Source organism: Streptomyces sp. NPDC020807, from assembly GCF_040641575.1.
GTDB lineage: Bacteria > Actinomycetota > Actinomycetes > Streptomycetales > Streptomycetaceae > Streptomyces.
The window spans coordinates 333,646-391,316 of sequence record NZ_JBFADU010000005.1 but is presented as its reverse complement, the minus strand read 5'-3'; the positions used below and the strand labels follow the sequence as shown (position 1 = coordinate 391,316).

Genomic DNA, 57,671 nt, shown 5'->3' with positions numbered 1-57,671 from the left:
CGCTCCTTCCACGACACCATGCGCCCGTGGACGACGGGCACATCGGTGCCCAACTTCATCGGCGCCGACGAGGGAGCGCGGCTCCGCGCCTCCTACGGGGACGAGAAGTACGCCCGCCTCGTCGAGCTCAAGGACCGGTACGACCCCGGCAACGCCTTCGCCCTCAACCAGAACATCCCGCCGACGGTGGCGCCGTAGGACGTGTCCACTCCGTCTTGTGCCCGAACCCGCGGCCGTTGTCGACCGACCGCAGCCAGGTGGGCCGCAGTTCCCAGAGCGCGGTGGCGGCCAGCGCGGCCCGCAGCCTCGCGTCCTCGCGGACGAACGGGAAGCGGTCCGCGTACGCCGCGAACGCCGCCTCCCGCTCCGCGCCCACCGCGCGGCGGCACCGCCCGCGGCCCTGGAGACCCGTCAGCCGGCTCCACTCCTGCCCGTCGGCCTGCGCGGTGAAGGCGACGGCCGCGCCCTCGCTCCCACCCGCCGCGAGGGCCCGCCCGTGCCGGGTGGCGACCGGGTCGGAGACGAAGACGAGCGACGCGGCGGAGGGATCGGCGACGGCGTACAGCACCGCGCACGCCTGGGGGCCCTCGGCGTCGGTGTAGGCGAGCGTCAGGGTGGACAGCGACCGCAGCGCGGAAGCGAGTTCCTCGGGCAGAGGCACCACGGGGCACCGACTCCTCTCATAGGGGGCGAGCCTATCGATGTCGTCGAAAATTCATTTGAGGATGGCTCGTGGCGTCGTCATGATCGGGGAAAAACCGATGAGTTCCCGCCCGCGACGCGGTCTGCCCCGTGACTCGCCCGCTCCCCGGCGGAGGGCACTCACCCGACGGAAGGCACCATGCAAGCACCGCACGCAACCCCCACTCTGCCGCCCGAACGCGTCACCGCCGTGCTGCGGATCCTGGTGCTGTCCACGTTCGTCGTGCTCCTCAACGAGACGATCATGGTCAACGCGATCCCGCGCCTCATGCGGGAGTTCGAGGTCACCGCCTCGGCCGCGGGTTGGCTGTCCACCGCCTTCATGCTGACCATGGCCGTCGTCATCCCGGTGACCGGCTGGTTCCTCCAGCGCGTGACGACCCGGACCGCCTTCGGCCTGGCCATGACGCTGTTCATCGTCGGTACGGCCCTGGCCGCGGCCGCGCCCGCGTTCCCCGTGCTCCTGGTCGCGCGCGTCATCCAGGCGAGCGGCACCGCCGTGATGATGCCGCTGCTCATGACGACGCTGATGACGCTCGTGCCGCCGAGCGACCGCGGCCGCGTCATGGGCAACATCACCCTCGTCATCTCCGTCGCGCCCGCGCTCGGCCCCGCCGTCTCCGGCGTGCTACTCGAACTCGGCACGTGGCGGCTGCTGTTCCTGGCCGTGCTCCCCATCGCCGTGGCCATGGCGATATTCGGCCGCCGCAACCTCGTGGACATCGGCGAGCCGCAGGCCGTCCCGATCGACTGGCTGTCCGTCCCGCTCGCGGCGGCGGGCTTCGGCGCCCTCGTCTACGGCCTGGGCGGACTCGGAGCGGGCGAGGGTGCCTCGACCGTCGTGCCGCCCGAGGCCACGACCGTCGTCGGCGCCGCGCTGGTGGCCCTGTTCGTCTGGCGGCAGCTGGCTCTCCAGCGCTCCTCCACCCCGCTCCTCGACCTCCGCGCCCTGACGTACCGTCACTTCTCGGTGGCGCTGGCCCTGATGTGCCTGACGTTCATGGCGCTCATGGGCGCGTTCATCCTGCTGCCCATCTACCTCCAGGAAGTCCAGGGCCTCAGCTCCCTGCAGACCGGCCTGCTCCTCATCCCCGGCGGCCTGACCATGGGCCTGCTCGGACCGCAGGTCGGCAAGCTCTACGACCGCATCGGCGCGCCGCGGCTCGTCGTCCCCGGAGCCGCGCTCACCGCGCTCTGCCTCGCGCTGTTCGCGCTCACGGGCCCCGGCACCTCGCCGTGGGTGGTGCTCGTCCTCCACGTCGCGCTGAGCGCCGGCATGGCGTTCGTCTTCACCCCCGTCTTCACCTCGGGCCTGTCCGTCCTCCCCCCGCACCTGTACCCGCACGGCTCCGCGATCCTGGGCTCGCTCCAGCAGGTCGCCGCCGCCGCGGGCACCGCCCTGATGATCAGCGTCATGTCGGGGCGTGCCGTCACGGCTGCCGCCGGCGGCGCCGACGCCACGGACGCCCTCGCCACGGGCATCCGCTGGGGCTTCGGGGTCGGCGCGGCGCTCGGAGCGGTGGCGGTGCTCGTGGCCCTGCTGGTCCGCACGCCCCCCGTCCCCGAGGCGCCCGCCGCGCCCGAGGCCCAGGCCGAGGACGACCCCACGGCGAAGACGGCCGCCACGTCCGACTGACGCGCCCGGCCCCTCCCGCCGTCCCTCTTTCGCCGCCGCGCGGCCCCGCATCCGCGGAGCCGCGCGGCGGCGAAGTACTTCCACGGGCGTGTGTACGCCAGGACGGCCGGCGGAAGGGATCAGCGCATGGACACTCCCACCAGGGCCGACGGCGCCCGCTGCCTGGTCACCGGCGCCAGCGGCTACATCGGCGGCCGCCTCGTGCCCGAGCTCCTCGACGCCGGCTACCGCGTCCGATGCCTGGCCCGCCGTCCGGACAAGCTCCGCGACTTCCCCTGGGCCGACCGGGTGGACATCGTCCGGGGAGACGTCACGGACGCCGAGAGCCTCGGAGCCGCGCTCACCGGCGTCGACGTCGCCTACTACCTCGTCCACTCCATGAGCTCGACAGCCCGCTTCGAGGACGCCGACCGCCTCGCCGCCCGCACCTTCGCCGCCGAGGCCCGCTCCGCCGGCGTCCGGCGCATGGTCTACCTCGGCGGCCTGGTCCCGGAGGGCGTACCGGAGAGCGAGCTCTCGCCGCACCTGCGTTCCCGCACCGAGGTCGGCCGCATCCTCCTCGACTCGGGCGTCCCCACCGCCGTGCTCCGGGCCGCCGTCGTCATCGGCTCCGGATCGGCCTCGTTCGAGATGCTCCGCTACCTGACGGAACGGCTCCCCGTCATGGTCACCCCCAGCTGGGTCGGCACCCGCGTCCAGCCCATCGCCGTCCGCGACGTGCTGCGCTACCTGGTGGGCAGCGCGGACCTGCCCGCCGACGTGAACCGGACCTTCGACGTCGGCGGCCCCGACGTGCTCACGTACCGGGAGATGATGGAGCGGTACGCCGAGGTCGCCGGGCTCCGCAAGCGCCTCATCGTCCCCGTACCGGTGCTCACCCCCCGGCTCTCCAGCCAGTGGATCGGGCTCGTCACCCCCGTGCCCGCCTCCCTGGCCCGGCCCCTCACCGAGTCCCTGCGCCACGAGGTGGTCTGCGCGGAGCGCGACATCACCCGGTACGTCCCCGACGGCCCCGGCCGCCCCATCCCCTTCGCCGAGGCCCTCCGGCTCGCCCTCCGCCGCGTCCGGGAGGCGCGGGTCACGACCCGCTGGTCCACCGCCGCACCGCCCGGCGCGCCCAGCGACCCGCTCCCCACCGACCCGGACTGGGCGGGCGGCAGCCTCTACACGGACCGGCGCGCCCGCGCCGTCGACGCGAGCCCCGAGGCGCTCTGGCGGGTCATCGAGGGCGTGGGCGGCGAGAACGGCTGGTACTCCTTCCCGCTGGCCTGGGCCGTACGCGGGTGGGCCGACCGGCTCGCCGGGGGAGTGGGGCTGCGGCGCGGGCGCCGGGACGCGGAGCGCCTCCGGGTGGGGGACGCCCTGGACTTCTGGCGCGTGGAGGCGATCGACCGGGGACGCCTGCTGCGCCTGCGGGCGGAGATGCGCCTGCCCGGACTCGCCTGGCTGGAGATGTCGGTGGACCGGGACGAGAGCGGGCGCACGTGGTACCGGCAGCGGGCCCTCTTCCACCCGCGCGGCCTGGCCGGACAGGCGTACTGGTGGGGCGTGACGCCCTTCCACGCCGTGGTCTTCGGCGGCATGGCGCGGAACATCGCCCGAACGGCCGAGTCGGAGGGCGGACGGGCCGGCGGGACCCCCTGAGAGGAGCCGTCCGACCGGATGCCGTCCGACCGGATGCCGTGCGACCGGATGCCGTCCGGCCGCATCCGGCGGGCCGGGAACGAGGGAACCACCCCTGAAGGAGTGGCACACCCCGAGCAGAGAGAGCGCCATGACCGTCTCCGTCGTTCTGTACACCTCCGACCTCCGGGTCCACGACCACCCGCCACTGAGGGCGGCGGCCCGGGCGGCCGACGGGGTGGTGCCGGTCTTCGTCCGCGACCCGGCCGTCGACCGGGCGGGATTCGGCGCACCCAACCGCCTGGCCTTCCTCGCGGACTGCCTGGCGGACCTCGACCGCTCCCTGAAGGACCGGGGCGGCCGTCTCGTCGTGCGGGAGGGGGACACCGTCGCCGAACTGCTGGCGGTGGTGCGGCAGGCCGAGGCCGACGAGGTCCACATGGCCGCCGGCGTGACGGCCTTCGCGCAGCGGCGGGAGGCACGCCTCAGGGCGGCCCTCGAAGCGGACGGCTGCCGTCTGTACGTGCACGACGGCGTCGTCACCGTCGTCCCGCCCGGCGACGTCCTTCCGCAGGGCAAGGACCACTTCGCCGTCTTCACGCCCTACCTGCGGCGCTGGGCCGCCGAACCCGTACGGGTCCCCTTCGCCGCCCCGAGGACGCTGCACGTACCGCCCGGCCTGCGCTCCGCGCGCGTACCCCGGCGCTCCGCCGTCGCCGGCGTGTCGCCCGCCCTGCCCGCGGGCGGCGAGAGCGAGGCGCGGAAGCGGCTCGCCGCGTGGCTCGACGGTCCCCTCGACGCGTACGAGGACCGGCACGACGACCTGGCGGGCGACGCCACCTCCCGCCTCTCTCCCCACCTCCACTTCGGCACCCTCTCCGCCACCGAGGCGGTGCACCGGGCGGCCAAGCGGGGCGGGGCGGGCGCCGACGCGTTCGTACGGCAGCTGTGCTGGCGCGACTTCCACCACCAGCTCCTCGCCGCGCGCCCCGGGGCGGCCACCGCCGACTACCGATCCCGGAACGGGAGTTGGCGGACGGGGCCGGACGCCGAGGCGGACCTCGCCGCCTGGCGCGAGGGGCGTACCGGATACCCCCTCGTCGACGCCGCCATGCGCCAACTCGCCCACGAGGGATGGATGCACAACCGGGGCAGGCTGATCACCGCCTCGTTCCTGTCGAAGACGCTGGGCGTCGACTGGCGCGAAGGGGCGCGGCACTTCCTCGGTCTCCTCGTGGACGGCGACGTCGCCAACAACCAGCTCAACTGGCAGTGGGTGGCCGGGACCGGCACGGACACCCGTCCGAACCGCGTGCTCAACCCCGTCACCCAGGCCAAGCGGTACGACCCCGACGGCGCCTACGTCCGGCGCTGGGTGCCGGAGCTCGCCGGACTCGACGGCCCGGCCGTCCACGAGCCCTGGCGGCTCACCGGACTCGACCGGGCGGCCCTCGACTACCCGGACCCGCTGATCGAGCTCTCCGAGGGCCTGGCGCGCTTCCGGCGGCTGAGGGGACTCGACGACTGAGGGGACTCGGCGACTGAGGACCCCCTGGTCCACCCGCCCCCGGCGGCCGTGCGGACGGCGTGAACGGTGTCGTCCGTGCCCCCACCGTGCGCGTACGATGCGCAAACGATGCGAATCGGTGCGTTTCGCACGGAGGAAGGCGACGCCGTGCGTCGCCTCGGCGGTGCGCGCGGGCCCGGACCCAGGGAACGGAGAGAACCGTGATTGTCGGAGTCCTCAGAGAGGCGCGGGCGGGTGAGCACCGCGTCTCGGCCACACCGGCGACCGTCGAACAGATCCGCGCACTGGGGTACGAGGTCGTCGTCGACTCCGGCGCCGGCGACGCGGCCGGATTCCCCGACGGCGCCTACGAGGCGGCCGGAGCGACCCTCGGCGACGCGACGGCCTCCGACGTGGTGCTCGGCGTCAACGCCCCCAGCCCGGTCCAACTGGACGGGGTGCGGCCGCAGGCGACGGTGATCGCCCTGTTCGCGCCCGCCTTCGACCCGGCGATGGTCGAGGAGCTGGGCCGCCGGCCGTTCACGGCGCTGTCGATGGACGCGGTGCCGCGCATCAGCCGGGCGCAGTCCATGGACGTCCTGTCCTCGATGGCGAACATCGCGGGCTACCGGGCCGTGGTGGAGGCCGCGCACGAGTTCGGCCGGTTCTTCACCGGCCAGGTGACGGCGGCCGGCAAGGTGCCCCCGGCGAAGGTGCTCGTCGCGGGCGCCGGGGTCGCCGGTCTCGCCGCGATCGGCACGGCGGGCTCGCTCGGTGCCGTCGTCCGCGCGACCGACCCGCGCCCCGAGGTGGCGGACCAGGTCCGCTCGCTGGGCGGCGAGTACCTGGCGATCGAGTCCCCGGAGACGGAGGTGTCGGCGACCGGTTACGCGAAGGAGATGGGCGACGCCTACAAGGCGCGGGAGGCCGAGCTGTACGCGGCACAGTGCCGCGAGGCCGACATCGTCATCACGACCGCCCTGATCCCGGGCCGCCCCGCCCCGACGCTCATCACCGCCGACATGGTCGCGAGCATGCGGCCGGGGTCCGTGATCGTCGACATGGCCGCCGCCAACGGCGGCAACGTCGTCGGCACCGTGAAGGGCGAGAAGACCGTCACGGACAACGGCGTGACGATCCTCGGCTACACGGACCTCGCGGGCCGCCTCCCCGCGCAGGCCTCGCAGCTCTACGGCACGAACCTCCTCAACCTGCTGAAGCTCATGACCCCGGCCAAGGACGGCACGCTGGTCCTGGACTGGGACGACCCCGTGCAGCGCTCGATCACCGTCGTCCGCGCCGGCGAGTCGGCCTGGCCGCCCCCGCCGGTCCAGGTCTCGGCGACCCCCGTCCCGGCCGCCCCCGCGGCCGCCGCCGAACCGGTCGCGCCGGTCGCGAAGACGCCGATGACGGCGCGACGGAGGTTCGGCGGGGTGGCGCTGGCCGCGCTGCTGCTCTTCCTCGCCGCCGGCTTCGCCCCCGCGGCGCTGCTGCCGCACCTCACCGTCTTCGTCCTCGCCATCGTGATCGGCTACTACGTCATCGGCCACGTCCACCACGCCCTGCACACGCCGCTGATGTCGGTGACGAACGCGATCTCCGGGATCATCGTCGTCGGCGCCCTGCTCCAGATCGGACACGGGAGCACCGCGGTCACGGTCCTCTCGGCCGTGGCGATCCTGCTGGCCAGCATCAACGTCTTCGGCGGCTTCGCGGTGACGCGTCGCATGCTCGCCATGTTCAACAGGAGCTGACATGACCGCGACCCTCGCCGCACAGGCGGCCTACCTCGTCGCCGCGCTGCTGTTCATCCTGGCCCTCGCGGGACTCTCCAAGCACGAGTCGGCGCGCCTCGGCAACGCCTTCGGCATGCTCGGCATGGCCGTCGCGCTCGTCGCGACGGTCGTCCTCGCCCTCGACGGCGACGTCGGCACCGCGGGCCTCGGACTCATGGTCCTCGCGATGGTCGTCGGCGCCCTGATCGGACTCCGGCGCGCCCGGGGCGTCGAGATGACCGGCATGCCCGAACTCATCGCGCTGCTCCACTCCTTCGTCGGCCTCGCCGCCGTCCTGGTCAGCTGGAACGGCTACCTCGACGTCGAGCACCGGCCCGGCGGCCACGAAGCCCGAACCCTGGACGCGCTCGGCACCCTCGGCATCCACCACGCCGAGGTCTTCATCGGTGTGTTCATCGGTGCCGTCACCTTCACCGGCTCGATCGTCGCCAATCTCAAGCTGTCCGCGAGGATGAGCTCGAAGCCGCTGACGCTGCCGGGCAAGAACGCCCTCAACCTCGGTGCGCTCGGCCTGTTCGCCGCGCTGACCGTCTGGTTCGTGATCGCGCCCGCACTGTGGCTGCTCATCGCCGTCACCGTCCTCGCGCTCGCCCTCGGCTGGCACCTGGTCGCCTCGATCGGCGGCGGCGACATGCCCGTGGTCGTCTCCATGCTCAACAGCTACTCCGGGTGGGCGGCCGCGGCGTCCGGCTTCCTGCTCGGCAACGACCTGCTCATCATCACGGGCGCCCTGGTCGGCTCCTCCGGTGCCTACCTCTCGTACATCATGTGCAAGGCGATGAACCGTTCGTTCGTCTCCGTCATCGCGGGCGGTTTCGGCATCGAGGCCCCCTCGGGCGCGGACGTCGACTACGGCGAGTACACCGAGATCACCGCCGAGAACGCGGCCGAACTGCTCTCCGCCGCGAGCTCCGTGGTCATCACCCCCGGCTACGGCATGGCGGTCGCCCAGGCCCAGTACCCGGTCGCGGAGCTCACCTCGAAGCTGCGTGCCAAGGGCGTCGACGTGCGCTTCGGCATCCACCCGGTCGCAGGCCGGCTGCCGGGCCACATGAACGTGCTCCTGGCCGAGGCCAAGGTGCCGTACGACATCGTCCTCGAGATGGACGAGATCAACGAGGACTTCGCCGACACCGACGTCGTCCTGGTCATCGGCGCCAACGACACCGTCAACCCGGCCGGCGCCGAGGACCCGTCGAGCCCCCTCGCCGGCATGCCGGTCCTCACGGTCTGGGAGGCGAACAAGGTCATCGTCTTCAAACGCTCGATGGCCTCCGGCTACGCGGGCGTCCAGAACCCCCTGTTCTTCCGCGACAACACGTCCATGCTCTTCGGCGACGCCAAGGCCCGCGTCGAGGACATCGTCGGCGCGCTCTGACCCGCGCCCGCGTGCACCGGTCCCGGTCAGTCCACCACGGCGCTGCGGCGTTCCGGCAGGACGACGTCCCGCCAGACGCCGTGGTGGCGGCGTTCTCGGCCCGCGTCTCTCACGTCGCGTCGCCCCCGCCGATGCCGGCCCGGTCGATGCCGGCCCGGTAGATGCCGAGCACCCGCTCGGCCTCGTCGGGCCGGAGCGGCTCGATCCGTACGGTGTTCGCGCCCATCGGCCGACGGTATGTGGTCAAGGGGGCAGCGTGGAGGTTTCGACGTCTCCGCCGGAGACAGGATGATGACCGTGACCACTCAAGGACGATTATCCGCGGGGACGGCGTGGCACCGAGGGACGCTGACCCTGGGGGCCGAGGAGGAGTACCTGCTCGTCGACCCGGCCACCGGTGAACTCCGGCCGGAGGCGCAGAAGGTGGTGACCGACGCCGCCGCCGAGTTGGGGGAGCGGGTCACCACGGAGATCACCGCCTACCAGGTCGAGGCGCGCACCGACCCCCACACCAGTCTGGCGGCCTTCGCCGAGCAGGTCCGCTCCCTGCGCGCGGCCGTCGTGCGCGCCGCCGCCCGGCACGGCCTCGGCGTCGTCTCCAGCGGCACGCCCGTCCTGCCGCAGCCCAGCCCGCTCGCCGTGACCGACGGCCCCCGGTACGCCCGGAGCGTGGCGATGTTCGGCGCCCTGGACGACGAACAGACCATCTGCGCCTGCCACGTCCACATCGGCGTCCCGGACGTGGAGCTCGCCCTGACGGTCGGCAACCACCTCCGCGGCCGGCTACCGCAGCTGATCGCGCTCTCCGCCAACTCGCCGTTCTGGCAGGGCCGGGACACCGGGTACGCGAGCTGGCGCACCCTGGCCTGGGCCCGCTGGCCCGCGGCCGGTCCGCCGCCGCACTTCGCGTCGGCGGACGAGTTCCACGCGCTCGTCGAGGACCTGACGGCCACCGGCACCATCATGGACCGCGCCGCGCTGTACTGGGACATCCGCCCCTCCGTCCACGTGCCCACCCTGGAGATCCGGGTGTTCGACGCCGTCCCCACGGTCGCGGACACCGTCCTGCTCGCCGCGGTCACCCGGGGCCTCGTCGCCACCGCCCTCGCGGACATCGAGGCGGGAAGGCCCGCCCTCCGCCCGTCACAGGCACTGCTGCGGGCCGCCTGCTGGCGCGCCGCGCGCGACGGCCTGACGGGAGACGCCGTGGACCTGCGCACCCGGCGCCTCGTGCCGGCCGCCACCCTCGTCGACCGAATGCTCGACGACCTCCGGCCGGCCCTCCTCCGCCACGGCGACCTGGACGCGGTCACCGCGGGCTGGGCGAGGCTGCGCGCCCTGGGCACCGGCGCCGAACGCCAGCGCGCGGCCCACCGCCGCCGGGGCAGCCTCCCGGAGGTCTCGGAGGCGCAGCGGAAGGCCGTCACCGCCCCGTACGAGCACGGCGCCGGCTGAGGTCGCGGAGCCCGTCACTCCGTACGGATCAGCGCGCGGACGAGTCGCCCGACGTGCGCATGGGACTCCGGTCCCGCGTCGGGCGAGCCGGTCATGAGGAGGTGGTGCAGCGTCCCGACCAGCGCGAGCGCCACCGTCTCCACGTCCAGGGGCACGGCCACCCTGCCGAGCTCCTGCTCCGCCCGCAGGTAGCGGCCGATGGCGTCCTGGATCGCGGCGAACCCCGGGGCGCCGCCCGCCCAGGCCTCGCGGACGCGTTGCGCCGCCGCCGGCCGGGTCACCGCGAGGCCGACGAGCCCCGGGTCCAGGGACAGCACCGCCGAGGCCACGTCCGTGAGGTTCTCCTCGACGGAACCGGCGCCCGCGCGTGCCGGCAAGTCCTCCGAGAGTCCGGCGGCCTCGGCGAACCGGTGGAGGACCAGGTCCGCGACGAACTCGTCCAGCCCGGTGAAGTGCGTGTGCAGCACTCCCTTGGAGCAGCCGGCCTCCTCCGTGACGGCCCGGCTCGTCAGCGCCGCGGCCCCGTCCCGGGCGAGGACGCGTTCCGCCGCCGCGAACAACCGCTCCCGCAGGCCTTCGATGGCGACTCCGCGCGGTGACATCACGTTCCTCCTGGGCAAGGGCGTTGCCAGTATGGGCGAGTGCCCATACTGTTTGGGCGTGCGCCCATTCTAGGGCTCTCGCCACTCCGCCGGAGGTCGATCCGCATGCACAACACCGCCAACACCGCTCAGGCACAGGCGTGGAACGGGTACGAAGGCACGCACTGGGCCGCCCATCACGACCGCTGGAACGCGATCAACGCCGGTTTCGACGAGCCGCTGCTCGCGGCAGCGTCGATCCGCCCCGACGACCACGTCCTCGACATCGGCTGCGGAGCGGGCGCGACCACCCGGCTCGCCTCCCGCGCGGCGGCACGGGGGCACGCCACCGGCCTCGACCTCTCCGGCCCCATGGTCGAGCGCGCCCGCGAGGTCGCCGCCGCCGAGCGCCTCGCCAACATCTCCTTCACCCACGGCGACGCCCAGGTCCACGACCTGCCGCGGGCCGCGTTCGACGTCGCGATCAGCCGCTTCGGCATCATGTTCTTCGCCGACCCCGCCGCCGCGTTCGCGAACATCGCCTCGGCGCTGCGCCCGGGCGGGCGGGTCGCCTTCCTGTGCGCGGCGGAGCCAGAAGAGAACGAATGGCTGTCCGCGCTGACCGCGCTCGGGGACATCCTGCCCACCGGCGGCTTCGGCGAGCCCGGCGGACCGGGCATGTTCTCCCTCGCCGCCCCCGCCACGGCCACGGGGCTGCTCCGCGCGGCGGGCCTGCGGGACGTGCGGGCCGAACGCGTGGAGGCGCACGGGAACTGGGGCCGCACCGCCGAGGAGGCCGCGGACTTCCTCCTCGACTCGGGCCCCGGCCGACACCTCCTCGCCGCCGTCGGTCCCGCTGCCCGGGCCGAAGCGCGCCGCCGCCTGACCGAAGGCCTCGCGGCCCACGAGAGCGACGGCGCGATCCGCCTCCGCGGCACCGGCCGACTTCTGACCGCCATCCGCGCCGCCTGAGTCCGGCGAAACCCTCCGGGTGAGGCGGGCCGGGAAACCACTCGGCCCGGTCCCTGTGAGGGGGACCGGGCCGAGTGGGCGTTCAGGTGAGGCTCAGCAACCGCTGACGCAGTCGCCGTTCACCCAGGTGCGGTTGATCTTTCTCCAGGGCCAGAGGGGGATGGAGTCGAGTCCGTGTTCGCTCGCCATCGCATCCCGGGCGATCACCCGGGGTGCCATGCCCCGGCGGTACTGCACGACTTCCATGTCGGGATAGGCATCGCCCTTGCGTGTGATCCGGACGTCTGTGGTGGTTGCCTCCACGGTGAGCTGGTTGTCCACCGCGAACTGGTTGATGAAGCTGTTGACGGCGTGGACGCCGATGTCGAGCTTCTGCGGGGAGACGCTGGAGCCTTGACTGTTCACATTCAGCACGTTAGTCCCACCGTTGGTGTCGCCCGGCCACCCGTCGACCTTGATCGGATTGGCTGGGATCTCCTCGCCCTTCTTGTGGTCGATGACTCTGAAGCCGACGGCCCGGCTCATCTTCACCGTCTCATAGACGGCTACAGCCCTGTCAGAGGGAGCGATCGTGAAAGTGCACTGGCCCGTGGCGGTGTCCCAGAACAGTGTCATCCGGTAGGGCGCCTCGGGGTCCTCGCTGGGGCCGCGATTGTCGCCGAGGAGGAGGGTCCGAATTGCCGTCTTGGTGTGGATGTAGTAGCGGACCATGATGATGCCGCGGTCCTCGCCAGGCTTCACGGGGATGGGTGTCCGTTGTGATCCGTGCGGCTGCTTGCCGAACCCCGCCTCGAGCGCCGCGGTGATGAAGTCCTCTACCGGCGGCTCCTCCCACTTCACCCGCCCGTGCTCGCACTCGCTCCCGTTGTCCTCGCAGTACTCCATCATCCCCGGGTCGATGAGCCCGGTCGGGTCGCTCGACGCGAGCGGGTTGTTGTGGGCGTACGCGTACCCGTTGATCTGCTGGGTGTCGCTGAGGTCCACGACCGGGTCCGCCGAGACGAACCGGCCGAGGGCCGGGTCGTACTCGCGGGCCCCGAGGTGGGTGAGGCCGGTGGACGTGTCCTTCGTGCCGCCGACGAATCCGCGCTCGCCGGTCCACGCCGACGGCTGCGTTCCCCGGGGCGCGCCGAACGGCATCGACCGGAGGCGCGACACCGCGTGCGTGGCGGAGTCCACCTGGAGGGTGGCGGTGCCGTGGTGGTCGGTGAACAGGAAGGACAGGGTGCCCTGCTTGCGTACCGCGACGGTGGCGCCGTTGTGCGTGTAGTAGCGGGTGCCGACGACGGTGCCGCCGGGCTTGAGGAGCAGCTCGGTGCCGCCCGGCAGGGTCAGCGTCGTGCCGGAGGCGTCCTTGCGGATCAGCCGCTGGCCCTCGCTGTCGTAGATGTACGACGCGGTGGTGGTGGTGCCTTCGCTCACCTGGGACAGGTGCCCCTCCAGGTCCCACTTCAGGGTCTGGTCGGAGCCCGGCAGCTGACGGCGGGTCGTGTTGCCCGTGTCGTCGTACGTGTACTGCTCGGTCGTGCCGTTCCTCGGGCCTCCCGTGGTCGTGACCGAGGGCAGCCGCGCTCCGGTGGTCGGCGCCGCGTACGCGCGGGTGATGTCGGCGGCGGGGCCGCCGGTGACCGCGTGCTGGACTTCGGTGCGGCGGTTGCCGATGGCGTCGTAGGTGTACGACTGCCAGTACGCGTCCGGTCCGTCGACCGAACCGGTCGAAGGGCCGGTGGCGCAGTCGGCGGAGGTCCAGGCGTCCGTGATGCGGCGCAGGCCGTCCGTGCGGAAGCACTGGGTGTCGCTGACGCGCTGGGCGTCCTGGCCGGAGACGGTGGCGACCTCGGTGACGTTGCCGCCCGGGTCGTAGGCGTAGGACGTGTCGTCCAGGCGCTGCGGCGCGGTCTCGCGGTCGGTGACGGTGCGGATCAGCCGGCCCGTGTGCTCGTCGTACTCGTTGCTCTGCCACACCTTCTTGCCGAACTCGCCGAACTCGGTGCGGAGGGCACGGCCGTAGGAGTCGTACGAGGTCGGGCCGGCCAGCACGGCGCCGGCGACCGTGGTGCTCACCGGGAGGCCGTCGGCGTCGTAGCGGGTGGCGATGCGCTCCTTGGGCAGGTCGCCGACCGCCGGTTCCTCGACGAACTCCGGTTTTCCGGTGATCGCGTTGAAGCCGGAGGTCCACTTGTACGTGGTGGCCAGTGCGCCCAGGTCGCCCTTGCCGACCGGGACGGTCAGCTGGCTCTGCGTGGCCTGGTAGCGGTTGTTGTACCAGGTCACCTCGGAGACGTACGCGTAGCCGTCGACGTAGTGCTTCGCGGCGGTCTGCCGGCCCTTGGCCACCGTGTCGTAGACGTATTCGGTGGTCAGGACGCCGTTGACCTTGACGGCGGTCTTGCGCCCGAGGAGGTCGTAGTCGGTGTGGTGGACGGTGCCGAGGGCGTTCTTGGTGTCCGTCTCGCGGTCGCCGCGGTCGTAGGTGAACTCCGTCCGGCCGGTGTCCGGGTCCTTCACGAAGGTCTTGCGGCCGCGGACGTCGTAGCCGTAGGTCCACTCGCGACCGGCCGCGTCGGTCACCTTGGCCAGCCGGCCCAGGCGGTCGTACGCGTACCGGGTGGACTGGTACGCGGTGCGTGCCGGGTCCGTGTACTCGCGGGTCTCGGTCGTACGGCCCAGGCTGTCGGTGAGCGTGGTCCGCGCGGTGCCGCCTGCGGGCGGGACCACGGTGACCCGGTCGCCCTGGTCGATCGTGGTCGTACGGCTCTTCTCGTCGCCGAACTTCTTGGAGATGACGTCGGTGACCCGGCCCGCGCCGTCGTAGAGCGTCTCGGTCGAGGCCGGGTACTTCAGCTCCTCCCCGGTGACGAGCGTGGTCGACGGGGCGGTGGGCGTGTGGAACTGGCCCGAGTGCTTCCAGTTCTGGCCGAGGGTGTTGTAGAAGTTCTCGGTCACCAGGGTGCCGCCGCCGGGCGCGGGGGCCTGGGTCTGCCGGTTGCGGAGCAGGCCGTCGGAGAACTCGTGCGTCGTGCGGTAGGCGCCCGTCTCGGTCAGCGTGCTGGTGGAGACGACGACGGGACCGTCGGTGCGGACGAGGTAGTCGTACGAGAAGTGCGGGGTGGTCGGGTAGGTGGCGGCGGCCCGGCCGGGAAGCCAGACCTGCTTCGTCCGGCCCAGCGCGTCGTACTTCGTGGTGGTGGTCTTCTTGTTGAGGTCCTCCATGGTGACGGGCAGGCCGCGGAGCTGGTCGAAGGTGGTGGTGGCGACGAAGCCCAGGGGGTTGGTCACGACCGTCTTCAGCGCCGTCTCGCCCGTGGCGGGGACGTAGTCGGTGCGGGTGGTCTGGCCGAAGGTGTCGGTGGCCGTGATCTGGCGTCCGTACGTGTCGAACGTGGCGGTCGCCTTGACGTCGTAGCCGTTGCCGAGGCTGTTGATCACCTCGCTCCGGGTCACCTCGCCCCGGGTGGGCGCGGCGCCGAAGGCCCCTCCGTCGTACAGGGAGCGGGTGTCGGAGATGACGTCGGCCGGACGGTTGACGGTCGCGTCGCAGGCGCCGGCGGCCTTCTCCGTGCGGGACACCGCGCCGAGGATGTTCCGGTCGGTGTTGCGGGCGTACTCGGTGCGCTTGCAGGTCTCGTCGCCCGTCTGGGACGCGTCGCCCGAGTCGGTGACGGCCTTGACCATGCCGTACTCGTCGTACTCCGTGGTCGTGGAGGCCTTGCGCTCGCCGCCGCTCGTCCTGACCCGGGTGATTTCCTGGCCGTTGCCGGTGTAGCGCGCCTCCAGGGGCGGCAGCCCCGTGCGCGTGCGGGTGGCGTTCGGCTCGGAGCGCCATGGGACGGTCGAGGTCGCCTTGACCCAGTCGCCCGTCTCGCCGTCGTAGGAGACGCTCTCCCGCGTCATGCCGGCGAATTCGGGGCGGTCGGTCGCGACGGCCCCGGTGGAGTCCGTGACCTGCGCGCCGTCGATGCCCCGGAAGTAGCGGGACTCCGCGAAGCTCCGGGCGTCGAGGCCGTCGCCCTTGCGGACCTGCACCCGGCCGTAACCGCGGTACTCGCCGTACGTGCGGTCGGCGGGCTTGGTGAACTCGTCCTCGCTCTTCGCCCAGGCGGCGCCGTCACGGTAGCTGTACCGCGTGACGACGTCGGGGGTCTCGACGAGGTTGTCGCCCTCGGTCACCTCGGCGACGAGGTACTTGTTGAACCAGTCGAGCTTCGCCGTGTCGCCCTCGAAGGCCCACTTCACCGGGTAGCAGGTGGTGGTGTTGGTGGCGTCGGCCGGCGGCAGGGTCGTGGCGGTGCAGCCGGGATCCGAGTAGGTCACCCCGATGCTGCCGCCGGTGTCGGTGTTGATCTGGTAGACGCGGTAGCGGACGTACGCGGGCAGGCCGTCGCCCGTCTTGTCGACCCGGTTGGCGAGCTGCTTGCCGAGGAAGGTCACCTTGGGCAGGGGCAGATCACCGGCGGTGTGGCCGGTGCGCTGGATGGTGGACAGCCACAGGGCGCGCGTGGTGCCGTCGCCGGTGGGCGGGAAGGTCTGCTCCAGCGCCCAGGAGTCCACGTTCTTGTAGGTGCCCGCGGTCAGCATCTTCGAGGTGATGGTGACCAGTCGCTTCTTCGACCAGAAGGTCGGGCTGTAGCGGCCGGCGCACTGCGTGCCGTCGGCGCAGTGCTGGTCGACCGGCACGTCCGGCCAGTTGGCGGTGTGGTCCTTGTCGAAGAGGTGGCAGTCGGCGGTGCAGCGGTCGGTGACGTCGAACTTCACCTGGGCCATGGCCGGGGCCGTGTACACGGTGTCGGTGCGCAGGCCGTACTCGACCCGGTCGAGCCAGCCGCCCCGGACGTAGGAGGTCGGGGTGCCCTGGGAGGCGCTGGCCACGGTGCCGCGGTCGTAGTTGTTGGTCTCGGCCTTCCAGTAGTAGGCCTGGGCGTTTCCGCGGGCATCGATCACGTGGTCGAGCTGCCAGCGCCACGCCTGCTTGCACCAGCCGGACGCGAATGAGGCGTTGTGGCAGGGTTCGCCGGCGTGGTTGCCGTAGACCGGCACGGTCCAGGTGGACTCGGTCTCGGGCTTGCCGGTCGTCCAGCCGGGGAGCCGGTCGAGGCCGAAGAAGTACTGGGTGCCGTCGGCGGTGGTCACCTTCCAGTGCTCGCCGTTGTCATCGCCGTTCGCCGCGCCCGTGAGCCGCTCGATCCGGTCGGCGGAGTCGGCCTGGGCGCGCCAGCCCTTGCCCTCCTCGTAGACGAGTTCGGTGGTGCGGCCGCCGAGGTTCATCGTCGCGTTGTCGGTGAACCAGCACAGGTCACCGCTCTTCTCGGTGTTCGTGCCGCCGTCCATGTCGTCCGCGCACGAGCGGTAGCGGCGCTCGATGAAGCCTGGCTCCATGGACCAGCCGTCGCCGATCCATCCCGGCTGGCTGTTGGTCGAGGCGGTGCGGCCGTCCACGCTCTGCGAGGAGTAGCCCAGGGACAGCTTGGCGTCCATGCCGCCCGGCACGGTCGGCACCGTCAGGGGGTAGTTCCAGCTGAAGCCGCCGGAGGAGCCGCCCGCGCTCCACGAACCCGAAGCCTGGAGCGGGGTGGCCTTGAAGTCACCGTTGGTGCCCGCACTGTCGGCCTCCGCGGCGAGCACGGTGGCACCGCCGCCCAGTGCGGCCCTCATCAGGGGCGAGACCGGGCTCTTGGCGGCCGCCGGAGCCGGAGCCGCGGAGCCGAGAGGGGCGGTGGCGGTCAGCTTCGCGGCGCGGGTGTCGTTGTGTGTCGGCAGCGGTGTACGGATGCTGCACCGGGGCTCGGACGGTGTGGTCAGCGCGCAGGAGGGCAGGCTGACGATCCGGAGACGGGAGCTCCACTCACCGCCGTACGTCCGGCGGAGGGCGGCGTAGTCGACGGACACCTCGGTCTTCGACGGCCCGGCGGCGTCACCGGTCACCTGGAAGAGCAGGCCCTGGACACCGGAGCGCCGGGTCGTGGCGGCGTCGGCCACGGAGACTCCGGCGGACAGGCCGCGCACGCGGACGGGGGAGCGGTTCTCCGGAGCACGCCGATCCCGAGCCGCTTCGGCAAGGGCCTTGGCCGTCTCGTCAGGGCGATTCAGCGCTGCGCTCTGGCCGAATGCGACCGGGGTGACGGCGACGCTCTCGCCCCGCCTGAGGTCGGGCAATCTCCAGTCAGTCGGGGCGGCTCCGGCGGAATTGACGGGTGCGAGGGACGCAATTATCAGGGCGATGGCAAAAGCGGAGCGAATGGATCCGATGTGTTGATTCCATCTTGTGGGACCCTTCCCCGCGCCACGTTGAATAGACGTTCTCAATCGTGTCTCCCGAAATAAAAGACAATACAGGGGGTATTCAGGCCGAGGCTAACATCGGCAAATCGGCAGTTCGCGCAACTTTCTGACGGTATATCAGGTGTGGTTTGCCGTGATCTACGGCTTTTGTCGCTCCTGGGTGGAGGGGGAAAGTCGCCCATAGGGAGCGGAATGTAGAGCTCCGATGGCATATTCGGAATGGCTTGATCCAGTTATAGTAAAGGTAAAGACATCGCAAAGGATGTAGATGTCATCTGGTCGGTATGGTCTGGGCGTTAACTGCTACGTACAGAGGAATGCGCGGTGTCTGATTTGCGAGAAAGACCACCAGTGGTGAGGCCAGGTGCCTCACGCCTCCTGGTCGCCGGACTCCTGGTTCTCGGTCTGGGGGTCGCAGCCGTCCCGCCTCCGGTCGCCCCGGCTGCCTCCGCCCTGTCCCCGGTGGCCGAAACGGTTCCCACCGGAGCCGAACCGACCGAGGCGGAACTGGCGTCGGCCCAGGCGGCTCAGACCGGACGGCGGGTCGAGCTGATGTCCCGTCGTACGGAGACCTCGGACACCTGGGCCGAACCCTCCGGCGACTTCGCGGTGGACCGCTACGGCTCGCCGGTCCGCGTGCGCAGGGGAGACGCCTGGGTGCCCACGGACCCCACCCTGGAGTTCGGGGCCGACGGCCGGGTCGTTCCGCGCGCCACCACGACGGCCATGTCGTTCTCCGGAGGATCCGGAGTCATGGCCCGCATGGTCAAGGACGGCCGCGAGATGGAGCTGACCTGGCCCCGGCCGCTGCCGGTGCCCGTGCTCGAAGGCTCCGTCGCCACGTACCCCGGGATCCTGCCGGACGTCGACCTCCGCATCAGAGCCGACGTCGACGGTTTCTCCCAGCTCCTCGTCGTCAAGACCCCCGAGGCCGCGCGCCACCCCGACCTCGCCGTCCTCCGGATGGGCGTCGAGACCGTCGGACTCGACGTGAGCGCCGACGCCTCCGGGAACCTCCTCGCCCGCAACCCCGCCGGCCAGGCCGCGTTCGTCAGCCCCGCGCCCATGATGTGGGACTCCAGCGACGCGAACACCCCGGCCATGGGCTCCTTCGTCGCCCCCCAGGGCGGACCCGTCGTGGTGCAGGGGAACGCGTCCTCCGCCGAGTCCGTCTTCGAACCGCGTACCGGCGCGAACGACGCGGCGATGGGCGTGCGCGTATCGGGCGGATCCCTGGAGATCACCCCCGACGCCGGCATGCTGACCGACCCGGACACCGTCTACCCCGTCTTCATCGACCCCTCCTGGGCGGAGGGCAAGCGCCAGAACTGGACCCGGGTCTCCGCCAAGTACCGGGACAAGAAGTACTGGAACGCCAACGAACAGGCCCGGGTCGGCTACGAGAGCGAAACGGGCGGGCTGTCCCGCTCCTTCTTCCAGTTCGACACGAGCAGCTTCGCGGGCAAGATCGTCAAGTCCTCGGTGTTCACGATGACGAACACCCACGCCTGGTCCTGCAACGACCGCGTCGTCCAGCTCTGGCACACCAGCGGCATCGACCGGAACACGACCTGGAACCGTCAGCCGGTCCGCGAGGCCCTGCTGTCCTCGGTCAACGATGCCAAGGGCTGGGACGGCAGCACGGAATGCCCCGAGGGCACGCTCGAGTTCGACGTCACCGCCAAGGTCCGTGAGCGGGCGGCCCAGAACAAGGGCGACATCACGTTCGGCCTGTACGCCGCCGACGAGACCGACACCTACGCCTGGAAGCGCTTCGACCCGGACACGGCCAAGCTGTCGACCAAGTACAACACCGTTCCCGAGGTGCCCACCGAGCTGGGCACCAACCCGAACAACGCGCTGATCGGCAATACCGGCATCAGCCTCCACGCGAAGATCGACGACGCCGACTCCGGGAACCTCCAGGCCAACTTCCAGCTGTGGAAGACCGGCCAGTCCCCCTCGGTGGACGAGCACATCTCCGCCCAGCGCGGCCGCTTCTCGACCCTCGCGCTCCCCGACGCCCGCGTGCCCAGCGGCTCCTACCAGTGGCGGGTGCGCGCCAAGGACGAGGACGGCGCCTACTCCGGCTGGAGCGCCGTCAAGTCCTTCGAGGTCGACCGTGACCGGCCGAGCAACCCGCCCACGGTCAGCTCCGCCGAATTCCCCGACGGGCGGGCCGGGTGGCCCGCGGTGACCGGCAAGGCCCGCGTCACCGCCGGACGGTTCACCCTCGGCGCGGCGGGCGTCAGCGACGTGGTCGCCTACCGGTACTTCACCAGCTGGGACCCGCAGGAGCGGGGGGTGAACGTGTCCGGCGCGCCGGGCAGTTCCGCCACCGTCACCCTGACCCCGCCGGCCGTCGGCCCCGCCCACGTCTACGCCTACAGCCTCGACAGGACGGGCAACCGGTCCGACCAGCGCGCCTACCTGCTGTACGCCAACGGTTCCGGGGCCAAGGACCGCGCGGGCGACCTCAACGGCGACGGCAACGCCGACATCTGGTCCCTGGACCCGAGCGGCACCCTCCGTACCTACCTCGGCAGGGGCAACGGCAGCTTCGGCACCGCCGTGTACGGCGGAGCCTCCCTCCCCGGCGCACAGATCACCCACCGCGGCGACTGGACCAACGACGGCATCGAGGACCTGCTGATACGCAGGTTCAGCGAGGCGGACCAGCAGTACCAGCTGTACGCCTACGCCAACACCGGCTACGGCACCGTCCGTGCCGTGGACGACCCGCTCACCGTCATGTGCACGAAGACCGCCGCCGAGGCGGGCGACTGCCAGCCGCCCGGTCTCGACCACTGGGGCGACCCCGACACCCAGATCCTGGCGATCGACGACCTGCTCGGCGGCTCCCGCTCGCTCAACGGCACCTACGCCCTGCCCGACCTGCTGGTCAGGGAGGGCGACGCGCTCTGGCTCTACTACGGCAGCGAGGGGCGGTACCTCGACGAGACCAGCCCTCCGATCCAGATCGGCGGCAACACCTGGCGGGGCCGCACCCTCATAGCCCCCGGCGACACCACCGGCGACGGCGTTCCCGACCTCTGGGTCCGGACGGACGCCACCGGGGAGGTCCACGAGTACGCCGGCCGCAAGGACGCGCAGGGCAACTTCGACCTCGGAGCCTGGGGCGAGTCGGCGAAGCCGAAGAAGATCCTCGGCGGGGTTCCCGCCACCGCCTACCCCGAACTGTCCTCCAGCACCGACCTCACCGGCGACGGACGTGCCGACCTGTGGGGGCGGACCCCGGGCAACTCCCTGACCGTGTGGCCCGGCCTGGGCATCGTCCAGGGCACCTACACCTTCGGCGAACCGCTGACCGGCGGCGCCACGCACAGCGGCCCCAACCTGGCCAAGGGCGCGCAGGTCGCCACGACGAGCAGCTACGAAGCAGGAGGGTGGAGCCGGAGCGGCCTCGTCGACGGAAAGCGCGAGTCGGGACCCGGCTCGTACGGCTGGAGCACCAGCACCGCCAGCCCGAACAACGACCGTACGGAGTCGGTCACCGTCGACCTCGGTGCGTCCTACGACCTCGACGCCGTGGACCTGTATCCCCGCAACGACGGCGCCAACACCGGTATGGGATTCCCTGTCGACTTCACGATCGACGTCTCGGAGGACGGCGCCACCTGGAACCGGGTCATCCAGCGCACCGGCTTCGCCCGACCGGGCAACACCGCGCAGGGCTTCTCCTTCGAGAAGAGCACCGCGCGCTACGTCAAGGTGACCGGGACGAAGCTCTCCACCGACACGCACGGCGACTACCACCTCCAGTTCGCCGAACTGGAGGCCTACGGCCCGCAGGCGCCGGTCCAGGGCGCGTACAACTTCGCCAAGGGCATGACCGCCACCGCGAGCAGCAGCCACGAAGGATCCGGCTGGGCCCTGAACAACCTGCTCGACGGCACGTCGGCCGGCTGGAGCAGCGCGGGTGACATCACCAGGAGCCACACCGAGTCCGTGACCGTCGACCTGCGGGCGCCGCGCTCCGTCAACTGGATCGACCTCCAGCCGCGCGGTGACGGGGCCCACGCCGGATCCGGGTTCCCGGTCGACTTCACCGTCGAGGTCTCCCCGGACGGGACGTCGTGGACCAAGGTCGTCCAGCGCGTCGGCTACCCGCGTCCCGACGGAGGAAAGCAGTCGTTCCCGTTCGAGACGCGGCAGATCCGCTACGTCAAGGTCACCGGCACGAAGCTGTCCGCCGATGCCCGGGGCGAGTACCACATGCAGTTCGCGGAGCTGGAAGCCTACGGCGACCAGGCCTTCGACCCCCGGGTCCCGGACCTGGCCATCGGCTCGACCGTCAGCGCCGGCAGCAGCGCCCCCGGCTGGCCCGCCCAGGCCCTCGTGGACGGCAAGGCGTCCACGGCGTGGAGCAGCGACAGCTCCGTTTCCGTCGACCACACGGAGTCGGTCACGGTCGACCTGGGTGCCGCCCAGCCGCTGTCGTGGATCAACCTGCGGCCCCGCAACGACGGTGCCAACACCGGCACCGGATTCCCCGTCGACTTCACCGTGCGGCTGTCCGACGACAACACGACGTGGAGCGAGCCCGTCGTCGACCAGACCGGTTACCAGCGGCCGGGTGACGCGGCCCAGACCTTCTGGTTCCCCTCCCAGAGCGCCCGCTACGTGAAGGTCACGGGCACCAAGCTGTCCAAGGACTCCAACGGCCATTACCGGATGCAGCTGGCGTCCCTGGAGACCGCCGGAGCCCGTTACCTGCCGTCGTCCGCAGTCAACCTCGCCAAGGGCGCCCCGGTCAGTTCGACCAGCGCCTACGTCAACGCGAGCTGGTACCGGTCGGCGCTGGTGGACGGCAGGCGCGGATCGGCCGTCGGTTCCCTCGGATTCAGCTCCGACGGCGCCGTGGCGACCGATCACGCCGAGTCGGTCACCGTCGACCTCGGCACCCTGCAAGCCGTCAACTGGGTCAACCTGTACCCGCGCAACGACGTGCCCAACACCGGAGCGGGATTCCCCGTGGACTTCGCCGTCGAAGTCTCCGGAGACGGCACCACCTGGACGAAGGTGGTCCAGCGCACCGCCTATCCCCGGCCCGGCGACGCCGTACAGCCCTTCCCGTTCAACACCAGAATGGCGCGCTACGTGCGGGTGAACGCGGCGCACCTGGCGGGCCCCGGCGAGTACCGGCTGCAGTTCGCGGAGCTGGAGGTCTACGGTTCCCGCACCTTCAACTCCGCGCAGCCCGACCTGGCGCTCGGGGCCGCCGCGACGGCCAGCAGCAGTTACGAGGCGCATCCCTGGTCGCTCGGCGGCATGGTCGACGGCAGGTCCGGCACAGGATGGAGCAGCAAGGACAGCATCGCGACCAACCACGCCGAATGGGCCACGGTCGACCTGGGCGCCGTGCAGCCAGTGAACTGGGTGACGATGCGGCCCCGTTCCGACGGGGCGGACACCGGCAACGGCTTTCCCGTCGACTTCTCGGTGCAGATCTCCCAGGACGGTCTCGTCTGGACCAAGGTCGTCCAACGGACCGACTACCCGAAGCCCGACGCCTCGCCGCAGCACTTCCCCTTCTTCCCGATGACGGCCCGGTACGTGAAGGTCACGGGGACGAGGCTGTCCGCCGACAGCAAGGGCGAGTTCCACATGCAGCTCAGCGCCCTGGAGGTGTACAGCGGGAAGTCGCTGCCGCGCGAGAGCAGGAACCTCGCCAAGGGAGGCGCGGTGACGGCGACCAGCAGTTACGAGGCGTCCGGTTGGAAGGCCTCGGCCCTGACCGACGGCAACCCCTCGGCGCTGCCCGGGATACAGGGGTGGAGCAGCGACGGGACACTGACGGCCAACCACGAGGAGCGGGTGTCGGTGGACCTCGGGACCGTGCAGAAGGTCGGATGGGTCAACCTGTACCCGCGCAACGACGGCTCCGCCAACACGGGCGTCGGTTTCCCGGCGGACTTCGTCGTCGAAGTCTCCACGGACGGCACCGCGTGGACGACCGTCGTCCGGCGCGACGGCTACCCCCGGCCCGGGAACGAGGTCCAGCAGTTCCCGTTCCCGGAGCAGAACGCCCGCTACGTGCGGGTGAGGGGCACCGACCTGCCGAAGGACGCCAACGGCCAGTACCGGATGCAGTTCGCCGAGATGGAGGTCTACGACCCGACGGTCTCCTGACGAGGGGCCGCAGGTGATCAGGGGCCGCCGGAACGATCCGGCGGCCCCTGATCCGTGAGGTGCGGGCCGTTCCCGCCGTCAGCCCACTCCGTCAGCTCACTCCGTCAGGTCACTCCGTCAGGTCACTCCGCCGACAGGCGCGGTGTGCGCGGCGGTTCCGTGCGGCGGCTGCCGGTGGTCTCGAAGGCCGCCGCCAGCGTCAGCAGGGCGTTGTCGTCGTACGCGCGGCCCGCGAAGGTCAGCCCGACGGGCATCCCCGTGTCCGCCATGGTGCCCATGGGCACGGTCACGGTCGGGATGCCGAGGTGGCGGGGGACCAGGTTGCCGTTGGCGACCCAGACGCCGTTGCGCCAGCCGAGGTCGGCGGACGCCACGTCGACGTCCATGTCGGCGGGGCCGATGTCGGCGACCGCGGGGAAGACGACGGCGTCGAGGCCGAGGCCGTCCATCCACAGCTCCAGGTCGACGCGCCGGGTCTCCTCCAGACCGCGCAGGCCCTCCTCCAGGAGCGGCATGTCGGCGAGGGAGGCGTACGGGCGCTCGCGGACGAAGCGGGGGTACTCGCCGATCGTGTCGTCGAAGCCCTCGTACCGGTCGGGGAGCTCACCCTCCCACTTGGGGAAGATGCGGGCGCCGTCGACCTCGGCCAGCGTGGAGAGCGCAGGGTCCCCGTTGGCGCGCAGGAAGTCGTCCCAGGCCCAGGCGGACAGGTCCTCGATCTCGAAGGTGAGGTACTCGCGGCTGACGAGGCCGCGGGTGAACAGCGAGGGGGCGCCGGGGCGGTCGGACTCGTAGTTCGTGACGACGGGGAAGTCGACGTCGACGACCTCGGCCCCCGCGGCCTCCAGGTCGCGGCGGGCGGCCTCCCACAGGGCGATGACGGAGGGGCGGGTCTCGATCGGCTGACCGGTCTGGCCGCCGATGCCGCCGTCGGGGTTCGTCCCGGCCTCGGGGTCCGCGTTGACGTACATGCGGGGTACGCCGACGCGCTTGCCGGCGAGCGCGGCGGACGCGGCCTCGGCGTCGGCGGGCGCGAGGGCGGGGTAGGAGGCGGGACGGACCTGGGAGGCGGCGGGCAGCTCCAGCCACGGCTGGGCGCGCCACAGGTCGCCCCGCGGGTCCGGGTCGTCGGCGACGACGACGTCGAGCAGTTCGAGCAGGTCGGCCATGGTGCGCGTGTGGGGGACCACGACGTCCATGGTCGGGACGAGGGGCCAGTTGCCGCGGACCGAGATCACGCCGCGGCTGGGCGTGTAGGCGCAGAGGGCGTTGTACGAGGCGGGGGCGCGGCCCGAGGACCAGGTCTCCTCGCCGAGTCCGAAGGCGCCGAAGGAGGCGGCGGTCGCCGTGCCGGAGCCGTTGGAGGAGCCGGAGCCGTACGCGCTGGTGAGCCAGTCGGCGTTGTAGGGGCTCTCGGCGCGGCCGTACACGCCGCGCTGCATTCCGCCGTTGGCCATGGGCGGCATGTTGGTGAGGCCGATGAGCACGGCGCCGCCCGCGCGCAGCCGCTCGACGGCGAAGGCGTCGCGCTGGGCGACGAGGTGCTCGAAGGCCGGGGAGCCGGAGGCGGCGGTGAGTCCCTTGGCGAGGTAGCTGTCCTTGGCGGTGTACGGGATGCCGTCCAGCGGGCCGAGGGTCTCGCCGCGGGCGCGGCGGGCGTCGGAGGCCTCCGCCTCGGCGCGGGCTCGCGGGTTCATCACGACCATGGCGTTGAGGGCGGTGGCGGTGCCCGGACGGTCGTACGCCTCGATCCGCGCGAGGTAGGCGTCGAGCAGGCCGACCGAGGTCGTCTCGCCCTTCTCCAGCGCCGCGCGCAGCTCGGCGACAGAGGTCTCCACAACATCGAATCCGCGCGTCATGCGGTCTCTCCTGGATGGCATCGTGCGACAGCGTTCTAACTAGATTTTCAGTCTAGACCGAAAATCTAGATCAACGGAATAGACTGAGCGGACTGAATCTCTCCGGAACCGGAAGGACCGAAAGCGAGCTCATGGCGACGTCACGGAGCGGGGGCGCGCTGCCCGACCGGAAGCGGCAGCGCAGCGGGGACGAGGCGCGGGAGCGCGCCATGCGCGCCGCCGTCAGCGTCATCGCCGAGAAGGGCACGGCCGGCCTGCGGATGTCCGACATCGCCGCCCGGGCCGGCATGAGCACCGGCCACATCCTCTACCACTTCGGAAAGAAGGACCGGCTGCTCCTGGAGGTGCTCGCGTGGAGCCAGGCGGACCTGTGGGCCCGCTTCCAGGACGCCGCCGACCGGGCGGCGTCCCCCGCCGGGAAGCTGGACGTGTTCGTCCGCTTCTACCTGCCCCGCCACCAGGGCGACGAACGCTACGCGCTGTGGACGCAGGTGATGCTGCAGAGCCACGACGAAGCCGGCCGGGCCGTCCTCACCGGGCTCCTCGACGGCTGGGACGAGCGCCTGGAGGCCATCGTCCGGGAGGGGAGGGAGCGGGGCGACTTCGCCGACGTGGACCTCCCCGAGTTCACGATCCGCGCCGTGGCCATGCTGAGCGGGCTCGCCGAGGACGTGATGTTCGGCCGCTCCCGCTGGCAGCGGGCCTCCCCCCACGCGTTCGCCCTCGCCGCCCTCGAACGCGAACTGCGGCCCGCTCCCTGAGGAACGGGCCGCGCCGGCGGGCCACCGGTCAGCCCAGGTCGTGGCCGGTCGCCGCGCGGGCGTAGGAGCGCAGGGCGGTGACGACCTCGCCGCGCGTGCGGCGGCCGGAGAGGATCTCCATCTGGTAGCCGTCCTCCATGGCGACGAAGTTCGCCGCGAGGAGCCGGGGCGGGTCGGTCAGGGTGAAGTGGCCCTGGGCCTGCCCGAGCACCAGAACGGCGTGGTAGACGGAGATCTGCCGTTCGGTCAGCGCGCTGTCGAGGGCCGCGGCCTTGGCGTCGCGCAGGCAGCGGGGCCAGTACTCGTAGAGCAGGCGGGTCAGCGCGTCCTCGGGGCCGGTGGCCGGGCCGCGGTCGATGCACGCGCGCAGCTGGTCGCGGGCGTCCGTGAACTGCTCGGCGGCGCGCTCCCGGTCCTGGCTGTAGCGCTCGATCGCCTGCTGGTAGGTCTCGTACACGAGCGCGTCGAGATCGCCGTAGTAGAGCACGGCGGCCGGTGTCACGCCCGCCTCGTCGGCGACGTCGCGCAGGCGCAGCCCGTCCAGGCCGCGGACGAGGAGCGCCCGCTGTACGGCCGCGCCGAGCTCCGCCCTGCGGTCCGCCCTGCGGTCCGCCTTGCGGTCCGCCTTGCGGTCCGCCTTGCGGTCCGCCTTGCCGTCCGTCCCGCCCCGCTTGTCCGACGCCATGTGCCGACCCTCGCCCTTCGCGCCCGCGTGCGCTGATTCCGCTCGCGTTCTTTCGTGGCATTTAACAACACGAAGCCAGCTCTTGACGAGGTCGCCACCCAGTTCTTAAATCTCGGTTTAACAAAACGTGCCTCCCGTCAGGAGCCTCCGCAGTGACGCTCGAATCGCAGGACACCTCCGCCGGACCGAGATCCGGCACCACCCCCGACCCCACCGACAAGGGACTCCGCCGCGGCAGCGTGGGGCTGCTCGGGGTGGTCGCCCTCGGGCTCTCCTCCACCGCTCCCGCCTACTCCATCGCCGTCACGCTCGGCCTGGTGACGATGACCGTCGGGGACCTCGCCCCCGCCGCGCTGCTGATCGGCTTCGTACCGATCCTGTTCACCGCGTTCGCGTTCCGCGAGCTCAACCGGGAGATGCCGGACTGCGGCACCACCTTCGTCTGGAACACCCGCGCCTTCGGCCCCTGGACCGGCTGGCTCGTCGGCAGCTGGGTGCCCACCGTGGCCTCCCTCTTCGCCATGACCGCGCTGGCCCAGGTCAGCGCCACGTACCTGCTCTCCGTCCTCGGCCTCGACGGCCTCGCGGGCGACGACGTCGCCGTGACCGCCACCGGCCTGCTGCTGCTCGCCGCGGCGACCCTCCTCGCCCGCCGGGGGCTCCAGCTCGCCACCGGCATCCAGTACGCGCTGCTCGGACTGCAGCTCGTGGCCCTCTTCGGACTCGGCCTCGCCGCCCTCACCCGGCCCGGCGCCGCCACCCCCTCGCTGTCCTGGCTCGACCCCTTCGCCTTCGACGGCCCGGGCCCCTTCGCCGAGTCCGTGCTCCTGTGCCTCTTCATCTACTGGGGCTGGGACGCGCTGATCACCGTGAACGAGGAGAGCGAGGACGCCGACCGCGTCCCCGGCCGCGCCGTCCTGATCTCCACCTCCGTCCTCCTCGTCACCTACCTCTTCACCACGTTCGCCGCCGTCGCCCACGCCGGGACCGGCACCGGCGGCGTCGGCCTCGGCAACCCCGACAACGCCACGGACTTCCTCGCCGCCCTCGCCCCGCCGCTCCTCGGCGACGCCCTGGCGACCGTCGTCCAGCTCGCCGTCTGCGTCAGCGCGCTCGCCGCGATGCTCACCTGCCTCGTCGGCAGCGGACGCGGCTGGCTGTCGATGACCACCCACGGAGCCATGCCGGCCGTGTTCGCGCGCATCCACCCGCGCCACCGGACGCCCACCGTCGGGACCGTCTTCTTCGGCGCGGCCACCGCCGTGACCCTGGTCGTCCTCAAGACCGCCTCGCCGCGCTTCCTCGGCGACGCCATCCTCTGCGTGGGGCTGCTGATCGCCTGCTACTACGGCGCCACCGCCTTCGCCTGCGTCTGGCACTTCCGCCACCGCCTGCGCGACTCCGTGCGCGACCTGCTGTTGAAGGGCGTCCTGCCCGCGCTCGGCGGCCTCATGATGCTCGCCGCGCTCGCCCGCAGCGCGTACGACACGATCGCCCCCGACTACGGAAGCACCTCCTTCCACGGCATCGGCGGCGTCTTCCTCCTCGGCGTCGGTGCCGTCGCCTGCGGCGTCCTCGTCGTCCTCCTCGTCCGCGCGGCGTTCCCCCGCTTCTTCCGCGAGGGCAAGGATTCCGTCGCCCCGCCGGCCTCCACCGGCTCCACCCGCAACGAAAGCTGATCCACCGATGCGTACCCTGGCCATCGCCGCCGTCCAGACCGCCCCCGTCCCGTACGACCTCGACGCCACCTGGGACCGGTTCGCCCACCAGGTCAGGACCGTCCGCGACGTCTTCCCGCACGTCCGGCTCGTCGTCGTCCCCGAGCTGTTCCTCGCCGCCGAGGGCCCGCTGCTCGGCGAACACCCCGAGAACTGGATGGAGAAGGCCGCGGTCCCCGTCCCCGGACCGCTCACCGACCGCCTCGGCGACCTCGCCAGGGAGACCGGGCTGTGGCTCGTCCCCGGCACCGTGTTCGAGCGCACCGAGGACGGCACGATCCACAACACCGCGCTCGCCATCTCGCCCGAGGGGGAGATCGCCGCCACCTACCGCAAGGTCTTCCCCTGGCAGCCGTACGAGCAGGCCGCGCCCGGGCACCGCTTCACGGTCTTCGAGATCCCCGGCATCGGCCGCGTCGGCCTGGCCATCTGCTACGACGGCTCCTTCCCCGAGACCGTGCGGCAGCTCGCCTGGCTCGGCGCCGAGGTCGTCATCCAGCCCACCCTGACCACCACCCGGGACCGCGAGATGGAACAGGTCTGCGCCCGCGCCAACGCCTGGACCAACCAGGTGTACGTCGTCAACGTCAACGCCTCCGACCCGGCCGGCGTCGGCGCCAGCCTGATCGTCGACCCCGAGGGCACCGTCCGCCAGCAGGCGGGCGGCGGGGAGGAGGTCCTCGTCGACGTCCTCGACCTCGACGCCGTCACGCGGGTACGGCGGTACGGCTCCGCCGGCATCAACCGGCCCTGGAGCCAGCTCGCCCGCTACGGATCGAGCATCGAGCTGCCCATGTACGGCGGCGGGACGTTCCGCACACCCGACTGGCACGAGGAGCCGAACGAGCCGCACGGGCCGAAGGAGCCGAAGGAGCCGAACGAGCCGCACGGGCCGAAGGAGCACTGAGCCGCCCCGCCCCGAAGCCCCGACACGGATCCGTGACGCCCGCATCCGCCGCGCACCGGCACGCAGAACGGAGGATGGCGGGCGAGACGGTTCCGCCGTACGTCCCCGGGGAGGGTCCCGCATGTCCGCAACCGCGCGTTGGGCGCGCCGACTACTGCCGCTGCTGGTGCTCGTCGCCTGGCTCGGCATCGGAGGAGGGCTCGGCCCGTACGCCGGGAAGCTCGGCGAGGTCGCCACCAACGACCAGGCCGCCTTCCTGCCGCGCGACGCCGAGTCGACCCGGGTCCTGCGGGCCCAGGACGCGTTCCGCCAGGAGGAGACCCTCCCCGCCCTCGTCGTCTGGACCGCGGACGGCGGCGGGGCCGTCGCCCCGACCGCCCAGGCCGCGGCCACCCGGGCCCTGGCCTCCCTCACGGGCACCGAGGGCGTCGTGGGCCCGCCCTCACCGGCCTTCCTCTCGGACGACGGCGAGGCCCTGCGCGGGGTCGTGCGACTCGCCCCCGACCTCGGGGACGAACTCGCCGTCGTCCTGGGGGAGGTGGAGGCCGCCGCCTCCTCCGTACCGGGAACGGAGGTCTGGCTCGGGGGTCCCGCCGCGACCCAGGCGGACCTCAAGGACGCCTTCGCCGGCATCGACGGCATCCTGCTCGCCGTCGCCCTGACGACGGTCCTGGTGATCCTGCTCCTGGTCTACCGCAGCGTCCTGCTGCCGCTGCTCGTCATCGCCGGCGCGGTCCTCGCCCTCGGGCTGGCCTGCGCCGTCGTCTACGCGCTCGCCGACCGGGACGTCGTCCGCGTCGACGGCCAGGTCCAGGGCATCCTGTCCATCCTCGTCATCGGCGCGGCCACCGACTACGCCCTGCTCCTCGCCGCCCGCTACCGGGAGGAGCTCGGCGTCCACGACGGAGACCGGGTGCCCGCCATGCGGTCCGCGCTCAAGCGGTCCTCCGGACCCGTCGTCGCCAGCGCCGCCACCGTCGCGCTCGGCCTGCTCGCCCTCCTCTTCAGCGACCTCACCAACAACCGGGCCCTCGGTCCCGTCGGCGCCATCGGCATCGTCTGCGCCGTCCTCAGCTCCCTGACCTTCCTGCCCGCCGCCCTGGTGCTGCTCGGCCGGGCCGCGTACTGGCCGTCCCGTCCCCGGCCCGCCGCCGACGGCGACGCGGCCCACCCCGTGTGGCACCGGGTCGCCGGGATCGTCGACCGGGCACCCCGCAAGGTCTGGGCGGGATCCCTCGCGGCCCTGCTCGCCTGCGCCGCCTTCTCCTTCACCCTCGACGCCAAGGGCGTCCCCTTCGACGAGATCTTCGTCAAGGACGCCCCGTCCGTCGCCGCGCAGCAGCGCCTCGGCGCGCACTTCCCCGGCGGCGCCGGGAACCCCGCCGTCGTCATCGCCGACGCGGACGCCGCGGAACGGGTCCGCGCGACCGCCGCCGACGTCGACGGCGTCGCCTCCGCGGCCCTCTTCGCCGCACCCGGCACCCCGCGGCCGCTCGTCGCCGACGGGCGCGTACGGATCGACGTCACCCTCGCCGACGCCGCCGACTCCGCCGCCGCGGAGGAAACGGTCGTCGCCCTGCGCACCGCCCTCCACGCGGTCCCCGGAGCCGACGCCCTCGTCGGCGGAACCACCGCCCAGCGCTACGACACGCAGGTCACGGCCGAGCGGGACAGGAGCCTCATCGTGCCCGTCGTGCTCGTCGTCATCCTGGCCGTCCTCGTCGGCCTGCTGCGCTCGCTGCTGCTGCCCGTGCTCCTGGTGGCCACCGTCGCGCTCAACTTCCTCGCCACGCTGGGCGTGTCCGCCCTCGTCTTCGAACACGTCCTGGGCTTCACCGGCACCGACCCGGCCGTCCCCCTGTACGGCTTCGTCTTCCTGGTCGCCCTCGGGGTCGACTACAACATCTTCCTCATGTCACGGGTACGGGAGGAGACGCGGCGGCACGGCACCCGGGAGGGCCTGCGCCGCGGACTCGTCGCCACGGGCGGGGTCATCACCTCGGCCGGTGTCGTCCTCGCCGCCACCTTCGCGGCCCTCGGCGTGATCCCGCTGGCCTTCCTCGTCCAGATCGCCTTCATCGTGGCCTTCGGGGTGCTGCTCGACACCCTGGTCGTCAGGTCGTTCCTGGTCCCGGCCCTCGTACGGGACATCGGCCCCGCGGTCTGGTGGCCGGGCGCGCTCCGTCACCGCCCCTGATTCACGCGGGTCCCGTCACCGCGCCCTACCCACCGGGGTCAGGGCGGCCGCGGCGGTCTTGAACTGCGGTTGCATGGAGACCGGGTCCCAGACGCTCGGCACCACCTCGTTCGCCGCGCCCCCCGGGGCCCCGGGGGCCGGGGCGTCGCCCTCCGGGGTGTCCCAGTACCCGTAGTGGAAGGGCACGAACAGCACACCCGGGCGGACCGTGCCGACGCGCAGCCGCCCGCGCAGCGCCCCCGTGCGGGTGGCGACCTCGACGAGGTCGCCCTCGGCGAACCCCAGCCGGGCCGCGTCGGCTTCGGCGATCTCCACCCAGACCTCCGGGGCGGCGGCGTTCAGTTGAGGGGTCCGGCCCGTCTTGGTGCGCGTGTGGAAGTGGTAGAGGGTGCGTCCGGTGGTCAGCTGGAAGGGGTGGTGCTCGTCGGGCCACTCCCGCGGCCGTACGTAGGGGGCCGGCCGGATGAGGGCCTTCCCGTCCGGGTTGGTCGCCCGGTACCACTCCTCGCCCAGTGGTTCGCCGGTCACCAGGTCCTTCCCGTACGACTCGCAGACGTCGGGACGGGCCCAGTCCGGGCCGTCGCCGTAGAGGCGCTCCGTGCCGTCGGGGGCGGAGGGCGTGCACGGCCACTGGACGCCGCTCGGCCCCCGGAGCTTCGCGTAACTCAGGCCGGTGCAGTCGCACGGCCGCCCGGCGCTGCACCGCTTCCACGCCTCGAACGCCTCTTCCGGCCCGGTCCAGTGGACCAGCGGCCGGCCGTCCTTGTCCTCGAAGCCCATCCGGGCCGCGTAGTCGAGGAGGATCTCCAGGTCGGGCCGGGCCTCGCCGGGCGGTTCCACCGCCTTCTCGGACAGGTGCACGGTGCGGTCCGCATTGGTGAAGGTCCCCGTCTTCTCGCCCCAGGTGGCCGCGGGGAGCACCACGTCGGCGAACCGCGCGGTCTCGGTCAGGAACAAGTCCTGGACGACCGTGAACAGCCCCTCCCGGGCGAGGACGGAGCGGATCCGGGCCAGGTCGGGCAGGGACACCGCCGGATTGGTGGCGCTGATCCACAGCATCCGCACCGTGCCCTCCTCCGCCAGCCGGAAGATCTCCATCGCGTGCGTGGGCGGCCCGTCGTGGGGGATCGCCGACGGCTCCACGTTCCACACCCGCGCGAGGTCGGCCACCTGCTCCTCGTTCTGCCAGTTCCGGAAGCCCGGCAGGTCCCCGTCCGCCCCGCACTCGCGGGTGTTCTCGGCGGTGGGCTGCCCGTTCATCTGGAGGACCCCCGCTCCCGGGCGGCCGAGCATGCCCCGGATCAGGTGCAGGTTGTTGACCTGGACGGCGGCGGCCGTCGCCTGGTGGGCCTGGTAGAACCCCTGCAGCACCGTCGACAGCAGGCGGTCGGCCGTCCCGAGCAGCTCGGCCGCCTGTTCGATCGAGGCCGCCGGCACGTCGCAGATCCCGGCCGCCCACCGGGGCGTGCACGGCTCGACCTGCCTCCGCAGCCCCTCGAACCCGACCGTGTGCCGGGCGATGAACCCGGGATCGGTCCAGCCGCGCCGGACGATCTCGTGCAGCAGGGCGTCCAGCAGCGCCACGTTCGTGCCGAGCCGGGGCGCCAGGTGCACGGTCGCGCGCCGTGCCACCGGCGTCAGCCGCGGGTCCACGCACAGCAGACGGGGCGGGTCTCCCCCTTCGAGGCGGTCCAGGATCCGCATCCACTGGACGACCTGGGTCTCGGCGATGTTGTGCCCGAACAGGGCGATCGTGTCCGCGTGGTCGATGTCCCCGTACGAGCCGGGCTGACCGTCGCTGCCGAACGACTCCTTCAGCGACTCCGCCGCCGTCGCCGTGCACAGACGCGTGTTGCCGTCCAGATGCGGGGTGCCGATCCCGGCACGGGCGAGGACGGCCAGGGTGTAGTACTCCTCCAGGAAGAGCTGCCCGGAGGTGTAGAACGCGACCGACTCCGGCCCGTGCGAGGCGATCAGCCGCCGCGAGGCGGCGACGACCCGTTCCATGGCCGTCGGCCAGTCGCTCTCCACCAGACGCCCGCCCTCGCGGACCAGAGGCCGGGTCAGCCGGTCCGCCGAGGCGTTGGCCTGCCACGCGTACAGGTCCTTCGGCTCCAGACGGCCCCGGTTGACGCGGTCGCCGGACCGGCCCCTGACCCCCACGATCCGTCCGCCCCGGACGGCGATGTCCATCGCGTCGCCGTCGGAGTGCAGCAGCGAGGCCGCCCGTACCCAGGCCTCGACGTCCTCCTCCGCCACGCCGTCGGCGAGGCACGAGTCCGTCCGCACGGGCCAGGCCCCGCCCCGGCCGTACGGTGTGCGACGGCCCCACGGGTCCGCCACACGATCGCCCGCGCCCACCACCGGAAGCCCTCTCATGGCCCGCTCCTCTCGACGGGGCGGCGTCTACCCGGCGGACGGTCCCCGATACGCGGCCGACCGGGCCCCGATCCGCCGCCTTCCCCCGGCCCGATCGGGGCACACGCCCTCCGGGAGGCCCACCCGGCCACCCGGCCGCACCCGGCCATCCAGCCACCCGGCCCCGGCCTTGGCCCCGGCCCGCTCCGCGAGGAGGCGTCATGAAGGCACTCACCTGGCACGGCAAGCGCGACGTCCGGTACGAGACGGTCCCCGACCCCGTGATCCGCGACCGCGACGACGTGATCGTACGGATCACGACCACCGGACTCTGCGGCTCCGACCTGCACCTCTACGAGGTCCTCGGGGCCTTCCTCGACCCCGGCGACGTCCTCGGACACGAACCCATGGGCATCGTCGAGGAGGTCGGCCCCGACGTCACCGCGCTGAAGCCCGGAGACCGGGTCGTGGTCCCCTTCAACATCTCCTGCGGCTCCTGCTTCATGTGCACCCAGGGACTGCACTCCCAGTGCGAGACGACCCAGGTCCACGAGCACGGCACGGGAGCCGCCCTCTTCGGCTACACGAAGCTCTACGGCCAGGTACCCGGCGGACAGGCCGAGTACCTCCGGGTCCCCTTCGGCGACCGGCTGCCCGTGCGGGTCCCCGAGGGCCCGGCCGACGACCGCTTCGTCTACCTCTCCGACGTCCTGCCCACGGCCTGGCAGGCGGTCGACTACGCCTCCGTCCCGCGCGGCGGCAGCGTCGCCGTCCTCGGCCTCGGCCCGATCGGCGACATGAGCTGCCGCATCGCCGCCCACCGCGGTGCCGGGACCGTCATCGGCGTCGACCTCGTACCGGAACGGCTCGAGCGCGCCCGGCGGCGCGGCGTCCACGCCCTGGACCTCACGGAGCACGGGGACGGTCTGACCGACGCCGTCCGGGAGCTCACCGGAGGGCGCGGCCCGGACGCCGTCGTCGACGCCGTCGGCATGGAGGCGCACGGCAGCCGCCTCGCCGCCGCCGCCCAGGAAATGACCACCTTCCTCCCGGACGGCTTCGCCGCGGCCCTGACGAAGCGCGCCGGCGTGGACCGGCTGTCCGCGCTCCACACCGCCATCGACCTGGTCCGCCGCGGCGGCACCGTCTCGGTCTCGGGGGTCTACGGCGGCGCCGCCGACCCGCTCCCGATGCTGACCATGTTCGACAAGCAGCTCACCCTCCGCATGGGACAGGCCAACGTCCGGCGGTGGGTGGACGACATCCTCCCGCTGCTCCTCGACGGCGACCCCCTGGGCGTCGACGACTTCGCCACCCACCGCCTGCCGCTGGCGGAGGCCCCGGACGCGTACGAGATGTTCCAGGCGAAGCGGGACGGCGCCGTGAAGGTCCTCTTCACCCCCTGAGTCGGGCCGCCGGGGAGTGGAGACCCGCCCGCCCGGGCAGACGCCCCGCGCGGGCGGCCGTCCGGCCGTCGGCGGCACCTCCGACCTGGGGAGGACCCATGGCCGTACGGATCCGACTCGTCCACGCGGCGCCCGACGACGTGTGGACGGTGCTCGCCGACGCCTCGCGGTACGCGGACTGGGTCGTCGGCACCAGCGCCTCGCGCCCGGCGTACGGCATCTGGCCCGCGCTGGGATCGGCGCTGTCGTACGACGTCAGGCTCGGACCGTGGACGGCCTCCGGCACCACCGTCGTACGCCGGGTGGAAGCCCCCCGGGAACCGGAGATGGAAGTCGACAGCGGCCCCCTCGGGACGATGCGGGTGGCGATCGAGGTACGCCCCTGGGGGCGCGAGGCCCTGGTCATCGTGGACGAACACCCCCTCCGCGGCGTCGTCGGCACGCTGCACAACGTCGCCGTCGACGCCCTGATCCAGCTGCGCCACCGCGACATGCTCCGGCGACTGGCGAACGTGGTGGAGGGGTGACGGCGAGCGAGAGGCGGCGGCTGCCATGCCCCGAACGGCGCTGATCGTGATCGACATGCTCAACACGTACGAGCACGAGGACGCCGAGGCCCTGGCGCCCTCCGTGCGCGAGAAGCTGCCCGGCGTCACGGCCCTGCTCCGGCGGGCCCGCGCCGCCGAGTCGCCCGTCGTCTACGTGAACGACAACTTCGGGCGCTGGCGCTCCCACCACGGCGAGATCCTCGACGTGGCCCTCGCGGGGCGCCACCCGGACCTGGTCGGACCCGTCGCGCCCGCCGAGGACGACCTCTTCGTGGTGAAGGCCCGGCACTCGGTCTTCTACGAGACCCCGCTGGCCTACCTGCTCGGCCGGCTCGGCACGGAGCGCCTCGTCCTGTGCGGACAGGTCACCGAGCAGTGCGTCCTGTACTCGGCCCTGGACGCCCACATCCGGCACTTCGCCGTCGTCGTGCCGGAGGACGCGGTCGCCCACATCGACGGCGATCTCGCCCGCGCGGCGCTGCGCATGATGAGCCGCAACATGGGCGCGGCCATCTGCCGGGCGGCGGACGTCGCCTTCGACGACTGACCGAGTGACCCCTTACCCCCTGACCCCTTACCCCCTGACCGATGACCGTCTGGCGGGCAGGCCTGCTGCTCACCGTCCGCGGCCGACGCGGCTGATCAGCCGGAGACGGTGGGCGCGCAGCGCGGTCCGGGCGGCGTTGGCGCCGGGGGCGCCGTGCACGCCGCCTCCGGGGTGCGCGGTGGCGGAGGCGAGGTAGAGCCCCTCGACGGGGGTGGTCGGACGCCCGGTGCCGGGCAGCGGCCGGAAGAAGAGCTGCTGGTGGAGGCTGGTGGTGCCCTGGTTGACGGCTCCTCCCACGAGGGCGGCGTCGAGCCGCTCCAGGTCGGGCGGGGCCAGGAACCTGCGGGCGCGGATCCTGTCGGTGAACCCGGGGGCGTACCGCTCGACCCGTGCCTCGACGCGCCGGGCGAAGGCCTCCCGCTCCCGTTCGTCCCAGCGGCCCCCGAGGGCGTCGTCACCGGCGTCGCCCGCGACGGTCTGGGGCACGTGCGTGTAGGCCCAGGCGGATTCGGTGCCCGCCGGGGACCGGCCGGGGTCCGCCGTCGTCATCTGCCCGAGGACCAGGAAGGGGACGCGCGGCACCTGGCGCATGGCGATCTGCGCCGCGAAGAGGGTCAGTTCGTCCACCCCGTCGGCCAGGTGGACCGTTCCCGCCGTGCGCGGCCCCTCCGCGAGCCAGGGGACGGGCCCCGACAGCGCCCAGTCGATCTTGACGGTGGAGAAGTCCCACTGGAATCTCCGCAGGTCGGCCCGCAGCCGTGGGGGCAGCTCGCCGAGGGGGAGGAGACGCCCGTACAGCAGGGGGGCGGGGACGTCGGCGAGGACGGCCCGCCGGGCCCCGACCAGCGTGCCGTCGGCGGTCCGGACCGCCACGGCCCGTCCGCTGCGGACGACGACCTCGACGACCTCCGCGCCGCACCGCACGGCGCCTCCGGCGGCCGTCAGCCGCCGGACGAGCGCGTCCGTCAGGGCCTGCGCCCCGCCTCGGGGGACGGGGAAGCCGTACGCCTGGCCGAGCATGCACATGAGCCAGCCGAAGCCGCCGCCGAGCGCCGACTCGGGCGCCAGGTCGGCGTGCAGGGCGTTGCCCGCGACGAGGAGCCGCCCGCCCTCGCCGGCGAACTCCTCCTCACCGAACCGACGCGCCGGGAGCAGCATCGAACGCGCCACCCGCAGCGCCTCGGCGCGGCCCAGCCGGGTGGCGAGGCGCGCGCCCGCGCGGACCGGTGGGAAGGGCGTGAAGAGGCAGTCGAGGAGGGCGTCCCCGATGCGGTCCCAGAGGTCGCACAGCCGTTCCTAGGCGGCACCGTCGCCGGGCGCGAACCCCTCCAGCGAGGCCGCCGTCCCGCTCCGGTCGGACGCGAGGACGGCGCAGCGGCCGTCCGGCAGGGGGTGGGCGACGGCGACGGGGGCGCGGCTCCAGCGGAGCCCGTACCGCTCCAGGCGCAGCCCCCTGATCGTCGGGGAGGCGGCGGCGAGCGGGTAGAAGGCGCTGAAGAGGTCGTGCACGTAGGCCGGGTCGAGGCCGCGGTCGCTGCGGACCGCTCCGCCGGGTACGGGCTGCGCCTCCAGGACGAGGACCTGCCAGCCGGCGTCGGCGAGGAGGTTGGCGGCGACCAGTCCGTTGGGACCGGCGCCGATCACCACGGCGTCAGGATCCGTGACGGTCACGGGGACCTCGCTTCCGGGTCCGACGATCGCTTGCGGCCGCGCGTCCGGGATCCCCCGGCAGACGGCGGGAGGCGGCCACGGCGGTGCCCAGGGCCGCGCCCAGGGCGAGGGCGGCCGCGGCCGCCCTGCGGAAGGCGGTCCGCAGCCCGCCGTGCCGCCCTCCGCGCACGGCCGCGTCCGCACCGCTCGGGGTGCGCAGGATGCCGCCGGTCGGCGCCGCGGCCGTGACCGGACCGAGGTAGGCGCGGCCGGTCCGCCGTGCCACCACGCGGCTCAGGGGCCCGGGCGCGAGGGCGTGGGCCGTGACGAGGAGTCGCGCGTACGGCCCCACGAGGACGCGCTCCCGGGGCCGTACCGCCGTCCGCACGACGGCCCGGGCGACGCGCTCCGGCGTGGCCACCGGGGGGAGCGATCTGAGGTCCCGGCCCGAGCGGTTGGCGGCGTGCCGGAAGAAGGGAGTGTCCACCCCGGCGGGCAGGACGGTGCAGACGGCGACGTGCTCTTCGCCCGCGAGCGCCAGCTCCTGGCGCAGTGCGTCGTCGAACACCACGAGTGCGGCCTTGGACATGGCGTAGGCCCCCATGTAGGGCGCCACCACGACACCGCCGAGGAGGGAGGCCACGTCGATCAGGACCCCCCGGTCCTGCCCGTGCATGACGGGCAGCACCGCACGGGCCCCGTGGACGGCGCCGAGCACGTTGACCTCCAGGAGCCGCCGCACCTCGTCCGGGGGCACCTGGTCGTACCGGCCCAGGATCCCGACGCCCGCCGCGTTGACCCACACGTCGACGCGGCCGAACCGCTCCACGGCGCGGGAGGCCAGTTCCCGTACCGCCCGCTCGTCGGCCACGTCCGTGGGCACGGCGAGGCCCTCGCCGCCCCGGAGCCGGCACTCGCGCGCCACCTCGCGCAGCGCCGCCCCGCTCCGCGCGGCCACCACGACCCGTGCCCCGTACCCCGCGCAGGCGAGGGCGGTGGCCCGGCCGATCCCACTGGAAGCGCCGGTCACGACCACGACGGCGTCGCGCATCCTCACACCCCGCGTCTCACCGCGACCGGCCCACTTCATGTGTCCGTCGTACGAGAATCCCTATCGTCGTCAGCGGAGCCGTTGCGCCCTGCGGCGCGCGATCAGGTCGAGCCAGCGTCGCCGTACGGCGTCGACGCCGCCGATCCAGTCGGCGCGAGGGAGGCCGTCGTCCGGAGCGGCGTCACCCAACCAGAAGTCGACGATCTCGCAGAGGTAGGCGAACTCCGTTCCTGTGACCCGTTCCCGCACCTCGCCCCGGGCCGACAGAAGTCCGGGTGTGTCACCGACGACCGCGCAGTGGAAGGCCTGTGCGAACCGCGCGTGAACGGCGGAGGAGTTGACCCCGTTCTGTTCGCAGTCGGCCACGACGGCTTCGGTGCGCAGGCCCACTTCGGAGGCGTCCCCCGCCGCGGCCAGAATCCCGGCGCAGGCGGAGAACCTGCGTGCCCAGCTCACGTTGGTCGTCTCCAGTACCCCACGCGCCGTCGCGAAGGACGCGGGGAGGACGGTTCCGGCTTGGAAGGCGTCCACGAAGTGGAGCGAGGAGGCGCTGATGGCGATCTCGCCGGGAACCCTCTGCTCGAGCGCCCAGCGCAGGGACGCGTCGAAGTCCCGGATGGCGTCGTCGAACCTGGCGTGCAGCCACCAGATGTCCCCGAGCATGCGAGGCCAGACGCCGCCCGCCTCCTGTGCCGCGATGTGGTCTCGCGCCTCCCGGAACCGGCCGGTCTGGCGCAGCATGTGGAGGTAGCCGCGCAGTGCGGTCCTTCCGATGCGCCGTCCGGACGACATGAGGGCGTACATGGCCTGTTCGGACTCGTCCGGGCGCCGGAGCTCGCGGAGGCATTCGGCGTGGAAGTAACGGAGGAGGTCGGCGAGATCCCCGTCGAGCAGGTCCGTCGACAGGACTCGCTCGATAGCTGCCGCGCTGGTCTGACGGGGCTGCCGCTGGCGGGCTCCGACAGCCGCGAGCCCACTGGCCAGTGCCTGGGCGGGTGTCGTCGGGGTCGCCGGGTCGGCGGCGTCGACACCGCTGATGCGCGGGCGGAGTGTGGGCTCCCACGTCATGTCGTCGACGTACCAGAAGGCCCCTTCGACGAGCCAGCCGAGCGGTAGACCATGTTCGTGCGCCAACAGCATGCCCTGGTTCAGGCAACTGATGAGCGTCCGCCTGTCGTGCTGACGCTGCGCGGTTCGTGCGGTGAGGGCGAGCTGGTCCAGCATGCGCTGGGCGGCGTTGTGCCAGTCGCGCGTACTCCAGGAGTCGTCGAGTCCTCGATCGGCGTCCCGCACGAGGGAGCGGACCAGCGCGTGCATGTGGAAGGGCCACTGGGCCATGCTGTCGAACTGGATGAAGGGACGATCTGTCAGGCGAAGTGCCGCCGCCTCGCTGCTCAGGCCGGCACCTGCCGTGACGATGTCGACACTGAACCCGTCGAGCATGCTGGCCGCACGCATGACCTGCCGTTCGTCACCCTGCAGATCCCTGAAGAGCCGGGAGACTATCGCTGGGAAACTCGCGTCGAAGTCCCGGGCGGTCGGTGCCGCCGGCCCGGCGGAGAGATGGATGAAGCGCATGACGGACAGGTCCAGGTAGAGCGGTAGGCCGTGGGAACGCTCTCTGATCATGTGCCTGATGTCCTCGGGTATGGCAGGGCCTCCGCCCTGGCGTACCCGGTTCAGGAGGTAGCGTTCGGAATCCTCCGGGGAGAGGTTTCCGACCAGGTGCTGGCGGGGCTCCTCGGCCTGGCCGTCGGCGAGTCCGGGCCAGCTGACGGGCCCCGCCCAGTCCAGGAGGTGGACAAGGTGGGGGTCGTCCCAGTCGAGCCTGTTCCGCCCTGTGATCACGAAGAGCACGTTCGGCATGAGCCAGACGAGGCGCTGCATCAGCCGCTCCACGTCACGGTGGCGTCGCGTCGCGGCGTCCTCGAACGTGTCGATGAACACGACGACTCCGGTCCGTGTCCTCCGCTGCAACTCGTGCAGGTCCCAGGCGAGAAGATGCGGGAAGTAGCTCAGGCTTTCGAGATCGGCTTCCGCCTCCAGGAGATGGGGAAGCCGGATACACCGCGCCAACGCGCTGCGCTGCCGTGAACGGTCCCGCAACGCCCTGACGATCTCGATGCTGCCGTCGGCAAGAGTGCTCAGACCGGGGACGCCGAGCGACGAAACCGCCTCGGCGAGCGCGCCGCGCAACTGATCCGGGAGCCTGCGGACGTTCGAGGACGCGCGCAGGCTTCCCTGCTGCTGGATGTGGCTCTCGATGGGCTGGTTCGGATGCGCGATCTCCCAGTAGCGTGCGAACGCGAGGTCGAAGGCGACCATCGCCTGTCCCGTGGAGCACAGGGACGACCGGATGAGCAGCATGACCGTCTCGAAGTCGAGTCCGTTCTCGCGCGACATGTCGATGCGGACCGTGTGCAGCCGGTCGGCGTCCACCGTGGAGTCGGGCCATTCGGTGGGCGCTCCCACCGTTCCGATGCACCTGTGCTCGAGTTGGCGTGAAAGGGCGCTCTTTCCGACGCCGCCGACGCCGTAGTACGTGAGGACGTTCCGCCGGGGGCTGGTGAGGTCCTGAGGATCGATGAGCGAATCGTCGATCAGCGAGAGATAGCGCGTGAGCGCGCTGTCGAAACTGTGCCGTTCGTCCTGGCGATTGGTGAATACCTGCACTGCGTCCAGGTGAATGGAGTTCGATGTGAACAGTGCACGTAAGTCCCTGGCAGAAATGATCTTCCCCCCGTTCGGTCAGGGTGAATCCACTGTCCGGGAACGATATCCCCGGTCTCGGCCACTGTGAACCGCGATGCCCGGCAGGCCGGAAAGGGGCTCTTGCTCCTTTCCGGCACGCCTGTCATTCTCTGCGTTCCGTGGGCGGTTGGGGGGCTGCGATGGCATTTTCCTCGGGTGTGAACGTGAAGGCGGATGTGCGGAGCGGCTTACGAGCAGAGGGGTTTCGCTTCGTCGCCGGAGCCGATTTCCTCCTGGAGGCCACGTGCGCGCAGGCCATGGACGCGCTCCGCGACGGCTGGGGCGATCTCCCGGTGGATCCATATCTGCCGCGTGGTGCGACCTACCGAAGACGGCGGCACGCACGCTTCCTGATGGACCACGACGGTGGGGTCCGGCACGATGCCGCGCCAGGATACTTCCAGTCGCTCGACGTCAACAGACTGGCCGGAGGAGTCGTGAGGTACTTCGCCTCTCTCGACGGCGAGCAGGTTCGCAACCATTTCCTGCGCGGCCTCATGCGGAGCAACGCCATGTTGTTCGCGACGTGTTCGGGCGCGCCGCCCGCCTACTGGACGGTCAACGTCCACTTGGTCCGCACGACGGCTTCACCCGGGTTCGTCGGCCTTCCTTCGCCGGAAGGGCTGCATCGGGACGGCTTCGACTTTATCGCCGTGCACCACATGTCCCGGAGGAACGTCACGGGGGGCCGCACCGAGATCAGGAGCACGGACGGAACGCTCCTCGCCCACCGCACCTTCACCCACCCGCTGGACAGCCTGTACGCGGATGACGCCCGCGTCCTCCACGACGTCACACCCCTCGTGTGGGACGGTCACGGCGGCGGAGGGTTCCGGGACATGCTCCTGATGAGCTACGAAGCGGGAAAGTGACCACCGACGGGCGCCCGGGGTGGGAGGATCGCGGCATGCCTCTGCCTCGGCCGGACCATCTGACCTCGCTGATCCTGCGGACCGACTTCGACGACGAGGGGGCGTGGGACGCGGTGTGCGCCGTGGTCGAAGCGGGTGCGGAACATCCCCGTGCCACGTTCGTCAGCGATCGGCGCTTCGCCGGCGCGGGGGTTCCCGCCGTGCTGGCGGAGGAGGCCGCCGCGGACGCGGACGACAGGGTCGGCGACGTGTTCCTGGCGGACACCACCACGATGAGCGATCCGGAGCGTCCGCTCCTGGCCGTGGACCTCTCGTACAAGCCCGGGCGGACGTTCAGGGTTCCGGCCCGGTGGTTCCCCGACGTCGCGGCCCACCTCGGCGTCGCCCAGCTGACCTTCGCGGACTACGCCGACGCCGCCGACGGGTCGGGCACCTTCCGCGGGTTCGCCGAGGGCCGCTGACCCCTCGTCGCGACGCTTCCGTACGCCCTCCGGGGGCGTGCCGGACGGGGGACCCGTCGGACACGCCCCCGGCGGGGGTGGAGAGGGACGATCAGCAGGCGCCGAGGTCCTGCCAGACGCCCCACTGGCCGGTGGTGCCGGGCTCTTCGCCGGTGGTCCACCACTTGGCCTTCCAGATGTGGCCCTTGTGGGAGACCTGCTGTCCGCCGGTGTAGACGGCGGTGGTGGACCAGGGGGCCGCCGTGCACTGCGTCGTGCCGCCGGTGACGGTCAGGGTGAGGACGGCCGCGTGCGAGGCGGACGGGCCGGACCCGTTGACGACGACCTGGTAGGTGCCGGAGACGGCCGCCGTCGTCGTGCTGAGGGTCAGGGCCGACGAGCCGCCGGCGGTGACGGAGGCGGGGCTGAGGGAGGCGGTGACGCCCGCGGGAAGGCCGCTGACGGAGAGCGCGACCGTCTGGGCCGCGCCGGTGGTCACGGCGGTCTTCACCGTGGCGGTGGTGGAGGAGCCCGCGGCGATCGTCGCGGAGGCGGGGGCCGTCGTCACCGAGAAGTCGTCGGCGGGGGCGGTGGTGCCGCTGGTGAAGGGGCTGAAGATGCGGGAGAAGTCCCAGGTGTTCTGCTCGATCCCGGAGCAGTGGTTGGCGGCGGCGCCGCCGGGGCAGGCACCGTTGTCACGCTGGAGCGCCCAGAACGAGAGGGTGTTGATGCCCTTGGAGACCGCCCAGTCGTACACCGTGCGGGCGTTGGCGAGGGTGAAGGTCTCGGCGGGTCCGAAGTCGTCGACGCCGATCATCTCGGTGACGCCGACCATGGCCCAGAGCTGGGCCGGGGTCTTGGCGGGGTACAGCTGGGCGAGCTGGTCGTGCAGGCCCTGCGCGGCCGTCTTGGTGTCGGCGGCCATGTCGTGGACCGCGTTGTCGTAGTAGTCGAAGGTCATGAGGTTGACGACGTCGACCTTCGCGCCGTTGGCCACGGCGTTCTTGAGCACGGCGAGACCGCTGGCGGCGAGGCCGCGGGTGGTCGTCGGCAGGGTGTACGAGATCTGGATGGTGCGCCCGTTGGCGGCGGCCCAGTCCTGGAGGACCTTGATGGCCTTGTTCCGCCGGTCGATGCCGGCGGTGTTGTCCAGCGAGTCGACCTCGATGTCCATGTCGAGGCGCGTCACGTCGTAGGTCGTGATGACCTTCTGGTAGACGGCGGCGATCTGGTTGACGTCGGTACAGCTGTCCGCGATCTCGGTGCCGGTGGTGTCCGCCGCGTACCCGCCGAAGGAAGGGATCACGTCGCCGCCGCGGGACTGCATGGTCGCGATGTCGGCGCCGAAGGTGGCCGGGGCGACGGGCATGCCCGGGTCGCCGTTCCAGTAGGCGGTGCACGACCCCTTGGCGGCCGTCTGGAGGAAGGCCATCGTGAGGTGCTTGGCCCCGGACTGGGCGCTGAGGGCGGCCGGGCTCTCGCCGGTCCAGGCCTCGAAGTAGGGGGCGAAGACGTGCTCGGGCAGCGGGCTCGCGGCCTGGGAGGGGGCGGCGGCGACGGCGGTGAGGCCCAGGGCGGCCACGGCGGTCAGGGCCGCGGTGAGGGCCGAGCGGAGCGAACGTACGCGTCTCATGGGTCATCCAATGACGGTGGGGGAGCGCGCCGACAGGGCCAACAGGCCTGCCGTGCACGGGTGTCGACCTAGGAAGTTGCCCTGCCGTCAGGGGCACGTCAATGGCCTGGACCAAAGTTGGACTAGACCAATTATGCGATTCCTTGCGTGGTGCATCCAGTGACTGCGGGTGCGTGCTGCCGTGATGCGTCCGGCCTCCCCGATTGGTCCAGTGAGCCACACGGGTGTGCTGTGCATGACAAACTGGCCACCCGGCACCCTCCTTCCGACCCCAAGGGGACGCAGTGAAGACTCCGGCGTACGTCACCAGGGGAGCCCTCGCCCTCACCGGCGCCCTGGCCCTCGTCATCGCCCTCCCGGCCAGCGCCCTCGCCGCCCCGCCCACCGCCCTCCCCGCCAACGCCGACGGCCTCGAACAGACCTTCCAGCCGGCCTTCGACTACGACACCGACGGCTGCTACCCGACGCCCGCGATCGGACCCGACGGCACGCTCAACGGCGGCCTCAACCCCACCGGCGCCCTCAACGGCCAGTGCCGCGACTCCTGGGACCTCACCAACACCAACGGCTACGCCCGCGCCAAGTGCAACAACGGCTGGTGCGCGATCCTCTACGGCCTCTACTTCGAGAAGGACCAGGCCCTCCCCGGCAGCAGCCTCGGCGGCCACCGCCACGACTGGGAACACGTCGTCGTCTGGGTCCGGGACAACGAGGCGCAGTACGTCTCCACCTCGGCCCACGGCGACTTCGTCACCAACGGCCGCGCCGCCATGCGCTGGGACGGCACCCACCCGAAGGTCGTCTACCACAAGGACGGCATCGGGACCCACTGCTTCCGGCCCGCCAACGGCAACGACGAACCCCCGGAGAACCACCAGCACACCTGGCAGTACCCGAGCCTGGTCGGCTGGAACGGCTACCCGGCCGGTCTGCGCGAGAAGCTCAGCCAGGCCGACTTCGGCAGCGCCGTCTTCGGTCTCAAGGACGCCAACTTCGCCGCCCACCTCGCCAAGGCCAAGCCGTCCGGGATCCCCTTCGACCCGTACGCCTGAACCCGGATTCGCTCACTGATCACGATGGGATGAACATGCCCCGATGGCGCCCCGCCGGTCACGGCGGGGCGCCACGCTGCCGACGTGCGCAAAGAAGGCAACGAGGTGGTCCCGACGCAAGGGCGGGGGCCACGACCAGGGTTGAAGCCAGGTCAGGGACTGGGTCAGGGACTGGGTCAGGGTCAGGGTCAGGGACTGGGTCAGGGTCAGGGACTGGGGCAAAGGCCAGGCCCGCGGCAACCGGGCGCAGCACAGGGCCCCTTGCCCGACGGTCCCGTCACGCCGCCCCCACCGCGGCCTCGCCCCCCGTACCGCACCGGGCCCGCCTCCACCGAGGCACGCCTGCGCTACTGGTTCGACACCGTGCTCACCCGCGGCACACCCGCGCTCGTCGGCTGGCTCGCCCTCGCCTGCCTGCTGCTCGTCGTCCCCGTCAGCGCCCTCCTCGTCTGGACCGACGACCACGCGCCGGCCTCCCTGCGCTCGCGCATCGCCGCGGTCTGGCGGAACACCGGACAGACCCTCCGCCTCGGCGGCGAGGTCGGACCACCGCTCCGCGTCGCCCTCTCCGTCCTCCTCGCCCTCATCGCCCTCCTCTACGTCTCCACCCTCGTCAGCCTCATCACCACCGGCATCACCGACAAGCTCATCGCCCTCAACCGGGGCCACTCCACCGTCCTGGAACGCGGACACACCGTCGTCCTCGGCTGGTCCGAGCAGATCCCCACCGTCATCGGCGAACTGCTCACCGCCCGGGCCCTCGTCACGCTCCTCGCCGACCGCGCCAAGACCGCCATGGAGGAGGAGCTGCGCGCCGCCCTCGGCGCCATCGGCCGTACCCGGGTGATCTGCCGCACCGGCCGCCCCGCCGACCCCACCGCCCTCGCCCGCGTCAGCCCGGCGGACGCCGCGTCCGTCCTCGTCCTGCCCCGCGACCGCCCCCGCGACGACACCGAGACCGTGAAGGCCCTCCTGGCGCTGACGGCCGCCGCGGGCCCCGACCACCCGGTGCGCGTCGTCGCGGCCGTACGGGGCGACCGCCACCTCACCGCCGCCCGCCTCGCCGGCGGCCCCCTGGCCACCGTCCTGCACACCGACGACATCACCGCGCGCCTCCTCGTCCAGTACGCGCGCCGCCCCGGCCTCTCCCACGTCCACCAGGAGCTCCTGGACTTCGCCGGACACGAGTTCCACACCCTGCCCGAACCCGGACCCGAGGGCCTGACGTTCAGGAAGGCCGCCGCCCGCTGCCCGGAGTCGTGCGCGGCCGGCCTCGTACGCCCGGACGGCGCCGTCCTCCTCAACCCGCCCGCCGACACCCTCCTCGGCCCCGGCGACCGCCTCCTCGTCGTCGCCGAGGACTCCCACTCGACCCACCCCGCCGACCCTCCGGTGCCCTACGACCCGACGGCGCTCACCCCGCCGCCGCCCCCGGAACCCGCCCGTCCCGAGCGGTACCTCCTCCTCGGCTGGAACCGCCGCGCGCCCCGCCTCGCCGACCAGCTGGCACGAGGCACCGCACCGGGCACCACCCTCGACGTCATCGCCCCGCCCACGGCGTCGACGATCGCCGGCATCCGTTCCACGAACCGGGCCGTGGGCCACCGCCTCCCGATCCTCCACCACCCCGGGGACCCCACCGTGCCGGAGACCACGGGCGCACGGGACCTCACCGGCTACGACGCCGTCCTCGTCCTCGGCCCCGACCGCACACGTGGCCACGCCGAACCGGACGACCACACCCTCCTCACGCTCCTCCACCTCCGAGAACGACAGCGCGGCCGCGCGCACCCCACCCCTGCCGGCGCTCCCGTCCCGGTCGTCGCCGAACTGACCGACGACCGGAACCTCTCCCTGGCCCCCCGCTCCGCGGCGACCGACTTCGTCGTCACCGGCCGGACCATCGGCCTCCTGATGACCCAGATCTCGCAGAACCCGCACCTGGCCGCCGTCTTCGAGGAGCTCTTCGCCGCCGACGGCAACTCCGTCCACCTGCGTCCCGCCGCCCACTACGTCGCCACGGGCCGCCCCGTCTCCTTCGCCACCGTCGCCGAGTCCGCCGCCCGCCGCCACGCCTGCGCCATCGGCTACCGCTCCCACGCCCACGGAGTACGCCTCAACCCGCCGAAGTCCCACGTGCGGCACTGGCACCCCGCCGACCAGATCGTCGTCATCGCACGGGACGACGCGCGGGGCGACCCACGAGACGACGCGCGCGACGGCCGGCCCCCGACGGCCGGCTGACGCCCCCTGGGGAGTGTGCCGAAAGGGGCGCCTGCCCGGCGGGCAGGCGACGCCACCTTCGACACACACCTAGCGACCCGGCTTCCTCGCCTCGATCAGGGTCCGCGCGGAGTGGGCCACGAACGGCCCCTCCGCCCGGATCCGCGCGTCCAGCTCCCGCAGCCGCGGCAGCTCCGCCTCGACCGAGAAACCCGGGACGATCCAGACCACCTTCCGCAGGAACCACACGACGGCCCCGACGTCGTGGAACTCCATGCGCAGCCGCTCACCGCGCACGTCCACCACCTCGAGCCCCGCCGCCTCCGCCCCCGCCGCCTCGTCCTCCGCCCGCCGGGCCCGTGCCGCCTCCGGCTGCGGTCCCAGGAAGTACTCGACGAGCTCCCAGACGCTCGCCGGCCCGACGTGCTGCGCCAGATAGCTCCCGCCCGGCCGCAGGACGCGCGCGATCTCCTCCCACCACACCGTCACGGGATGGCGGCTGGTGACGAGGTCGAACGCCTCGTCCCCGAACGGCAGCGGCGGCTCGTCGGGGTCCGCGACCACGACCACCCCGCGCGGATGGAGCAGGCGCGTGGCCCGCGAGACGTTCGGCGCCCACGACTCCGTCGCCGCCATCGTCGGCGGCAGCGCGCGGACGCCGCCGAGCACCTCCCCGCCGCCCGTCTGGATGTCGAGCCCGGCCGCGACCCCGGCCAGCCGCTCCCCGAGCAGCCGTTGGTAGCCCCACGAGGGCCTCGCCTCCGTCGCCCGGCCGTCGAGCCAGGAGAAGTCCCAGCCGTCGACCGACGCCTCGGAGGCTTCCGTGATGAGTTCGTCGAAGGAGCGCGTCATGCCCTGATCATCCCGCCCGACATGTGCGGGAGCGAGCGATTTATCCCCGGCGCGGCGGCGACACGCCGTCAGGATGTGATCATGAAGGGACCGGCTGACGGGCCGACAGGCCTCAGCCGTCGAACCGTCCCCGCTCACGCCATGGAGAGTTCCGATGTCGTCAACACCCCTGCGCGTCCTCGTCAACGGCGGCGGCATCGGCGGGCTCGCCCTCGCCACCGCCCTCGCCCGCGGCGGCCACACCGTGGAGGTCGCCGAGATCCGCGCCGAGCCGACCGCCGAGGGCGTCGGCATCATCCAGCCGACGAACGCCCTGCACGTCATGCGGGAGCTCGGACTGCTCGACCAGTGCCTGGCCGCCGGGTCCTCCTGGGAGTTCCTGACGATCGCCGACCCGGCGGGCAACACCCTCGCGCGCATACCCCAGCCGCGCATGGACGGCGTCCCGGCCGCCAACGGCATCCCGCGGCCCGCGCTCGCCGCCCTCCTCGCCGGCGCCGCCGCGGCGGCCGGCGCCAAGACGCGCCACAACACCACCGTCGCCGAGCTCGACGACGACGGCACGCGGGTCACCGTCACGCTCTCCGACGGCTCCACCGGCCACTGGGACCTGGTCGTGGGTTTCGACGGCATCGGATCACCGCTCCGCACCCGCCTCTACGGGGACCTGTACGCGCCCGCGTACACCGGCTTCGCCAACTGGCGCGTCACCGTACCGCGCCACCCCGGCCTGGACGGCGTGCTGATGGCCACGGCCGGCCGGGAGGCCAAGGCGCTCCTCACCCCCGTGACGGACGACCTGATGTACCTCGGCGCCGTCTTCGCCGAGCCCGAGGACTTCCGCCCGGACCCGGACCACGCCCACGAGGAACTCGCCCGCCGTCTCGCCGCGTTCTCCGGACCCGTCGCCGAGGCCCTCGCCGCGGTCACCGACCCGTCGGCGATCGTGTACTCCCGCATCTCCCAGGTCACCGTGGACGAGCCCTGGCACGTGGGCCGCGTCGTCCTCGCGGGCGACGCCGCCCACGCCTCCACCCCGCACCTCGCCCAGGGCGCCGCCATGGCCCTCGAGGACGCCCTCGTCCTCGCCCGGTCCCTGGAGGCGGAGGCCACGGTCCCCGACGCCCTCGCCGCCTGGGAGGCCCGCCGCCGCCCCCGTGCCCTCTGGGTCCAGTCCATGTCCCACGCCGTCCTCAAGCAGGAGATGGGCGCCCCCACCACGCCCGAGGAGGACGCCCTCCTGGAGGTCGGCATCCCGGGCGCGGCCCACGTCCTGGCGAAGCCCTACTAGGGCGTGTGCCGAAAGTGGCGCCTGCCCGGCGGCGCCCGGCACGCACGCTCGCCGCATTGTCGGAATTGCCCCGATACACCCAGTATCGGGGCGACCCTCCGCCTTGCGATCGCACGCACCGGACACCGCCGGGCCTGCCCTCCGGGCAGACGACGCCACTTTCGACACGCGCCCTGGACCCGCCGGCCGCGCTCGCGGCCGGGGCGGTCAGGCGGGCAGGCCGAGCCGCGGACCGCCCCGGTCGCGCAGGCGTCGGAAGAAGGCGAGCACGCCCGCCGAGCCGCCGGCCCACGTGGCACTCGACCGGGTGAGGCCGGTGTCCGGGAACACCGGCCGGGACCACGTGCCGCCGCTGCGGCTCAGGACGAGCAGGGCGACGGTGCCGGCCGCGTCCCAGAACTCCTCGGACGCGGAGGCCCGCGCGACGTCCACCATCAGGTCGCCCACCCCGGCGAGGCCGCAGCACTGCGAGATCAGGGGCATCCGCGGTGCCATCACGGCGCAGGCGCGCGCGGTCCGCCGGGCGAGGTCGAGGTACCGGGGCTCGTCGAGGAGTTCGGCGGCCTGGACGAGCACGGTCCCGATGCCGGCCAGGCCCCGGCACCACGAGCCGTAGCGGCGGGTCGCCCCCGGCTCGGCGGCCGCCGCGAGGATGCCGGGTGTCACGGCTGCCAGGCGTGCGGCGGCCTTCTCGGCACGGCCGATCGCGCCGGGCTCCCCGGTCGCGGCACCGTACGCGAGCAGGAAGCAGGCGACGCCCGCCTCGCCGTGCGCGATGCCTTCGCGGAGTGCGGCGCCGCCCGCGGTGCCGGAACCGGTCGGGTTCAACCGGGCGGCGCCCGACGCCAGCATCCGGTCGCAGTCGGCGGCGACGGCGAGGTGCCGGTCGGCGCCGTGCCGGTCGCCGGACCGGAGGGCGTGCCGGGCGAGCAGCAGCCGGCCGAGGCCGATCCCGGCGGCGCCCGCCACGAGGTCGGCCTCCGGAGGCCCGCCGTCCGGCGCGCGCTCCGGCAGGACGGCGTACGCGTCCGGCGGCGCGGCCACTGTGCCGGCCACTGTGCCGGCCACCGGGCCGGCCACCGGGCCGGTTGCTGTGCCGGCCTCCGTGAGGAAGAGTTCGACGCCCGTGCGCCCGGTGTAGAAGCCCGGCGGCAGGTTCCTCGACTGGTCGGCCGTCCACCGCGCCAAGGCGTCCACCGCGGACCGCACTTGGGGCAGGTGCGCGTGGTGGAGGAGTTCGAGCCCGAGCCCCGAACTGCCGCCGTAGACGTCGATCGAGGTCGGGACGTTGAGCTGCGCGGCCCGGACCGGGTCCACGATCGCCAGCGCTTCACCGACACAGGAGGAAACCGTGTGCTCGACGATCTCGTCCAACAGGTCGCCGTCGATCCGGGGGAGCGCGGCGCGCGGGCACGCGGACCGGTCCGGTGCGACCGCCGCACCGGTGCGCAGGCCGTCGGCGGCGCGGGTCCGTACCGCCGGGTCGAAGCTCAGGAGGCCGGTGATCGTCGACCGTGCCGCCCGGTGGGCCCGGCCTGGCAGCGCCGCCGCCAGGCAGGCCACGGTCCGGTCCCGGTTGACGGTGCGGTCGGCGTCGACGATCACCGGATCGAGGCCGGTGGCGGCGAAGAAGAGGGTCGCGCCGAGGGCGTAGTAGTCGTCGGCGGGGGCGGCCGGTCCGGAGGCGGGCAGCACCGGCTCGCTGTACCCGGGGGTCGCCCCGCCCGGGCCGGCGCCGTCCCGCTCGCTGATCCCGAAGTCGACCAGGTGGCAGTGGCCGGGGCCCGCGTCGTCGAGGACGACGTTGTCGGGCTTGAGGTCGCGGACGACGACGTTCCGGCCGTGGACGGAGTCCAGGACGCGCAGGAGCCGGGAGGCGAGGGCGGTGAGGGAGCGCCCGGGCCGGACGTCGTCGTCCCGGTAGGGCCCGTTCCGCAGGACCTCCCTGCGGAGGTCCCGGTCGCCGCAGCTGGTCGACACCAGGTACTCGTCGGCCCGGTGCGCGAAGTAGTCGAGCGCGCGCGGCACGCCGGTGACGCCGTCGAGCGCGGTGAGGACCGCGCGCTCGTTGCGCAGCCGGTGCCGGGCGTCCGTACCCTGTTCGTCCTCGCCGACGAAGGCTCGTGCCTGTTTGACCACCACCGGCCGCCCGAGAGCGCGGTCGACCGCGCGGTAGACGTTGCCCCGGGGCGTACGGGCGATGCCGGCGGTGACCTCGTAACGCCCGCCGCCGAACCCTGCCGCAGCCGACCGGTCGCCGGCGGAATCCCCGCCCGCCTCCCCGTACCCGTCTCCCTCTCCGTCCCCCTGCCCGGCGCCCGCGTCGGCGGAGTCGCGTGCGAAGGGGTCGTCGGCCCAGGGCGGGCACCTGTACCGGCCGACGGCCAGGCCGTCGAAGACGCTGCCGTCCGGCCCGGTCATGACCGATTCGAGGCGCCCGCTCCGGCCGGTCCGGTAGTCGCCGGTGAAGGGGCCGTAGCGGTAGTAGACGGGGGCGTCCGGGGCGACCCGGCGATCGCTGACGACGCGGGGGCCCTCCCGGTCCCGCAGGGCGGCGGCGAGTTCACGGCCGACGGCGACCACGGCGTCGGCCGGGGGGTAGACGGTGATCGCCTTGCCGACGGCTCCGGCGCTCACCACCCCGGAGTTGAGGCGGCGCAGCGTCTCGGGGTCACGGGCGAACTTCGCGTGGCAGACGTGCCGGGAGAGGACCGGAAGGACGAGCCGGGTCACGGCGTCGAGGTCGCCGGGTCGCGCCGATACGTGCAGTTTCCAGCCGTGTTCCATCACCGGCATGCGCGGATCGTTCAGATACGACCATGTTCCGTCGGACCACCCGCTGCGGCCGGTGATGGACACGGCCACCGCTACGAGTTCAGGTCGCAGGCGAACCGGGTGGTGGCGGTCACCCAGGGGTCGGAGAGACACGCGGTGTGCTCGCGGTCGCTGCGGTCGTCGTCCTCGAACGGGATCAGCTCGTCGTCGATCTCCAGCGGACCCGCGTCGCGGAATCGGTCGGTCTCCAGAAGATCCGGCACGGCTAAGGGCATGTGACGCCTCCATGGTTGTCGCGCGTTGAGGAGCAACTGACGGCCGGCGCAGGGCAGGTGAACCCGGCGGGCCGGTGACTCGCTGAACAACGGTAAGGAGGGCCCGAGTCGCTGACAAGGGGACCTCCGCACGGGCGTCCGGCCGTCGAACGCACCGTCCCCCGCCCCGACGGCCAGGGGCCGTTCGGGACGGGGGACGATCGACGGGCGATGGTGCCGGGCCGGTTCAGGAGCCGAGGATCTTGCTCTTCTGGGCCGCGAACTCCTCCTCGGTGAGCACGCCCTGTTCCTTCAGCTCGCCGAGCTCCTTGAGCTGAGCGATCTTGCTGCTCATGTCGTCGGCCGGCGCGGGGGCCGCGGCCGGCGGCGCGGACGGCGGCGGTGCGTACTGCTGTGGCGGCGGCGCCTGTTCCTGCTGGGCCCAGCGGCCCGCCTGGCGTCGCGAGACCCTGTTGGAGACGGCGGTCGCCGTCCCGGCCACCACCGCGGTGCGGGCCACGCCGCGCAGAAGTCCTGGCATGTCGGTCCTCCTAGATCGTCGTCCGTGGGGGTCAGGCGGCGGCGCTGCCGTCCGCTTCCTCGATGGCGTCCAGCGATGCCAGCAGCGCCTGTACGGGGATGCGCCCGCCGGCGACGAGCTGCGCGCCGCCGCGTCGCAGTTCCCGCGCGAGGGGCGCGGCCCAGAGGTTCTCGTAGACGAGGATGCCGGCCGAGTTGCCCGCGTCCAGCGCCGCCCCGGCCTCGTCCAGGTCGTCCTGGCCGAGAAGCCCCGACGAGGAGCCCTCGAACACGGTCAGGTCGAGTGCCCCGTCGGCGTCGATGTCCCGCAGTTCCACCCCGATGACACTGCCGTCGGCGTCCTTCCGGACGAAGGAGAGGTCGAGGACGCGGATGATCCCTCTGTCGACCAGATCGAGGAGAAGGGGCAGTCCCTCGCCCGTCATGCGGTTGCCGGGAAACTCGATGACCAGGTAGTCCACCGGCCCCATGTCCTCGAATTCATCGCTCATGACCACTCCACACGCAGTTGGGAAGGACGAGGCGGGGCCCCACCCGTCCACGCCGCGTGCACGCCGCGCAGCGCCGGACGCGCCGGACGCAGCCCTGCCCCCATTCCAACACCGGCCGGTGCGCCCCGCACGTCCACGCGCGTCCGCGCTCGGCCCCGGGGCCCATGCCCGGGCCCGGTCCGTCCGGCGCGTACGAGATGACCCGGTGGGTGCCGGGGCACGGCCGACACCCCCTACGATGATCGCCCATGAGCACGAATGACGACCGAAGACCCCTGGTCGACGGGCGCTTCCGACTGGTATCCCGACTCGGCAGCGGCGGCATGGGCACCGTGTGGCGCGCCCGCGACGTGGCCCTCGACCGGGACGTCGCCCTCAAGGAGGTCCGCCCGCCCGACCCCGCCGTGGAGGAGGCGAACCCCGGATTCGCCGCGCAGCTGCGCGAACGCGCCGTCCGCGAGGCCCAGGCCCTGGCCCGGGTGTCGAACCCCCACGTCGTCACGATCCACCACATCGTCGAGCCGCGGGACGGCTCGCACCCGTGGATCGTGATGGAGCTCGTCGAGGGCAGCTCCGTGTACGACCGGCTCGCCGCCGGCCCGATGCCCGTCCCCGAGGTGCTCGCCCTCGGCCGTCAGGTCCTCTCCGCCCTGCGCGCCGCGCACGCCGCCGGCATCCAGCACCGCGACGTCAAACCCGCCAACGTCCTGCTCCGGCACGAGGGCGGGGCCGTGCTCACCGACTTCGGCATCGCGGCGTTCGACGGCGCCACCTCCCGGCTCACCTCCACCGGCGACCTGATCGGCTCGCCGGAGTTCATCGCCCCCGAACGGGTCCGCGGTGAGGAGGGCAACCCGGCCTCCGACCTGTGGTCGCTCGGCATGCTCCTGTACGTGGCGGCCGAGGGCCACCACCCGCTGCGCCGTGCCACCGGCCTCGCGACCGTGGTCGCGGTGCTCGACGACCCGATCCCCGCGCCGGTGCGGTCCGGCGCGCTGGGTCCCGTACTGACCCGGCTCCTCGTGCGCGATCCGGCGCAGCGGCCGGACGGGGCGCTCCTGGAACGGCTGTTGGCGGAAGCGGAAGCGGAAGCGGAAGCGGAAGCGCAGACGAAGACGGCCGGCGGGCCTGGTGCGGCTCCCACTCCCGGAGCCGCTCCGGCCGCTCCTCCTCACGCGTCCGTCGCGGGACCCGCCACCCCTCCGCCGTACGCGCCTGCCCCCGGGCCCTACCCGCACCCCGCCTACGGCCCACCCGTCGCACCCGGCGCGGGCTTCGGCCCGCCGACGCTGCCCACCCCCACACCCTCGCGTCCGCGCAAGCGCGCCGCGGGCCTCGCCGTCGGCCTCGTCCTGGCCGCCGCCGCGGTGGTCGGCGTGGTGAACCTGTTCCCCGGCGACGAAGGCGACGACGGCAGCGGCGGGACCTCCGGGGCGAAGGGCGGCGTCTCGCCGACCGGCGCCGTGCGCACCCCCGGCCAGGGACCGGGCACGGGCACGGGCTCGGGCACGCTGCCGACCGCTTCGGCCTCCACCTCGGCCTCCGCCTCCGCGCCCGCGACCCGTGGCACCCTCCTCACCACCGCCAACGTCCGCGCCGTCATCGAGGAGTTCCGCCGGGCGAGCGGCACCACGACCATCAAGGACCTGACGATCTACGAGGAGTACGCCCTGGCGAACATCCCGACCCGGCCCGGCGCGAAGACCTACGACGCGTACCAGTACCGGGCCGGGACGGCCACGAAGACCGGACCCGGCGGCACCATCAGCGCCGACGACGCCGACGAGCAGCCCTTCGACGTGGCGGCGATGCCCTGGGACGACCTCCCCGCGCTGATGAAGCGCGGCGATCGCGACCTCAAGGTGGACGACCCCACGCTGCGGTACGTCATCGTCGACCGCTGGACCTTCAACGACGACCGTCCGACGCTGCGCTACTACCTCACCAACGACTACCGGGCCAGCGGCTACCTCGCCGTCGACGTCTCCGGCAAGGTCGTCTCGACCCTGCCCGCGTCCTGACGCCGGGGCGCACCGCGCGCCTCGGCTCAGACGGGGTACGGCAGCTCGGTCTCCGGGGTGCCGGCCGGCCGGACGTGCGGTGTCGCGTCCGGGCCGCCGATCCGCAGCCGCCACGGGTGCGGGCTGTCGGTGGTCACGTGCAGGCGGTCGCCACGGCGCCGCAGGTGGAAGCGGGCCGCCGCACCGGGGCCGTCGGCGCGGGGGATCACGACGGTGCGCTCGGCGCCGTCGGCGAAGGCGTGGACCCGGAGTTCGACGCCGTCCGCCCAGGCGGAGACCGGCCGTTGGTCGTCGGCGGCCAGCGGGATGACGGAGCCGGGGCGGGCGAGCAGCGGCAGGGTGTCGAAGCCGTGCCGCTCGCGGACCCACCGGGGCCCGGTGACCGGGGCCCCGGTCAGGACGTTGGTCCACGTCCCCTCGGGCACGTAGTAGTCGACCGTGCCGTCGTCGGTGAAGACGGGGGCGACGAGCAGGTCGTCGCCGAGCAGGTACTGCCGGTCGAGCGTGGCCGCGGCCGGGTCGTCGGGGAACTCCAGCACCATCGCGCGCATCACCGGGACGCCGGTGGCGTGCGCCTGCTGCGCGGCGCGCTGGAGGTAGGGGGCGAGGCGGTGCTTGAGCAGGGTGAACGCGCGCGTGACCTCGACGGCCTCCTCGCCGTAGTCCCACGGCACGCGGTAGGACTTGCTGCCGTGCAGGCGGCTGTG

The 57,671-nt window shown here is 72.7% G+C and carries 37 protein-coding genes and 1 pseudogene (2 of these 38 only partly in view); 22 read left to right on the top strand and 16 right to left on the bottom strand.

The window, feature by feature from the left end; all coding sequences use genetic code 11:
• Positions 1 to 198, top strand: the end of a protein-coding gene (locus tag AB0G79_RS11845; RefSeq protein WP_360804078.1) for an FAD-binding oxidoreductase. The gene continues 1,194 nt to the left of window position 1, outside the view; the window shows 198 of its 1,392 coding nt (coding positions 1,195-1,392); its start codon lies beyond the left edge, outside the window; its stop codon occupies positions 196 to 198.
• Here the strand turns inward: AB0G79_RS11845 and AB0G79_RS11840 are convergent.
• Positions 164 to 664 carry a pyridoxamine 5'-phosphate oxidase gene (locus tag AB0G79_RS11840; protein WP_360804075.1) on the bottom strand — a complete coding sequence of 167 codons (501 nt, stop codon included), beginning with the start codon at positions 662 to 664 and terminating at the stop codon, positions 164 to 166. The two genes, AB0G79_RS11845 and AB0G79_RS11840, sit on opposite strands and share 35 nt — an antisense overlap.
• 177 nt (positions 665 to 841) lie before the next feature.
• Here AB0G79_RS11840 and AB0G79_RS11835 point away from each other — a divergent pair, with 177 nt between their 5' ends.
• The 6 genes from AB0G79_RS11835 to AB0G79_RS11810 all read left to right on the top strand — a co-directional run bounded on the left by AB0G79_RS11835 (position 842) and on the right by AB0G79_RS11810 (position 10,097).
• Positions 842 to 2,338, top strand: coding sequence for a DHA2 family efflux MFS transporter permease subunit (locus AB0G79_RS11835; protein ID WP_360804072.1), 1,497 nt, complete (start codon positions 842 to 844; stop codon positions 2,336 to 2,338).
• Between the two features lie 126 nt (positions 2,339 to 2,464).
• Positions 2,465 to 3,982, top strand: coding sequence for an SDR family oxidoreductase (locus AB0G79_RS11830; RefSeq protein WP_360804069.1), 1,518 nt, complete (start codon positions 2,465 to 2,467; stop codon positions 3,980 to 3,982).
• Between the two features lie 130 nt (positions 3,983 to 4,112).
• A complete protein-coding gene (locus AB0G79_RS11825; protein WP_360804066.1) occupies positions 4,113 to 5,489 on the top strand; it encodes a deoxyribodipyrimidine photo-lyase in 1,377 nt (458 codons plus the stop codon).
• A 200-nt stretch (positions 5,490 to 5,689) separates the two neighbouring features.
• The gene (locus tag AB0G79_RS11820) at positions 5,690 to 7,222 is read left to right on the top strand and encodes a Re/Si-specific NAD(P)(+) transhydrogenase subunit alpha (protein WP_360804063.1); all 1,533 of its coding nucleotides are present in this window, start codon (positions 5,690 to 5,692) and stop codon (positions 7,220 to 7,222) included.
• A gap of 1 nt (position 7,223) precedes the next feature.
• Positions 7,224 to 8,642, top strand: coding sequence for a Re/Si-specific NAD(P)(+) transhydrogenase subunit beta (gene pntB, locus AB0G79_RS11815; protein WP_360804060.1), 1,419 nt, complete (start codon positions 7,224 to 7,226; stop codon positions 8,640 to 8,642).
• 297 nt (positions 8,643 to 8,939) lie between these two features.
• Positions 8,940 to 10,097, top strand: coding sequence for a glutamate--cysteine ligase (locus AB0G79_RS11810; protein ID WP_360804057.1), 1,158 nt, complete (start codon positions 8,940 to 8,942; stop codon positions 10,095 to 10,097).
• Positions 10,098 to 10,111: 14 nt separating this feature from the next.
• Here the strand turns inward: AB0G79_RS11810 and AB0G79_RS11805 are convergent, their stop codons facing one another.
• A complete protein-coding gene (locus AB0G79_RS11805; protein ID WP_360804054.1) occupies positions 10,112 to 10,699 on the bottom strand; it encodes a TetR family transcriptional regulator in 588 nt (195 codons plus the stop codon).
• Positions 10,700 to 10,804: 105 nt separating this feature from the next.
• On the opposite strand from AB0G79_RS11805, the gene AB0G79_RS11800 reads away from it, so the two are divergent.
• Positions 10,805 to 11,650, top strand: coding sequence for a class I SAM-dependent methyltransferase (locus AB0G79_RS11800; RefSeq protein WP_360804051.1), 846 nt, complete (start codon positions 10,805 to 10,807; stop codon positions 11,648 to 11,650).
• Positions 11,651 to 11,743: 93 nt separating this feature from the next.
• Here AB0G79_RS11800 and AB0G79_RS11795 read toward each other — a convergent pair whose 3' ends face one another.
• The gene (locus AB0G79_RS11795; RefSeq protein ID WP_360804048.1) at positions 11,744 to 17,626 is read right to left on the bottom strand and encodes an RHS repeat-associated core domain-containing protein; all 5,883 of its coding nucleotides are present in this window, start codon (positions 17,624 to 17,626) and stop codon (positions 11,744 to 11,746) included.
• A gap of 765 nt (positions 17,627 to 18,391) precedes the next feature.
• On the opposite strand from AB0G79_RS11795, the gene AB0G79_RS11790 reads away from it, so the two are divergent.
• The gene (locus tag AB0G79_RS11790; protein ID WP_360804045.1) at positions 18,392 to 24,082 is read left to right on the top strand and encodes a discoidin domain-containing protein; all 5,691 of its coding nucleotides are present in this window, start codon (positions 18,392 to 18,394) and stop codon (positions 24,080 to 24,082) included.
• A gap of 122 nt (positions 24,083 to 24,204) precedes the next feature.
• Here AB0G79_RS11790 and AB0G79_RS11785 read toward each other — a convergent pair whose 3' ends face one another.
• Positions 24,205 to 25,941 carry an amidase gene (locus tag AB0G79_RS11785; RefSeq protein WP_360804042.1) on the bottom strand — a complete coding sequence of 579 codons (1,737 nt, stop codon included), beginning with the start codon at positions 25,939 to 25,941 and terminating at the stop codon, positions 24,205 to 24,207.
• Between the two features lie 131 nt (positions 25,942 to 26,072).
• Here AB0G79_RS11785 and AB0G79_RS11780 point away from each other — a divergent pair, with 131 nt between their 5' ends.
• Positions 26,073 to 26,702 (top strand): TetR/AcrR family transcriptional regulator, encoded by a 630-nt coding sequence (locus AB0G79_RS11780; RefSeq protein WP_360804039.1) that lies wholly within the window; start codon positions 26,073 to 26,075, stop codon positions 26,700 to 26,702.
• A 28-nt stretch (positions 26,703 to 26,730) separates the two neighbouring features.
• On the opposite strand, the gene AB0G79_RS11775 is transcribed toward AB0G79_RS11780, so the two are convergent.
• Entirely contained in the window at positions 26,731 to 27,387 is a 657-nt protein-coding gene (locus AB0G79_RS11775; RefSeq protein ID WP_360804036.1) for a TetR/AcrR family transcriptional regulator, read from the bottom strand.
• 152 nt (positions 27,388 to 27,539) lie between these two features.
• Between AB0G79_RS11775 and AB0G79_RS11770 the strand changes: the two genes are divergently transcribed.
• From AB0G79_RS11770 to AB0G79_RS11760, 3 genes are all read left to right on the top strand, one after another.
• Positions 27,540 to 29,066 carry an APC family permease gene (locus tag AB0G79_RS11770; protein ID WP_360804033.1) on the top strand — a complete coding sequence of 509 codons (1,527 nt, stop codon included), beginning with the start codon at positions 27,540 to 27,542 and terminating at the stop codon, positions 29,064 to 29,066.
• A 7-nt stretch (positions 29,067 to 29,073) separates the two neighbouring features.
• Positions 29,074 to 30,012 carry a carbon-nitrogen hydrolase family protein gene (locus AB0G79_RS11765; protein ID WP_360804030.1) on the top strand — a complete coding sequence of 313 codons (939 nt, stop codon included), beginning with the start codon at positions 29,074 to 29,076 and terminating at the stop codon, positions 30,010 to 30,012.
• A 121-nt stretch (positions 30,013 to 30,133) separates the two neighbouring features.
• Positions 30,134 to 32,209 carry an MMPL family transporter gene (locus AB0G79_RS11760; RefSeq protein ID WP_360804027.1) on the top strand — a complete coding sequence of 692 codons (2,076 nt, stop codon included), beginning with the start codon at positions 30,134 to 30,136 and terminating at the stop codon, positions 32,207 to 32,209.
• A 15-nt stretch (positions 32,210 to 32,224) separates the two neighbouring features.
• Here AB0G79_RS11760 and AB0G79_RS11755 read toward each other — a convergent pair whose 3' ends face one another.
• Positions 32,225 to 34,573, bottom strand: coding sequence for a nitrate reductase (locus AB0G79_RS11755; protein WP_360804308.1), 2,349 nt, complete (start codon positions 34,571 to 34,573; stop codon positions 32,225 to 32,227).
• A 215-nt stretch (positions 34,574 to 34,788) separates the two neighbouring features.
• On the opposite strand from AB0G79_RS11755, the gene AB0G79_RS11750 reads away from it, so the two are divergent.
• From AB0G79_RS11750 to AB0G79_RS11740, 3 genes are all read left to right on the top strand, one after another.
• Positions 34,789 to 35,973, top strand: a complete 1,185-nt coding sequence (locus AB0G79_RS11750) for a zinc-dependent alcohol dehydrogenase (protein ID WP_360804024.1) — start codon at positions 34,789 to 34,791, stop codon at positions 35,971 to 35,973.
• A gap of 98 nt (positions 35,974 to 36,071) precedes the next feature.
• Positions 36,072 to 36,500: an SRPBCC family protein gene (locus AB0G79_RS11745; protein ID WP_360804021.1), complete on the top strand. Its 429-nt coding sequence runs from the start codon at positions 36,072 to 36,074 to the stop codon at positions 36,498 to 36,500.
• A gap of 25 nt (positions 36,501 to 36,525) precedes the next feature.
• Positions 36,526 to 37,068 (top strand): isochorismatase family cysteine hydrolase, encoded by a 543-nt coding sequence (locus AB0G79_RS11740; RefSeq protein WP_360804018.1) that lies wholly within the window; start codon positions 36,526 to 36,528, stop codon positions 37,066 to 37,068.
• A 69-nt stretch (positions 37,069 to 37,137) separates the two neighbouring features.
• Here the strand turns inward: AB0G79_RS11740 and AB0G79_RS11735 are convergent.
• From AB0G79_RS11735 to AB0G79_RS11725, 3 genes and pseudogenes are all read right to left on the bottom strand, one after another.
• A pseudogene (locus AB0G79_RS11735) lies at positions 37,138 to 38,712 on the bottom strand (NAD(P)/FAD-dependent oxidoreductase).
• Between the two features lie 7 nt (positions 38,713 to 38,719).
• Positions 38,720 to 39,769 carry an SDR family NAD(P)-dependent oxidoreductase gene (locus AB0G79_RS11730; protein ID WP_360804015.1) on the bottom strand — a complete coding sequence of 350 codons (1,050 nt, stop codon included), beginning with the start codon at positions 39,767 to 39,769 and terminating at the stop codon, positions 38,720 to 38,722.
• A 69-nt stretch (positions 39,770 to 39,838) separates the two neighbouring features.
• Positions 39,839 to 42,442 (bottom strand): ATP/GTP-binding protein, encoded by a 2,604-nt coding sequence (locus tag AB0G79_RS11725; protein WP_360804012.1) that lies wholly within the window; start codon positions 42,440 to 42,442, stop codon positions 39,839 to 39,841.
• Between the two features lie 236 nt (positions 42,443 to 42,678).
• Here AB0G79_RS11725 and AB0G79_RS11720 point away from each other — a divergent pair, with 236 nt between their 5' ends.
• Together AB0G79_RS11720 and AB0G79_RS11715 are read left to right on the top strand one after the other, a co-directional pair.
• Positions 42,679 to 43,392 (top strand): 2OG-Fe dioxygenase family protein, encoded by a 714-nt coding sequence (locus tag AB0G79_RS11720; protein ID WP_360804009.1) that lies wholly within the window; start codon positions 42,679 to 42,681, stop codon positions 43,390 to 43,392.
• A 35-nt stretch (positions 43,393 to 43,427) separates the two neighbouring features.
• Positions 43,428 to 43,853: a hypothetical protein gene (locus AB0G79_RS11715; protein WP_360804006.1), complete on the top strand. Its 426-nt coding sequence runs from the start codon at positions 43,428 to 43,430 to the stop codon at positions 43,851 to 43,853.
• A gap of 91 nt (positions 43,854 to 43,944) precedes the next feature.
• On the opposite strand, the gene AB0G79_RS11710 is transcribed toward AB0G79_RS11715, so the two are convergent.
• Complete coding sequence (locus AB0G79_RS11710) at positions 43,945 to 45,465, bottom strand: glycosyl hydrolase family 18 protein (RefSeq protein WP_360804003.1); 1,521 nt, start codon at positions 45,463 to 45,465, stop codon at positions 43,945 to 43,947.
• Positions 45,466 to 45,749: 284 nt separating this feature from the next.
• Here AB0G79_RS11710 and AB0G79_RS11705 point away from each other — a divergent pair, with 284 nt between their 5' ends.
• Together AB0G79_RS11705 and AB0G79_RS11700 are read left to right on the top strand one after the other, a co-directional pair.
• Positions 45,750 to 46,517 (top strand): NPP1 family protein, encoded by a 768-nt coding sequence (locus AB0G79_RS11705; protein WP_360804000.1) that lies wholly within the window; start codon positions 45,750 to 45,752, stop codon positions 46,515 to 46,517.
• A gap of 261 nt (positions 46,518 to 46,778) precedes the next feature.
• A complete protein-coding gene (locus AB0G79_RS11700) occupies positions 46,779 to 48,761 on the top strand; it encodes an NAD-binding lipoprotein (RefSeq protein WP_360803997.1) in 1,983 nt (660 codons plus the stop codon).
• A gap of 69 nt (positions 48,762 to 48,830) precedes the next feature.
• Here AB0G79_RS11700 and AB0G79_RS11695 read toward each other — a convergent pair whose 3' ends face one another.
• Positions 48,831 to 49,592 (bottom strand): class I SAM-dependent methyltransferase, encoded by a 762-nt coding sequence (locus tag AB0G79_RS11695; RefSeq protein WP_360803994.1) that lies wholly within the window; start codon positions 49,590 to 49,592, stop codon positions 48,831 to 48,833.
• A gap of 154 nt (positions 49,593 to 49,746) precedes the next feature.
• Here AB0G79_RS11695 and AB0G79_RS11690 point away from each other — a divergent pair, with 154 nt between their 5' ends.
• Positions 49,747 to 50,883 carry an FAD-dependent monooxygenase gene (locus tag AB0G79_RS11690; protein WP_360803991.1) on the top strand — a complete coding sequence of 379 codons (1,137 nt, stop codon included), beginning with the start codon at positions 49,747 to 49,749 and terminating at the stop codon, positions 50,881 to 50,883.
• Positions 50,884 to 51,090: 207 nt separating this feature from the next.
• On the opposite strand, the gene lanL is transcribed toward AB0G79_RS11690, so the two are convergent.
• The 4 genes from lanL to AB0G79_RS11670 all read right to left on the bottom strand — a co-directional run bounded on the left by lanL (position 51,091) and on the right by AB0G79_RS11670 (position 54,943).
• A complete protein-coding gene (lanL, locus tag AB0G79_RS11685) occupies positions 51,091 to 53,742 on the bottom strand; it encodes a class IV lanthionine synthetase LanL (RefSeq protein ID WP_360804305.1) in 2,652 nt (883 codons plus the stop codon).
• An 8-nt stretch (positions 53,743 to 53,750) separates the two neighbouring features.
• Positions 53,751 to 53,933 carry an SflA family class IV lanthipeptide gene (locus AB0G79_RS11680; RefSeq protein ID WP_360803988.1) on the bottom strand — a complete coding sequence of 61 codons (183 nt, stop codon included), beginning with the start codon at positions 53,931 to 53,933 and terminating at the stop codon, positions 53,751 to 53,753.
• A gap of 226 nt (positions 53,934 to 54,159) precedes the next feature.
• Complete coding sequence (locus tag AB0G79_RS11675) at positions 54,160 to 54,453, bottom strand: SHOCT domain-containing protein (RefSeq protein WP_360803985.1); 294 nt, start codon at positions 54,451 to 54,453, stop codon at positions 54,160 to 54,162.
• Positions 54,454 to 54,484: 31 nt separating this feature from the next.
• Entirely contained in the window at positions 54,485 to 54,943 is a 459-nt protein-coding gene (locus tag AB0G79_RS11670; RefSeq protein WP_360803981.1) for a DUF6325 family protein, read from the bottom strand.
• Between the two features lie 248 nt (positions 54,944 to 55,191).
• Here AB0G79_RS11670 and AB0G79_RS11665 point away from each other — a divergent pair, with 248 nt between their 5' ends.
• Positions 55,192 to 56,964, top strand: a complete 1,773-nt coding sequence (locus AB0G79_RS11665; protein ID WP_360803978.1) for a serine/threonine-protein kinase — start codon at positions 55,192 to 55,194, stop codon at positions 56,962 to 56,964.
• A gap of 26 nt (positions 56,965 to 56,990) precedes the next feature.
• On the opposite strand, the gene yicI is transcribed toward AB0G79_RS11665, so the two are convergent.
• Positions 56,991 to 57,671 carry the 3' end of an alpha-xylosidase gene (gene yicI, locus AB0G79_RS11660; RefSeq protein WP_360803975.1) on the bottom strand. 1,602 nt of this gene lie beyond the right edge of the window, so the window shows 681 of its 2,283 coding nt (coding positions 1,603-2,283); the start codon falls outside the window, past its right edge; its stop codon occupies positions 56,991 to 56,993.

Excerpts from the sequence above, each read along its gene's own strand:
- AB0G79_RS11835 (WP_360804072.1), top strand. The coding sequence starts at position 842 with ATGCAAGCACCGCACGCAACCCCCACTCTGCCGCCCGAACGCGTCACC.
- AB0G79_RS11830 (WP_360804069.1), top strand. The coding sequence starts at position 2,465 with ATGGACACTCCCACCAGGGCCGACGGCGCCCGCTGCCTGGTCACCGGC.
- AB0G79_RS11825 (WP_360804066.1), top strand. The coding sequence starts at position 4,113 with ATGACCGTCTCCGTCGTTCTGTACACCTCCGACCTCCGGGTCCACGAC.
- pntB (WP_360804060.1), top strand. The coding sequence starts at position 7,224 with ATGACCGCGACCCTCGCCGCACAGGCGGCCTACCTCGTCGCCGCGCTG.
- AB0G79_RS11805 (WP_360804054.1), bottom strand. The coding sequence starts at position 10,699 with ATGTCACCGCGCGGAGTCGCCATCGAAGGCCTGCGGGAGCGGTTGTTC.
- AB0G79_RS11800 (WP_360804051.1), top strand. The coding sequence starts at position 10,805 with ATGCACAACACCGCCAACACCGCTCAGGCACAGGCGTGGAACGGGTAC.
- AB0G79_RS11785 (WP_360804042.1), bottom strand. The coding sequence starts at position 25,941 with ATGACGCGCGGATTCGATGTTGTGGAGACCTCTGTCGCCGAGCTGCGC.
- AB0G79_RS11780 (WP_360804039.1), top strand. The coding sequence starts at position 26,073 with ATGGCGACGTCACGGAGCGGGGGCGCGCTGCCCGACCGGAAGCGGCAG.
- AB0G79_RS11775 (WP_360804036.1), bottom strand. The coding sequence starts at position 27,387 with ATGGCGTCGGACAAGCGGGGCGGGACGGACGGCAAGGCGGACCGCAAG.
- AB0G79_RS11765 (WP_360804030.1), top strand. The coding sequence starts at position 29,074 with ATGCGTACCCTGGCCATCGCCGCCGTCCAGACCGCCCCCGTCCCGTAC.
- AB0G79_RS11760 (WP_360804027.1), top strand. The coding sequence starts at position 30,134 with ATGTCCGCAACCGCGCGTTGGGCGCGCCGACTACTGCCGCTGCTGGTG.
- AB0G79_RS11750 (WP_360804024.1), top strand. The coding sequence starts at position 34,789 with ATGAAGGCACTCACCTGGCACGGCAAGCGCGACGTCCGGTACGAGACG.
- AB0G79_RS11745 (WP_360804021.1), top strand. The coding sequence starts at position 36,072 with ATGGCCGTACGGATCCGACTCGTCCACGCGGCGCCCGACGACGTGTGG.
- AB0G79_RS11740 (WP_360804018.1), top strand. The coding sequence starts at position 36,526 with ATGCCCCGAACGGCGCTGATCGTGATCGACATGCTCAACACGTACGAG.
- AB0G79_RS11730 (WP_360804015.1), bottom strand. The coding sequence starts at position 39,769 with ATGCGCGACGCCGTCGTGGTCGTGACCGGCGCTTCCAGTGGGATCGGC.
- AB0G79_RS11715 (WP_360804006.1), top strand. The coding sequence starts at position 43,428 with ATGCCTCTGCCTCGGCCGGACCATCTGACCTCGCTGATCCTGCGGACC.
- AB0G79_RS11710 (WP_360804003.1), bottom strand. The coding sequence starts at position 45,465 with ATGAGACGCGTACGTTCGCTCCGCTCGGCCCTCACCGCGGCCCTGACC.
- AB0G79_RS11695 (WP_360803994.1), bottom strand. The coding sequence starts at position 49,592 with ATGACGCGCTCCTTCGACGAACTCATCACGGAAGCCTCCGAGGCGTCG.
- AB0G79_RS11690 (WP_360803991.1), top strand. The coding sequence starts at position 49,747 with ATGTCGTCAACACCCCTGCGCGTCCTCGTCAACGGCGGCGGCATCGGC.
- AB0G79_RS11680 (WP_360803988.1), bottom strand. The coding sequence starts at position 53,933 with ATGCCCTTAGCCGTGCCGGATCTTCTGGAGACCGACCGATTCCGCGAC.
- AB0G79_RS11675 (WP_360803985.1), bottom strand. The coding sequence starts at position 54,453 with ATGCCAGGACTTCTGCGCGGCGTGGCCCGCACCGCGGTGGTGGCCGGG.
- AB0G79_RS11670 (WP_360803981.1), bottom strand. The coding sequence starts at position 54,943 with ATGAGCGATGAATTCGAGGACATGGGGCCGGTGGACTACCTGGTCATC.
- AB0G79_RS11665 (WP_360803978.1), top strand. The coding sequence starts at position 55,192 with ATGAGCACGAATGACGACCGAAGACCCCTGGTCGACGGGCGCTTCCGA.